This is a genomic window from Synechococcus sp. BMK-MC-1, from assembly GCF_014279955.1.
Lineage (GTDB): Bacteria > Cyanobacteriota > Cyanobacteriia > PCC-6307 > Cyanobiaceae > Synechococcus_C.
Window position 1 is genome coordinate 1,930,074 of the sequence record NZ_CP047939.1, and the last position, 54,997, is coordinate 1,985,070.

The 54,997-nt window shown below is 56.8% G+C and carries 56 protein-coding genes (2 of these 56 only partly in view); 33 read left to right on the forward strand and 23 right to left on the reverse strand.

Annotation, left to right across the window (positions count from 1 at the left end):
• From SynBMKMC1_RS10960 to SynBMKMC1_RS10975, 4 genes are all read left to right on the forward strand, one after another.
• Positions 1-431, forward strand: partial view of a VWA domain-containing protein gene (locus SynBMKMC1_RS10960; protein ID WP_186471755.1) — the 3' end only. 850 nt of this gene lie to the left of the window's left edge; only the last 431 of its 1,281 coding nucleotides appear in the window; its start codon lies beyond the left edge, outside the window; it ends in the stop codon at positions 429-431.
• Positions 421-1,257: a M20/M25/M40 family metallo-hydrolase gene (locus tag SynBMKMC1_RS10965; RefSeq protein WP_186471756.1), complete on the forward strand. Its 837-nt coding sequence runs from the start codon at positions 421-423 to the stop codon at positions 1,255-1,257. The genes SynBMKMC1_RS10960 and SynBMKMC1_RS10965 overlap by 11 nt, the downstream gene beginning before the upstream one ends.
• 3 nt (positions 1,258-1,260) lie before the next feature.
• A complete protein-coding gene (locus SynBMKMC1_RS10970) occupies positions 1,261-1,920 on the forward strand; it encodes a hypothetical protein (protein ID WP_186471757.1) in 660 nt (219 codons plus the stop codon).
• A gap of 66 nt (positions 1,921-1,986) precedes the next feature.
• Positions 1,987-2,487 carry a hypothetical protein gene (locus tag SynBMKMC1_RS10975; RefSeq protein ID WP_186471758.1) on the forward strand — a complete coding sequence of 167 codons (501 nt, stop codon included), beginning with the start codon at positions 1,987-1,989 and terminating at the stop codon, positions 2,485-2,487.
• A gap of 56 nt (positions 2,488-2,543) precedes the next feature.
• Here the strand turns inward: SynBMKMC1_RS10975 and SynBMKMC1_RS10980 are convergent, their stop codons facing one another.
• Positions 2,544-4,718: an AAA family ATPase gene (locus SynBMKMC1_RS10980; protein ID WP_186471759.1), complete on the reverse strand. Its 2,175-nt coding sequence runs from the start codon at positions 4,716-4,718 to the stop codon at positions 2,544-2,546.
• A 98-nt stretch (positions 4,719-4,816) separates the two neighbouring features.
• On the opposite strand from SynBMKMC1_RS10980, the gene SynBMKMC1_RS10985 reads away from it, so the two are divergent.
• The 7 genes from SynBMKMC1_RS10985 (at position 4,817) to pglX (SynBMKMC1_RS11015) (ending at position 18,723) form a co-directional block, all read left to right on the forward strand.
• Complete coding sequence (locus SynBMKMC1_RS10985) at positions 4,817-5,749, forward strand: hypothetical protein (RefSeq protein ID WP_186471760.1); 933 nt, start codon at positions 4,817-4,819, stop codon at positions 5,747-5,749.
• A gap of 72 nt (positions 5,750-5,821) precedes the next feature.
• A complete protein-coding gene (locus tag SynBMKMC1_RS10990) occupies positions 5,822-6,529 on the forward strand; it encodes an outer membrane protein (protein ID WP_186471761.1) in 708 nt (235 codons plus the stop codon).
• 246 nt (positions 6,530-6,775) lie between these two features.
• The gene (locus SynBMKMC1_RS10995; RefSeq protein WP_186471762.1) at positions 6,776-7,420 is read left to right on the forward strand and encodes a BrxA family protein; all 645 of its coding nucleotides are present in this window, start codon (positions 6,776-6,778) and stop codon (positions 7,418-7,420) included.
• A complete protein-coding gene (locus tag SynBMKMC1_RS11000; protein WP_186471763.1) occupies positions 7,417-8,031 on the forward strand; it encodes a DUF1788 domain-containing protein in 615 nt (204 codons plus the stop codon). The genes SynBMKMC1_RS10995 and SynBMKMC1_RS11000 overlap by 4 nt, the downstream gene beginning before the upstream one ends.
• Positions 8,028-11,519 (forward strand): BREX system P-loop protein BrxC, encoded by a 3,492-nt coding sequence (gene brxC, locus SynBMKMC1_RS11005; RefSeq protein WP_186471764.1) that lies wholly within the window; start codon positions 8,028-8,030, stop codon positions 11,517-11,519. The genes SynBMKMC1_RS11000 and brxC overlap by 4 nt, the downstream gene beginning before the upstream one ends.
• A gap of 48 nt (positions 11,520-11,567) precedes the next feature.
• Entirely contained in the window at positions 11,568-15,134 is a 3,567-nt protein-coding gene (pglX, locus tag SynBMKMC1_RS11010) for a BREX-1 system adenine-specific DNA-methyltransferase PglX (RefSeq protein WP_186471765.1), read from the forward strand.
• 4 nt (positions 15,135-15,138) lie between these two features.
• On the forward strand, positions 15,139-18,723 hold the full coding sequence (gene pglX, locus SynBMKMC1_RS11015; protein ID WP_222930363.1) for a BREX-1 system adenine-specific DNA-methyltransferase PglX: 3,585 nt from the start codon (positions 15,139-15,141) through the stop codon (positions 18,721-18,723).
• 103 nt (positions 18,724-18,826) lie between these two features.
• On the opposite strand, the gene SynBMKMC1_RS11020 is transcribed toward pglX (SynBMKMC1_RS11015), so the two are convergent.
• On the reverse strand, positions 18,827-20,092 hold the full coding sequence (locus tag SynBMKMC1_RS11020) for an AAA family ATPase (protein ID WP_186471766.1): 1,266 nt from the start codon (positions 20,090-20,092) through the stop codon (positions 18,827-18,829).
• Between the two features lie 74 nt (positions 20,093-20,166).
• Between SynBMKMC1_RS11020 and pglZ the strand changes: the two genes are divergently transcribed.
• From pglZ to SynBMKMC1_RS11035, 3 genes are read left to right on the forward strand one after another with little or no spacing between them, the layout of a single operon-like run.
• Positions 20,167-22,713, forward strand: coding sequence for a BREX-1 system phosphatase PglZ type A (gene pglZ / locus SynBMKMC1_RS11025; protein WP_186471767.1), 2,547 nt, complete (start codon positions 20,167-20,169; stop codon positions 22,711-22,713).
• A gap of 3 nt (positions 22,714-22,716) precedes the next feature.
• The gene (gene brxL / locus SynBMKMC1_RS11030) at positions 22,717-24,849 is read left to right on the forward strand and encodes a BREX system Lon protease-like protein BrxL (RefSeq protein WP_186471768.1); all 2,133 of its coding nucleotides are present in this window, start codon (positions 22,717-22,719) and stop codon (positions 24,847-24,849) included.
• Complete coding sequence (locus SynBMKMC1_RS11035; protein ID WP_186471769.1) at positions 24,850-25,776, forward strand: restriction endonuclease; 927 nt, start codon at positions 24,850-24,852, stop codon at positions 25,774-25,776.
• Positions 25,777-25,851: 75 nt separating this feature from the next.
• Here SynBMKMC1_RS11035 and SynBMKMC1_RS11040 read toward each other — a convergent pair whose 3' ends face one another.
• A complete protein-coding gene (locus tag SynBMKMC1_RS11040) occupies positions 25,852-26,187 on the reverse strand; it encodes a hypothetical protein (protein WP_186471770.1) in 336 nt (111 codons plus the stop codon).
• 148 nt (positions 26,188-26,335) lie between these two features.
• Here SynBMKMC1_RS11040 and SynBMKMC1_RS11045 point away from each other — a divergent pair, with 148 nt between their 5' ends.
• Positions 26,336-27,139: a hypothetical protein gene (locus SynBMKMC1_RS11045; protein ID WP_186471771.1), complete on the forward strand. Its 804-nt coding sequence runs from the start codon at positions 26,336-26,338 to the stop codon at positions 27,137-27,139.
• Positions 27,140-27,224: 85 nt separating this feature from the next.
• Here SynBMKMC1_RS11045 and SynBMKMC1_RS11050 read toward each other — a convergent pair whose 3' ends face one another.
• The 3 genes from SynBMKMC1_RS11050 to SynBMKMC1_RS11060 all read right to left on the reverse strand — a co-directional run bounded on the left by SynBMKMC1_RS11050 (position 27,225) and on the right by SynBMKMC1_RS11060 (position 32,760).
• Positions 27,225-29,954, reverse strand: a complete 2,730-nt coding sequence (locus SynBMKMC1_RS11050) for a DEAD/DEAH box helicase (RefSeq protein WP_186471772.1) — start codon at positions 29,952-29,954, stop codon at positions 27,225-27,227.
• Between the two features lie 29 nt (positions 29,955-29,983).
• A complete protein-coding gene (locus SynBMKMC1_RS11055) occupies positions 29,984-32,482 on the reverse strand; it encodes a dynamin family protein (RefSeq protein ID WP_186471773.1) in 2,499 nt (832 codons plus the stop codon).
• Positions 32,483-32,571: 89 nt separating this feature from the next.
• Positions 32,572-32,760 carry a hypothetical protein gene (locus SynBMKMC1_RS11060; RefSeq protein ID WP_186471774.1) on the reverse strand — a complete coding sequence of 63 codons (189 nt, stop codon included), beginning with the start codon at positions 32,758-32,760 and terminating at the stop codon, positions 32,572-32,574.
• Between the two features lie 44 nt (positions 32,761-32,804).
• Between SynBMKMC1_RS11060 and SynBMKMC1_RS11065 the strand changes: the two genes are divergently transcribed.
• Complete coding sequence (locus tag SynBMKMC1_RS11065) at positions 32,805-33,170, forward strand: hypothetical protein (protein ID WP_255486184.1); 366 nt, start codon at positions 32,805-32,807, stop codon at positions 33,168-33,170.
• 54 nt (positions 33,171-33,224) lie between these two features.
• Here SynBMKMC1_RS11065 and SynBMKMC1_RS11070 read toward each other — a convergent pair whose 3' ends face one another.
• The gene (locus SynBMKMC1_RS11070) at positions 33,225-33,491 is read right to left on the reverse strand and encodes a Nif11-like leader peptide family natural product precursor (protein WP_186471775.1); all 267 of its coding nucleotides are present in this window, start codon (positions 33,489-33,491) and stop codon (positions 33,225-33,227) included.
• Positions 33,492-33,493: 2 nt separating this feature from the next.
• Here SynBMKMC1_RS11070 and SynBMKMC1_RS11075 point away from each other — a divergent pair, with 2 nt between their 5' ends.
• Together SynBMKMC1_RS11075 and SynBMKMC1_RS11080 are read left to right on the forward strand one after the other, a co-directional pair.
• Positions 33,494-33,853, forward strand: coding sequence for a hypothetical protein (locus tag SynBMKMC1_RS11075; protein WP_186473500.1), 360 nt, complete (start codon positions 33,494-33,496; stop codon positions 33,851-33,853).
• 49 nt (positions 33,854-33,902) lie between these two features.
• The gene (locus SynBMKMC1_RS11080; RefSeq protein ID WP_186471776.1) at positions 33,903-34,298 is read left to right on the forward strand and encodes a hypothetical protein; all 396 of its coding nucleotides are present in this window, start codon (positions 33,903-33,905) and stop codon (positions 34,296-34,298) included.
• Positions 34,299-34,419: 121 nt separating this feature from the next.
• Here SynBMKMC1_RS11080 and SynBMKMC1_RS11090 read toward each other — a convergent pair whose 3' ends face one another.
• From SynBMKMC1_RS11090 to SynBMKMC1_RS11120, 7 genes are all read right to left on the reverse strand, one after another.
• A complete protein-coding gene (locus SynBMKMC1_RS11090) occupies positions 34,420-34,614 on the reverse strand; it encodes a hypothetical protein (protein ID WP_186471777.1) in 195 nt (64 codons plus the stop codon).
• A 141-nt stretch (positions 34,615-34,755) separates the two neighbouring features.
• Positions 34,756-34,935, reverse strand: coding sequence for a hypothetical protein (locus SynBMKMC1_RS11095; RefSeq protein WP_255486185.1), 180 nt, complete (start codon positions 34,933-34,935; stop codon positions 34,756-34,758).
• Between the two features lie 277 nt (positions 34,936-35,212).
• The gene (locus SynBMKMC1_RS11100) at positions 35,213-35,737 is read right to left on the reverse strand and encodes a hypothetical protein (RefSeq protein WP_186471778.1); all 525 of its coding nucleotides are present in this window, start codon (positions 35,735-35,737) and stop codon (positions 35,213-35,215) included.
• The gene (locus SynBMKMC1_RS11105) at positions 35,734-36,615 is read right to left on the reverse strand and encodes a hypothetical protein (RefSeq protein WP_186471779.1); all 882 of its coding nucleotides are present in this window, start codon (positions 36,613-36,615) and stop codon (positions 35,734-35,736) included. The genes SynBMKMC1_RS11100 and SynBMKMC1_RS11105 overlap by 4 nt, the downstream gene beginning before the upstream one ends.
• A gap of 25 nt (positions 36,616-36,640) precedes the next feature.
• Complete coding sequence (locus SynBMKMC1_RS11110) at positions 36,641-37,099, reverse strand: hypothetical protein (protein ID WP_186471780.1); 459 nt, start codon at positions 37,097-37,099, stop codon at positions 36,641-36,643.
• Between the two features lie 62 nt (positions 37,100-37,161).
• A complete protein-coding gene (locus SynBMKMC1_RS11115; protein WP_186471781.1) occupies positions 37,162-38,097 on the reverse strand; it encodes a major capsid protein in 936 nt (311 codons plus the stop codon).
• Positions 38,098-38,248: 151 nt separating this feature from the next.
• Positions 38,249-38,419, reverse strand: coding sequence for a hypothetical protein (locus SynBMKMC1_RS11120; RefSeq protein WP_186471782.1), 171 nt, complete (start codon positions 38,417-38,419; stop codon positions 38,249-38,251).
• Between the two features lie 508 nt (positions 38,420-38,927).
• Here SynBMKMC1_RS11120 and SynBMKMC1_RS11125 point away from each other — a divergent pair.
• The 6 genes from SynBMKMC1_RS11125 (at position 38,928) to SynBMKMC1_RS11150 (ending at position 41,634) form a co-directional block, all read left to right on the forward strand.
• The gene (locus SynBMKMC1_RS11125) at positions 38,928-39,311 is read left to right on the forward strand and encodes a hypothetical protein (protein ID WP_186471783.1); all 384 of its coding nucleotides are present in this window, start codon (positions 38,928-38,930) and stop codon (positions 39,309-39,311) included.
• A 308-nt stretch (positions 39,312-39,619) separates the two neighbouring features.
• Positions 39,620-39,865, forward strand: a complete 246-nt coding sequence (locus tag SynBMKMC1_RS11130; protein WP_370593917.1) for a DUF2811 domain-containing protein — start codon at positions 39,620-39,622, stop codon at positions 39,863-39,865.
• Positions 39,866-39,996: 131 nt separating this feature from the next.
• Entirely contained in the window at positions 39,997-40,233 is a 237-nt protein-coding gene (locus SynBMKMC1_RS11135) for a hypothetical protein (protein WP_186471784.1), read from the forward strand.
• A gap of 38 nt (positions 40,234-40,271) precedes the next feature.
• On the forward strand, positions 40,272-41,027 hold the full coding sequence (locus SynBMKMC1_RS11140) for a C39 family peptidase (RefSeq protein ID WP_186471785.1): 756 nt from the start codon (positions 40,272-40,274) through the stop codon (positions 41,025-41,027).
• 5 nt (positions 41,028-41,032) lie between these two features.
• On the forward strand, positions 41,033-41,293 hold the full coding sequence (locus SynBMKMC1_RS11145) for a hypothetical protein (RefSeq protein ID WP_186471786.1): 261 nt from the start codon (positions 41,033-41,035) through the stop codon (positions 41,291-41,293).
• Positions 41,294-41,412: 119 nt separating this feature from the next.
• On the forward strand, positions 41,413-41,634 hold the full coding sequence (locus SynBMKMC1_RS11150) for a hypothetical protein (RefSeq protein ID WP_186473501.1): 222 nt from the start codon (positions 41,413-41,415) through the stop codon (positions 41,632-41,634).
• A 94-nt stretch (positions 41,635-41,728) separates the two neighbouring features.
• On the opposite strand, the gene SynBMKMC1_RS11155 is transcribed toward SynBMKMC1_RS11150, so the two are convergent.
• From SynBMKMC1_RS11155 to SynBMKMC1_RS11165, 3 genes are all read right to left on the reverse strand, one after another.
• Positions 41,729-42,001 carry a hypothetical protein gene (locus SynBMKMC1_RS11155; RefSeq protein ID WP_186471787.1) on the reverse strand — a complete coding sequence of 91 codons (273 nt, stop codon included), beginning with the start codon at positions 41,999-42,001 and terminating at the stop codon, positions 41,729-41,731.
• Between the two features lie 12 nt (positions 42,002-42,013).
• A complete protein-coding gene (locus SynBMKMC1_RS11160; protein ID WP_186471788.1) occupies positions 42,014-42,937 on the reverse strand; it encodes a hypothetical protein in 924 nt (307 codons plus the stop codon).
• Between the two features lie 71 nt (positions 42,938-43,008).
• Positions 43,009-43,161 (reverse strand): PIN domain-containing protein, encoded by a 153-nt coding sequence (locus SynBMKMC1_RS11165; RefSeq protein ID WP_186471789.1) that lies wholly within the window; start codon positions 43,159-43,161, stop codon positions 43,009-43,011.
• Between the two features lie 25 nt (positions 43,162-43,186).
• On the opposite strand from SynBMKMC1_RS11165, the gene SynBMKMC1_RS11170 reads away from it, so the two are divergent.
• Genes SynBMKMC1_RS11170 through SynBMKMC1_RS11180 form a run of 3 tightly spaced genes read left to right on the forward strand, consistent with a single transcriptional unit; the run spans position 43,187 to position 45,482 of the window.
• Complete coding sequence (locus SynBMKMC1_RS11170; protein WP_186471790.1) at positions 43,187-43,873, forward strand: DNA polymerase; 687 nt, start codon at positions 43,187-43,189, stop codon at positions 43,871-43,873.
• Between the two features lie 19 nt (positions 43,874-43,892).
• Complete coding sequence (locus tag SynBMKMC1_RS11175) at positions 43,893-44,642, forward strand: SHOCT domain-containing protein (RefSeq protein ID WP_186471791.1); 750 nt, start codon at positions 43,893-43,895, stop codon at positions 44,640-44,642.
• 60 nt (positions 44,643-44,702) lie between these two features.
• A complete protein-coding gene (locus SynBMKMC1_RS11180; RefSeq protein ID WP_186471792.1) occupies positions 44,703-45,482 on the forward strand; it encodes a hypothetical protein in 780 nt (259 codons plus the stop codon).
• A gap of 213 nt (positions 45,483-45,695) precedes the next feature.
• Here SynBMKMC1_RS11180 and SynBMKMC1_RS11185 read toward each other — a convergent pair whose 3' ends face one another.
• Complete coding sequence (locus tag SynBMKMC1_RS11185; protein WP_186471793.1) at positions 45,696-46,700, reverse strand: IS5 family transposase; 1,005 nt, start codon at positions 46,698-46,700, stop codon at positions 45,696-45,698.
• Between SynBMKMC1_RS11185 and SynBMKMC1_RS11190 the strand changes: the two genes are divergently transcribed.
• From SynBMKMC1_RS11190 to SynBMKMC1_RS11215, 6 genes are all read left to right on the forward strand, one after another.
• Positions 46,690-47,280, forward strand: coding sequence for a hypothetical protein (locus SynBMKMC1_RS11190; RefSeq protein ID WP_186471794.1), 591 nt, complete (start codon positions 46,690-46,692; stop codon positions 47,278-47,280). The two genes, SynBMKMC1_RS11185 and SynBMKMC1_RS11190, sit on opposite strands and share 11 nt — an antisense overlap.
• 377 nt (positions 47,281-47,657) lie before the next feature.
• The gene (locus SynBMKMC1_RS11195; RefSeq protein ID WP_186471795.1) at positions 47,658-47,918 is read left to right on the forward strand and encodes a hypothetical protein; all 261 of its coding nucleotides are present in this window, start codon (positions 47,658-47,660) and stop codon (positions 47,916-47,918) included.
• 271 nt (positions 47,919-48,189) lie between these two features.
• Positions 48,190-48,579, forward strand: a complete 390-nt coding sequence (locus SynBMKMC1_RS11200; RefSeq protein WP_186471796.1) for a hypothetical protein — start codon at positions 48,190-48,192, stop codon at positions 48,577-48,579.
• A 31-nt stretch (positions 48,580-48,610) separates the two neighbouring features.
• On the forward strand, positions 48,611-48,988 hold the full coding sequence (locus SynBMKMC1_RS11205; RefSeq protein WP_186471797.1) for a hypothetical protein: 378 nt from the start codon (positions 48,611-48,613) through the stop codon (positions 48,986-48,988).
• Positions 48,989-49,017: 29 nt separating this feature from the next.
• Positions 49,018-49,713, forward strand: coding sequence for a hypothetical protein (locus SynBMKMC1_RS11210; protein WP_186471798.1), 696 nt, complete (start codon positions 49,018-49,020; stop codon positions 49,711-49,713).
• Between the two features lie 696 nt (positions 49,714-50,409).
• Positions 50,410-51,123, forward strand: coding sequence for a hypothetical protein (locus SynBMKMC1_RS11215; RefSeq protein ID WP_186471799.1), 714 nt, complete (start codon positions 50,410-50,412; stop codon positions 51,121-51,123).
• 773 nt (positions 51,124-51,896) lie between these two features.
• Here the strand turns inward: SynBMKMC1_RS11215 and SynBMKMC1_RS11220 are convergent.
• The 5 genes from SynBMKMC1_RS11220 to SynBMKMC1_RS11240 all read right to left on the reverse strand — a co-directional run.
• The gene (locus tag SynBMKMC1_RS11220; RefSeq protein ID WP_186471800.1) at positions 51,897-52,355 is read right to left on the reverse strand and encodes a PIN domain-containing protein; all 459 of its coding nucleotides are present in this window, start codon (positions 52,353-52,355) and stop codon (positions 51,897-51,899) included.
• Positions 52,328-52,588, reverse strand: a complete 261-nt coding sequence (locus SynBMKMC1_RS11225) for a prevent-host-death protein (protein ID WP_186471801.1) — start codon at positions 52,586-52,588, stop codon at positions 52,328-52,330. Before SynBMKMC1_RS11225 ends, SynBMKMC1_RS11220 begins: the two co-directional genes overlap by 28 nt.
• Before the next feature lie 109 nt (positions 52,589-52,697).
• Positions 52,698-53,261, reverse strand: coding sequence for a hypothetical protein (locus SynBMKMC1_RS11230; protein ID WP_186471802.1), 564 nt, complete (start codon positions 53,259-53,261; stop codon positions 52,698-52,700).
• A 27-nt stretch (positions 53,262-53,288) separates the two neighbouring features.
• Positions 53,289-53,780: a hypothetical protein gene (locus SynBMKMC1_RS11235; protein WP_186471803.1), complete on the reverse strand. Its 492-nt coding sequence runs from the start codon at positions 53,778-53,780 to the stop codon at positions 53,289-53,291.
• Positions 53,777-54,997 carry the 3' portion of a DUF4055 domain-containing protein gene (locus tag SynBMKMC1_RS11240; RefSeq protein WP_255486186.1) on the reverse strand. 213 nt of this gene lie beyond the right edge of the window, so the window shows 1,221 of its 1,434 coding nt (coding positions 214-1,434); the start codon falls outside the window, past its right edge; the stop codon is at positions 53,777-53,779. The genes SynBMKMC1_RS11235 and SynBMKMC1_RS11240 overlap by 4 nt, the downstream gene beginning before the upstream one ends.

The following is a 54,997-nucleotide window of genomic DNA, read 5'->3' on the forward strand; positions in this document are numbered from 1 at the left end:
CGGGGGCTGTGAGAGAGCTATTGCAGGTGGAAGCCCGGTGGTTCACGACCGATGGTGAGCCGGACCAGCTGCAAGCGTTGCTGCGGTTACCGGTGGTGGATCCCTTGACCTGGGAGCAGCTCGCCAGCGATCCCGAGGTGCAGCGCGAGGTGCTCCTCCAGGAGGCCGGGCGGCAACGCCAACGGGCGATGGAAGGGATTGATCAGGGTGATCTCTTCTCCACACGAGGCTCGGTGGAAGCAGCGCTGTGCAGCCTGGAGATGGCGGAAGCCAGCCCGGAGGTTGAGAAAGAGCGCCAGCTGTTGCATGAACTGCTCGATCTGATCTCGTCCAACAAGGTGTCGCTGGCGCGCAAGGTGATGGGCACCCAGGCCTTCAACCGTGCCCGCAGCCGCAAGCTGCGCAACCAGGAGGGCTCCGATGCGCTCTGAACTCCAGCAACGCCTCCTGGCTGATCTCCATCAGATCGCGATCCCTCGCCATGTCCACTGGAATCCCCTGGGGCTGATGAGCGTGCGGGAGCTCCTGCGGGAAAGGCTCGGTGCACTTGGAGAACTCGAGGAGCATCGGTTCCACACCAACAGCGCCGGTGATGGTGTGAACCTGATCCTGCGCCTGCCGGGACAAGACCCGAATCTTGAACCATTGCTGGTGGGCGCCCATTACGACGGCCCGCTGCACTCTCCCGGAGCGGACGACAACGCCAGTGGCATTGCGGCCCTGCTGGAGCTCGCCAGGCGCTGGGCCAAGACCCCACCACGCCGGCCGGTATGGCTGGTCGCCTTTGATCAGGAGGAATGGGGGATGCTCGGCAGTGAGGCCCTGGCAGCGCAGCTCCGCGCAGAACGGCAACAGCTCAAGCTGATGGTGAGCCTCGAGATGCTTGCCTACACCGCCGACGAGCAGAACTATCCCCATGAGGCGATGCGAGCGGTCTATGGCAACACCGGCGATTTCATTGCCCTTGTGGCCAATACCGGCGCCGGGCTGATGCTGCCGGGGTTGGCGCAGCGGCTGGGGCGTCATGTCACCACCAAGGTGCTGCCGGTTCCCAACGCCGGGCGGGCCATCCCTGATGTGCGACTCAGTGATCACAGCCCCTTCTGGGATCAGGGCTACAACGCCCTCATGGTCACGGACACTTCGTTTATGCGCAATCCGCATTACCACCGCATGAGCGACACGGTGGACAGCCTCGATCTGGTCTTCTTCTCCAAAGTGGTGGAGGGCCTTGATGCAGCCCTGGGAGCGCTCTGATCCATGCCTGTGAATCTGCTCACCGAGGCCTGCATCTGCCAGGTGCGCGAGGCGATGGTCTTCTGGTCGCCTGCAACAGCCCGACTGAAGGCAGGCACCTCCCAGGCCAAGGCCCACCCACGTCTGCATGGCCGGGTGCAGATCGTCGATGTCTTTTCCCTGGAAGTGGCGACGGGTTACAGCCGCGATCCCCACGGGCGCCTGCTGCTGCACGCCGCTCCTTCTGTGGCGCAGGGCCGCAGCTGGAGCCTGGCCAAAGCAGCGCAGCTGATCCGCAATGACGCCCGGCCACACCGCTGGGTGGCGCTGCAACTCGACAACCGGGTCTGGGGGCTGTTCTGGGCCGGAGGTGGCTTGCAACGTTGCCGGGAGTTGTTGGCTGAGCAGGTCCAGGACGCTGAGGCCTGCTCCGCTCTGGTGCCCGTGACAGCGGATCGGGTCCTCGAACTGGTGCTCAGCAACGACCGTTCAACCTCCTCCCACAGTCCAGTTCGAGCTGGCCTGCCTCAGCAATCGATCCTGCAGTGGGTGAGATTCACCTCAGCGGTCTGGCTGGTGATCCTGGCGCTGATCAGTGCTGGCTTCCTGCACCAGCTGGAGCGCCAGGACCGCAAGCTCGACCTGCTGCTGGAACGGCTCGAGGCCACCGACATCAAGCCCTGAAGGCGACTGGCCACAACCACGTTGGCGGGAGCAAAATGGAATTCAGCTCCATTCGCGTTCTTGAGCATGAGCCGCGAGATTGATCCCTACCGGATTCCCAAGGCCCGTTGGGAAGTGGCGCCGGCAGCGGGCCTGGCTGCCGTTGACATCAATGCCAATGGTGGTGCCTGGAGTGGCCGCGAATTCATCGGTGAATCCACCCTCGGCGGTGTCGCGGTTTACGCGATCTATCAAGCTCTGCTCACGGCACTGCGCACAGAAGCGCTGCGCAAGCAAGGCGCGATCGACCGGCAGACCCAGGTGCAGGCGATTGCCTCAAGCGTCTGGGAGTCGGCCAAACATGGTGCGGTCGTCAGCCTGGTGCTCAGCGTCGTCCTGTTGGTCTTTCCCTGGCTCGGCATTCCCCTTGCCCTGCTTGGGTTCGTTGGCCTGGGCAAGGCCTCAGTGGATCTGCTCCATGCCTTCTGGGACGGCCTCGATGCAGAGCAACGTCAGGAGCTGCACCGCGCCGCCTTTGATGCGGGCGTGAACCTGAATCGACTGCTGGCAAATGCTGCTGTGGGTTGAGCGTCGCTCCCACGTCGAGAACGGCTAACAAGGCTGAAACTTGTCAACCAGTGACTTCAGTCTCTGCGAAGCCGACCGGAAGAGAACGGATTCAGAGATCCTGAATTTCGCTGCAGCTTCTGTTCTTCGTTCACAGCAATTGCTTCTCTGCAGCGTTGTACAAGCTCTTTCCTCAGGCTGTCGGGTTGCTCAATGCGGATACCACCCCCAAAGGCAAACAACCAGCTGCGCAAATCGATATCGGAAGCCACAGTCCAATGCGGCAAGTCCAGCTCTACCGGATATGGATGCGTGGAGTCAGCAGAGCCGGGTTCCAGCACGTGTGGCGCTTTGGGGTGATACCACCAGCTGTCCTCAGGGAGCGGTTTTGAAAAACGTGTGTGCTCGATCGGATAGCGATTCAGCCCCTCACGGATGAATGCAAACGACCACTCGTTGCAACAAAACCTGAGGGTGACCAATGCCTCGATACGTTTTTGGCTTGAGTGACTGGCTACAGCCAGCTGCCGATCCAAATCACTTCCAAAGAAAATGCCACCGCTGTGATGCAGCAATCGCTCCAATCTTTGGATAGCAGCGGCATGCTGTTCACGACTACGGCGAAGGTCTCGATCAGCACGAATCACGGAAAGGCGGTCAAGTCTTTCACTGCGAATCAATCCATGTTCACGGCCAATGTTGTCTTCTTCGTAAAGCAGATACCAACCTACGTTGTGAAAAATCAGCTGCAATGGCCAGATGCACAGCTCTCCAGCAGGGCTTTCGTCAAACCGTCCCACACCGGGATAACGCTGCAGCAGCACGCGGCGGTGAGCCACGATCGCTGCCTCGATTAACTCCGCGCGATGGGGAGCAGCGAGCGAATCACGGCGCACCAGCTGGGTATCGACCACCGTATGGCGAGCAAAACTGCGCACCGGCGGGAGGTCGGTGGTGCTGATTCCAGCCCAGGAGAGGCGTTCGTCTAATTCGGCCAGCAGGTCCTGGGCTGATGGATCCGCCAAGCGGGACGCCGCCTGATGCACCACGTTGTGGACCTCTTGCAACCGCGCTGGTGAGAGCACGGCACTCCCCAGGCAGTACCCATGGCGCACATTGTCGTTGCGTTTTCGGAAGCCATACGGAGTGAGAATTTTCTCGAGGTCCTTGCGAAGGGTCGCTGTCTCGCCCGGCAGGTAGGCACCGGGAATCGTTTCAACAGCGCTGACCAGGTGTTGATGGAGGCCGCTACCGCGCTCGGCTGGCCGGTCAAAGGGCACCTGCAACAAATGGCGCAACAGTGTCATCACCCGCACGAAAACCGGGCCATCACCCATCGGCGGCAGCCCGCCATGGATGGGACCGTGATCCAACGAGGCGGGTGCCAACTGAATGGCTTCCGTGCTGGGAATCGCACGGCAAAAACCATTGGCTTCCATCCAAAGCAAGTCATTGCGGATGGCAGTGGCATCGGCAAAACAGGCTCCATGCATGGCACCCAGGAAAGCGGCCGCCCGATCAGCCAAATCCCCCTGGGGAAGTGGCGAAAGGATGGCCTCCAGCTGCTCAGTACTGGTGGGATCGGTTGCCGTCAGATCCGGCCAAATGCTCAACAGACGGATTAGGTACAGCAGCCGTTCGAGATCGAGCAGCTGGGAGTAGCCATGCCGTTGCACTTTTCGCTCGCGGTTAATGGCGGAGCGAATGCGGTGATCAAGGCCGCTCAATTCAGCCTGCAACACAGGCACCAGGTCGTCATGGTGGTTGGGCACCACAGCACAAATCGCAGCGAACCCTTCAGAACGTGAGGGCCCGAAATGCGGGTCAGCCAGTGCAGCAGCCATTTCCTGAACCACTGGCACAGGCACCACACGCTCACGCCGGGCATTCCAGGCCAATGACGTGGGGAGATCGGTGTAAAGCCACCAACCAATCCATTCCACTGGGGTGGGCAAAGACAACGCCTGGGTCATCGCCAGCCGCCAGGCACGGCGGGCATGGGTGGCATCGACGATCACCGGAACACCAGCGGTCACGCACTCCTGGATGCGCTGATGCAGTCGCTGCTGAATGTCGACCCATGGGCCCTGAACTGCAGCATCACCAAACACCTCAGCACGGATGGCATCGGTGGAGAGCACCTGCGCCGGTGGTTCACCCGGAGAGGTGAGCAGGGGCGCCAGGGCCTGGGCAAGAGTGGTCTTGCCGCTAGCAGGCTGTCCGATCAGCAGGTGGCAGCGCAGCGGCGACATCGGGAAGCTCAAATCGCTTTCCACTCTTTCGCACGAACAATGGCCCGTTTCGGGGCTTCGCGGGAAAACCTGATCGCATCCAGGTGTGCTGTTCATTCATGGGCCGGTCTCAGGCCACTTATCGCGTCCCCGACGTGTTGCGCCCGATTCAAATTCTCGACTTTGTGGAATTGGCTGGCAGCACCATGGCTGCTGCAGAGGCGCTGCACCTCTCACAGCCAACCGTGAGCCGCCACAGCAGGCGGCTGATTCATGATCTGGGCTTGGTGGCATCCACAAGCAACCGCGCTCCCGGGGCCCTGCGCCATGGATCCAGTGCCTGTCTGCAGTTGCTACGCCAAGCCGCGCAACATCACCGCTTGATGGCGGGATCCTGGCGACTGGGCAGTTGCCCCTGGGTTGAGGCAGTTTTGCCGGCCTTCAACGCTGTAGTCAGACATCCTTTTCAGTTGCGCCATGACATGAGCTGGCGGATCCTGCTGCAAGCCCATGTTCTCGACCTGGTGCTGATCAGTGGTTTCGATCTCGATCTGATCTGCCCAGAACCCTTGCCATCAGATCAACCGATCACGGTATGGGGCGCTTTTGCCTTGTTGCCAGTGGGGGCGTCGGCATTGGGGTTGCTCTGTCCGCCGACCCAGCCAGACGTCCTGAAGCGTTGGAGCCCCATTGCTGTTCCAACAGACAGCCTCGCGCCAGGACTTGGTGCCATGGTGCGGCAGACACAATGGCGATGTCGTTACGCCCCGAAAAGCTGCCATGCTGCCGGCAGCTGGGCGAAGTGGCTAGAGGACGTGCAGGTTCCCGTTGCCGCCACCGCTGCGTGGGCTGATCAGCTTGAGCATGCCCTAAACGGTTGGTACTGGCGGCCTTGGCCCAAAGCGGTTCAAGACCAGGTCTGGCTTGTCGCACTCGAGACGGTCTGGCGAAGCCATCCCCAACTGGAGGAGCTGCGCAACAAACTCAGCGGCCGACAACAAGAATTTGATGCAGATTCTGAATCAGCATCCAGAAAATCCAGGGGCAATTAAGCGATCGATCCATGCACTGTGGTGCATTGCACTGGCCTTTGATGAGCTGGTTGTGATTGAACAATTCCGGCCATGTCTTCTGTTACCCAGCTTCTGCAGAGATCATCTCTCGCCGGAGCAATGCTCTTTTGTGCTGCCATGCCGATGGCCCATGCGCAAGAAGCAGAAGAGCAACCTGCTCAAGCGGAGCAGGACAAAGGCTTTTATGCCACGGCCGGAGTCGGGGCTGCATGGCCTCAGGATGTCACCGGCAAGAGCACAGTGTTGGATATTGATGTGAAGGGTGAATACAGCCTGGGTGTCGGCTTTGCTGGAGAGATCGGTGCTGGATATGACTTCGGCAATGTAAGGACAGAGCTCACTTATCTCTACAACAATGCATCACTCGATCGCCTGAAGGTTAAAGCTCTAGGCCAGGAAATCACTTCATCCATCAGCAGCGGCGACGTGAATACCAATTCCGTGATGGTATCCACCTATGTCGACATTCCCACCAAAGGCCGAGTCTCACCCTATCTCGGCGGTGGCATTGGTTATACCAATGTTTCCTGGGGAAGCTACGGCGTTAACGCCTTAGGAACCAGTGTCAAACAGAATGCTGGGAATCAGGGTGTTTTTGGTTATCAAGGGAAGCTGGGAATCAGCTATCTGGCCAGCAAAAAAACAGATGTTTTTGTTGAGGCGACTTATCAAGGCACTGCTGGTTTCACAGTTGATGATGTGTCCTACGACCCGCTCAGCAGCTGGGGGGCACGCCTGGGGGCTCGCTATCGCTTCTGATGTGTAACAGGGGGAGCACATGGCTGAAGCTGAGCCTGTGCTCGCCTGGTGTCAAATCATCAAGAACTTGAGGACGAGTGAGCACGTTCACTCGTCCTACGAGAAGGTCATCTCTTCCATTCAAAAGATACAGAACGGGGCACCGCTTCATCCAAGACTGTGAAAAGCCCCTGCATCATCGGAACCAAGTGTGTTTCACTCCATCCACCACTGCCAAACTGGGCACCATTGGTGGGGTGGAGGGCAATGGTGAAGGCGGTGCGTGAGGCAGGAAGGTACTGCCTGAGCTTCACCGCCGCCGGCCTCAAGCCAGAGCTTGCCGCAGTGATGGCTCGTATCCATGCCGAAACCGGCAACTGGAAAGAAACGCGTGCCTTAGTACTGGAGCGCAATGCACTGCAAACCCGCTCGCTCGCCAGCGCCAAACGGCTGGAAACCGAATTGCGCCAGCGGCTGCAACTGCTCAACGATGAGCAACTCAAGCTTTTGGCTGAGGGATCCAGCGATGACCGCCTGGCCATGGCGTGGCTGGCAGTGCTGAAGCGCATTCAGCTCACCGTGGAGCTGACGCGGGATCTCTTGCTGGACAAACTGGAAGGCAGTGATGCCTTGCTCAGACGGTCTGACATGACTGGGTTTTATGAGGCCTCCGAGCAGCTGCATCCAGAACTTCAGGCTCTGTCGGTGAGCTCCCAGAAGAAGGTGCGCTCCACTGTTCTATCGATGCTGCGGGAAGCGGGATTGCTGGAGGGTAAAGCCAACCGCTCCGGCCAACTCGGCACGGTGCAACGCCCAAGCCTCAGCCCGCAAGCCCTGGCTCTGCTTGACAACGATCCGGATCTGCGGGCCGGGTTTTTGCTGAAGCCGAAGCAGCGGAGGGCAAGGCGATGAGCAACAGCATCAAAGGCCTCGATCAACGCCTGCAAGACATCTTGCTGCGGCCGGAATTCCTGGAGATGCGCGGCGTCGCCAAGGAAGTGCCGATCTTCATCCAGACCTACAACCCCGCTGATGACGATGAACTGCGGCGGGTGGTCCAGGGCACAGAGCAGGTGCTGCGCCAACAGGGCATCCGGGTGAAGCACGTGGATCTGTTCGAGCTGGTGTTGGAGTTGCTCGACGCCAAGGGTTATCTGGATGTTGTGTTGGAGGAAGAGCCCGAATGGAGCAAGAGCGATCTGTTTGACACCCTTCAAAACGTGGCTGAACCCACCAGCGCTCTGGTGCCGAAGTTGATGGAGGCTCTTGGCGACGACAGCCAAGTGAGCCTGATCACCGGCTCAGGCCGGGTCTATCCCTTCCTGCGCACTCACACCATCCTTGAGGCCCTGCAACCGGCGATGGTGCGCCACCCAGTGGTGATTTTCTTCCCCGGCGAATACAAACAAGATGCCGATGGCGGCTCCTACTTGCGGCTGTTTGGCACCAGCACGCTCAGCAAGATCGAAAACCCCCACTACCGCGCCACCAACCTCGACTACTTCGGCAGCCAAAACCCATGACCGCAACAACCATCCAAGAGCTGTTCGAGAAGCCCGTTGATCGGCCAATTGATGGCGTGATCAAAGCCGATGACATTCGCAATCTGAAGATTGAACTGGATGAATACGTCATCACCCGCGAGGTAGCGAAGGGGCTGAATGTGTTCAGCGAGGCCTACCTGCACAACCCCACCGCCAATGGCGTCTGGATCTCAGGCTTCTTCGGCTCTGGCAAGTCGCACCTGCTGAAGATGCTCTCGCTGATGCTCGACAGCGAGAAGCAGGTGGAGGACCAACGGCCTGCAGACATCCTGCTGCCCAAGGTTGACGACGAGATCCTGCGCGCCGATCTGAAGAAAGCCACTGCGATTCCATCGCGCAGCCTGCTGTTCAACATCGATCAGAAATACGACGGCATCGGTGGCACCCACGAGGCCCCTGTGCTGGAGGTGTTCATGAAGGTGCTCAATGAGCTGCAGGGCTATTACGGCAACCAGGGCTATGTGGCTCAGCTCGAGCACGACATGGCCACCCGGGGCGAGTTCGAGCCGTTCCAGCAGACCTACGCACAAGTCAATAACCGCCAGTGGAGTGACGACCGCGATGCCGTCGCCACGGTGACCAAGCGCAAGTTCGCCAAGGCCTACGCCGAGCACTTCGGCGGCAGCGAAGACGACGCGATCACAGTGATCAACGACGCCAAAAAGAACTACCGCCTTTCAATTGAAGGCTTTGCCAAGCGAGTGCGGGAGTATCTCGATCAGCAGGAAGACGGTTTCCGGCTCAACTTCTTTGTGGATGAGGCCGGCCAGTTCATCGGCCAGGAACGTAGCCGCTTGCTCAACCTGCAAACAGTGGTTGAGAGCCTGGCCACCGCCACAGACGGCCGGGCCACGGTGTTCATCACCTCCCAGGCCGATCTGGAAGGAGTGCTCGGTCAGGTGAAGATTGAGCAGGCTGACGACCTCAGCAAAATTCAGGGCCGTTTCAAAACCAAGCTGTCACTCGCTAGTGCCGATGTGCAGGAGGTGATCCAACGGAGGCTGCTGGCGAAAAAGCCGAACGAACCCGAGCAACTGATTGAGATCTACGAGCAGGAACAAGAGAACTTCAAAACTCTGTTCCGGTTCAGCGAGGACTCACGCCAGCTGAAGGGCTGGAATGATTGCCAAAGCTTCTGCGGGCTCTACCCCTTCCATCCCTACCAATTGGCTCTCTTCCAGGAAGCGATCCAGAGCCTGGCGTCCCACAGCATTTTTGAAGGCCGAAGCCAATCCGTCGGGGAACGCTCGATGCTCGCGGTGTTCCAAGACGTGGCCAAGACAATCAAGGAACTGCCGGTGGGGAGATTGGCCAGCTTTGACCAGCTGTACGACGGCATCGAAGGAGTCATCCGCGCCGACAAAAAGCAGACGATGGCGACCGCCCAGAACCAGGTCACGGACCTGGAGCTGCGAATCCTCAAAGCTCTATTCCTGATCAAGTGGGTGCCGCAGTTCAAGAGCACGCCGCGCAACATTGCGATCCTGCTGATCAATCAGCCCAACTTCGACATCCGCATCCATGAGCAAGGGATCAAAGACGCGCTGATCAACCTTGAGCGCCAGAGCTATCTGCAACGCAACGGCGAGGTCTACGAGTTCCTCACCGACAAGGAAAAAGATGTGGAGCAGGAGATCAAACGGGAGGAGGTGGGTGACTCCCAGGTGCTCAAGCAGTTAAACGCGATTGTCTTTGACGACGTGCTGGGTGCGACGGGCAAGGTGCGCTTTGAAGACAACAACAACGACTACCCCATTTCGCACAAAATTGATGATGGACTGGTCTCACGCAAAGACGCAGACATTTCTATCAATCTGATTACTCCTGAGCACGAGAACTATGGCAATGAACCTGTGCTGATCGGACGCAACATGGGCGGGGTGGAACTGATGGCGATCCTCCCCGATCAAGACAGCCTGCTCAGTCAACTTCGTAGCTTTCTCAAAACTGATCTTTACATCAAAAAGAACAGCGGCAGCGACGATGAGCTGCTGGAGTCGATCTTGGCTGCCCGTGCCCGGCAGAACACTGAGCGGCGCAGTGCACTTGAAGGCATCGTCAAAGAGCAATTACGCACTGCCCAATTGATTTTGAACGGGCAAACCCTCTCCGTTGGCGAGGGGGAGCCGAAAGCACGATTCAGCAAGGCCTACCAGAAGCTGATTCGTTCGGCCTATCCGAATTTAAAAATGATCCGCGGTGTCTTCAACGAAGGCAGTATCACCAAGGTGATCGGCGATCAGGACGATCTACTCGAAGGCTCAGCGATTCAACTCTCAGAAGCAGAGGACGAAGTGCTCACCGAGGTATTCCGCAACCAAAACAGTGGTGAACGGCTCAGCGCCGAATCGTTGGTGCGCAGGTTTGAACGGCGTCCCTACGGCTGGAGCCAGTGGGCCACGCTCACCTTCATCGCTCGCCTACACCGGCTTAGCAAGTTAGAGCTGCGGGAGAAGCAACTTCTTAGCGATCGGGAAGTGATCGAATCCCTGTGCAACAGCCGCAGGCTGGGTGACGTGACCATCCGCAAGCAGGAGGCCTACGACCCGAGCCAGATCAATGCCCTCAAGCAATTCCACCGTGAGCTGTTCGGCAAAGAGAGCAGCGGCACTGAGGCCCGCAGCACCTGTGAGGCCTTCCGCTGCGCAATGAAGGATGAACTACAAGATCTCAACACCATGGCGGCACAGGCAGAGATCTATCCCTTCCTTGATGCCGTGAAGCCTTGGGCCAAGAAGGCCAAAGCGATGGCCGAAAAGGAGAACAGTTATCTGCTCACCCAGCTCGACGACTTCAAAGAAGACTGGCTGGATGCAGAAGAAGAGACGCTCACACCGCTGAAGCTATTCCTCAACGGCAACCAGAAGAGGGTGTACGACGGGGTGAAAGCCTTTGCGGCCCGCTACAGCGATGAATTCAGCAGCCTGCCAGCTGAGCAGCTGCAACCAATCACCGAGTTGCTGGCAAGTTCAACACCCTATGCCGGTGGCCTGATCCCCAAGGCCAACAACGCGCAAACCGCCCTGGAGCAACAGCTCCAGGAGCGACTGCAACAGGCCCGGGAAGCCGCTGAAGCCTCACTCACTCAACAGGAAAACCAACTCAAGGCGGGTAAAGACTTCCAAGCGCTCACTTCTGAGCAACAAGGCCAGGTGTTGCAAGCCTGCGCTGCCGCCAAGGCTGACCTGCAAAGCGCGACGAAACCAAGTGCAGTGACGTTGCGCTTGAACCGCTATCGGGACACCGACAAACCCAAGCAGTTGGCAACCATTGCACGTTTCAAAGCGCCGCCTACTCTTCCTGGCGGCACAGACAAACCAGCGATCAAATGGGTACCGGCCTCGAGCTTGACTCCCAATTGCAACCTCAGCGAGATCACCAACAGCGCGGATCTGGAGCAATGGCTCAGTGCTTTGAAGCAAGCCGCAGAAGCGGAGCTCAATCAAGGCCACCGCATCAGCCTTTAAGCCTCAAGCCGTTCATTCCATATCCCCACATCTGACTCGATCGCTGCCATGGCCGTTAACACCGCTGCTCTCAAAACCTTCGCTCCGGCCATGCGTCGGCAGCTGATGGAAGCGGTGGGCCGCAAGTTGGATCTCCTGCTCAACAGCCAAACACCCGACACGCTCAGCACCTACGCCAAGCAGATTGCTGAACTGCGAGAAGAGCAAGAGAAAAGCCGGGAACAACTGCTGGAGCAGGTGGCTTACACCTGGTTCAACCGCCTTTGCGCACTGCGTTATTTGGATGCCAAGGGATGGCACCCCTTTGGCTGCAAGGTGTTGATGCCAGCCGATGGCAGTGAAACCCAGCCGGAACTGCTGAAGCTGATGCGTTCCGGCAGCTTGCCTGCCGATCTAAAAACCTTCACCAGCGAGCAACGGCTGAACCAACTGCTGGATGGCCAGATCCCTACGGCCATCCCCGGTGGTGATGCCCAAGGGGAGGTGTACCGGGAGTTGGTGCTGGCAGCCTGCCGCAGTTATCACCAGCTGCTGCCTGATCTGTTTGAAGGTTTGGATGACGCATCTGAACTGCTGCTTCCTGATGATCTGCTGACGGAAGGATCGATCGCTGGCAACTTCCGCATCTCGATCTCCGATTCAGATTGCGACGACGTCGAAATCATCGGCTGGCTTTATCAGTTCTATATCTCCGAAAAGAAAGACGAAGTCATCGGCAAAGTCGTCAAGTCAGAAGATATCCCTGCAGCAACTCAACTCTTCACGCCGAATTGGATCGTGAAGTACATGGTGCAAAACACCATTGGCGCTCAATGGCTGGCCACCTATCCCGATAGCCCGCTGCGGCAGCAGATGGAGTTCTACATCGAGCCTGCGGAGCAGACCGATGAGGTGAAAGCAAAGCTGGCTGAAATCACACCAACGAGCCTGAATCCAGAAGAGCTCACCTTGATGGATCCGGCCTGTGGATCGGGTCACATCCTGGTGGAAGCCTATGAAATCTTTAAAGCAATTTATTTGGAGCAGGGTTATCAACTGCGGGAGATGCCAAAACTGATTCTTGAAAAAAATTTGTTTGGGCTTGATATTGATCCAAGAGCAATACAACTATCAATTTTCAGCCTCTTGATGAAAGGCCGAGAGGATGAGCGAAGGCTGCTTGAACGAGACATCAAGCTCAATGTGATTGCATTACAAGACAGCACAGATTTCAATCCAGAAGGACTTGCCCAGCAGATCAATCTCTCGGACTACGGGCTACAGCTGAATGACCTCACAGAATTAAAGCGATTGTTCGAACTCTCAACGACATTTGGGTCTTTGATCCAGGTTCCGGAGAGGATGAAAACGAAGCTGCCAGCGCTGAGGAAACTCAGCGAGGCAGTAAGCCAAGGCCTCTTTGCGAGGGAGATGGTCAAACACTTAGAGCCGCTTTTGCAGCAGGCAGTGTTACTAGCGACCCAATACAACACGGTGGTGGCAAATCCGCCGTACATGGGCGGGAAGTATCAACCTTCAAATCTGAAGAAATACCTGAATGATCACTACGTCGGCTACGAGAAGGACTTCTTCGCTGCATTCATAGACCGTGATCTTTCGTTAACTAAAAAACATGGACGGCTGGGCTTCATGACACCATTCGTATGGATGTTTATCTCAAGTCACGAGCAACTCCGCAGGCGTCTAATCGAACAGGAAACAATTAGTTCGTTAGTTCAGCTTGAGTACTCAGGATTTGAAGGCGCAACCGTTCCTATTTGTACATTCACGCTTCGGAAGGGGCATGTTGCAGGTGAGAAAAGCTGCTTTATTCGGTTGTCAGATTTCCGAGGTTCGGAGAACCAGGGTCCAAAGACGCTTGAGGCAGTTCTCGATCGTAATTGCGGTTGGTTCTTTGAAGTTGCTCAAGATGAGTTTTCGAGGTTGCCTGGCAGTCCTGCGGCCTATTGGCTCAGCGACGAATTTCGCAGCATTTATGATTGCTCACGCCTACTTGGGACGGCTGCACATTCCCTTCAAGGCATGATTACCGGCAATAACAATACTTTTCTAAGGCGGTGGCATGAACCTAAATTCGAAGGATTAGCCATCGGCTTTGATGACATGGAGGACGTAAATAAGTCCCCAAAATACTGGGTGCCATACAACAAAGGTGGCGACCTTAGGAAGTGGTACGGCAACAACGAATTTGTTTTGAATTGGTCAAATCAAGGTCGGGATCTGGTCCGGTCCAGGACGCAAAATTCCGACTACTACTTAAAGGAATGTGTCACTTGGACATTCATTAGCTCCTCGTTCTTTGCTGCAAGACATTGTCCCAACGGGTTTGTTTGGGACGTGGCAGGCTCAAGCGCATTTCCAAATTCAAAAAGAGAGCACACCGGAATTCTCGCTCTTATGTGTTCTGGTCTTGGCAAGAAGATGCTAGACGCTTCAAATCCAACATTGAACTACCAGGTAGAAAACATTTTGGCGCTGCCATTGCATAAAAACCTCACATCAATTGAAGATCGCCTTTCGGAGACAGTTTATCGACTTGTTGAAGCGAGCAAAAAGGACTGGGATGCCTACGAACGCTCCTGGGACTTCCAGTCTCTGCCCCTCCTGACGGCGGCCTCCAGCGAACCCACTTCCACTCTTGAATCCAGCTACATCGCCTGGATCACCGAGAACCGCGAAGTAATCTCCAAGATGAAGCACATTGAGGAGAAAAATAATCGCCTATTGATCGATGCATATGGATTATCAGACGAGCTTAATCCCGATGTCCCGATTGAACAAATCACTCTTACAGCCAATCCTTTCTATCGCTATGGAGGTGATAGCAGAGAAGAAGAGAAGTTGGATCGCTTCCAACGCGACTCCATGGCAGAACTTCTGTCCTACGCCACCGGCTGCATGATGGGCCGCTACAGCCTGGATCATCCTGGGTTGATTCTTGCCGATTCACGCAGCAATCAAGAAGAGCAGCTCACGGCCTATGAAGCAAAAATCGGCAAGTCAATTAGCGAAATTCAATTCAAACCTGATGCCGATGCCATCATCCCAGTGCTCGATGGTGAATGGTTTGAAGACGACATCGTGGCCCGTACCCGTGAGTTCCTCAAAGTCACCTTCCCTGAGAGCAGCGTCGGAGAAAACCTGCGCTTCATCGAGGAGTCCCTCGGCAAAGACATCCGCAAATACTTCTGTAGCGAGTTCTACAAGGATCACCTACAGACCTACAAGAAACGGCCCATCTACTGGATGGTGCAGAGCCCCAAGAAAGGCTTCGCCTGCCTGATCTACCTGCACCGCTACACCAAGGACACCCTCAACCAGGTGCTCAACAACTACTTCCGCCCCTATCTGCAGAAGTTGGAGGCCCGGCAAGAGCAACTGGAGCGGGATCAAAACAACGATGCCTTGCCCAAGCGTGAACAAACCGCAGCCCGTAAGGAAGCCGAAAAGATCACCAAAGTGCTCAAGGAATGCCAGGCCTGGGAGCAAGACGCTCTCATGCCCCTTGCTCAGCAGCGCATCGAGCTCGATCTCGACGATGGTGTGAAAGTGAACTACCTCAAGCTCCAAGAGGTGCTCGCCAAGATTCCTGGCCTGGCTGCCAAGGGGGATTGAGGAAATGGCTGTGAACACCGCTGCTCTAAAAACCTTCGCTCCGGCCATGCGCCGGCAGCTGATCGAAGCGGTGGGCCGCAAGTTGGATCTTCTGCTCAACAGCCAGACCCCAGACACACTGAGCACTTACACCAAGCAGATTGCTGAACTGCGGAGCGAGCAAGAGAAGAGTCGCGAGCAATTGCTGGAGCGGGTGGCCTACACCTGGTTCAACCGGCTTTGCGCACTGCGCTATTTGGATGCCAAGGGATGGCACCCCTTCGGCTGCAAGGTGTTGATGCCGGCGGGTGAAGGCGAAACCCAGCCGGAACTGCTGAAGCTGATGCGTTCCGGCAGCTTGCCCTCAGATCTCCAGGCCTTCACCAACGAGCCACGGCTCAACCAACTCCTCGATGGCCAGATTCCTACGGCAATTCCAGGAGGTGATTCCCAAGGGGAGGTGTACCGGGAACTGGTGCTTGCGGCCTGCCGCAGCTATCACCAGCTGCTGCCCGATCTGTTTGAAGGGCTGGATGACGCAAGCGAACTACTACTGCCCGACGATCTGCTGACGGAAGGATCGATAGCTGGCAGTTTCCGCAGCTCAATTTCCGATTTTGATTGCGAGGACGTCGAAATCATCGGCTGGCTCTATCAGTTCTATATCTCCGAGAAAAAAGACGCAGTGATCGGCAAGGTCGTCAAATCAGAAGACATCCCAGCCGCCACACAGCTCTTCACGCCGAATTGGATCGTGAAGTACATGGTGCAAAACACCATTGGCGCCCAATGGTTGGCCACCTATCCCGATAGCCCTCTGCGCGAGCAGATGGAGTTCTACATCGAGCCTGCGGAGCAGACCGATGAAGTGAAGGCGAAGCTGGCTGAGATCACACCAACAAGCCTGAATCCAGAGGAGCTGACTTTGATGGACCCAGCCTGCGGATCAGGGCACATCTTGGTGGAAGCCTATGAGATTTTCAAGGCAATTTATTTGGAGCAGGGTTATCAACCGCGGGAAATTCCGAAGCTGATTCTTGAAAAGAATCTGTTTGGGCTTGACATTGATGAGAGGGCAGCGCAGTTAACGACGTTCGCGTTGATGACGAAGGGAAGGGGGGATGACAAACGTCTTTTAGATCGAGACATCAAGCTCAATATAATGGCACTGCAAAACAGCACTAATTTCAATCCAGAAGAGATTGCTCAGCATGTCAATCTTTCGGACTACGGGTTACAACTAAATGTTCTCACAAAACTGAAGAAGCTGTTTGAGCATGCAAAAACATTTGGATCGTTGATTCAGTTGCCGGATGCATTGATGGAGAAGATACCGGCCCTGAAGCAGCTGCAGAAAACGGCCAGGCAGGAGCTGCTTGCGTCTGAGGCGCTCAAGCGTTTGGGGGCGCTAGTGCAGCAAGCCGAGTTGCTTGCGACGCAATATGACTCAGTGGTGGAAAACCCGCCGTACATGGGGGGCGGAGGCATGAACGCGCCACTAAAAACTTTCGCACAGAACAACTTCCCTGATGCTAAGAGCGACCTGTTCGCCTGCTTTATCGAACGCGGCTACACGATGGCCAAGGCTGGTGGTCACAACGCGATGGTCACCATGCAGAGCTGGATGTTCCTTTCATCGTTTCAAACGATGCGAGAGAGAATGCTCCGGGAGAAAACCATCACGACGATGGCGCAGATCGGATACAACAGCTTCCCGTCACTGAACTCAAAGGTTGCGCAGGCGACGGTCTTTTCGCTCGTGAACCACCGTCGCGAGAATTTTGTCAGCACATTCGTAGACCTCAATAGCGCCGCACAGTCTGCTCCCAAGGACGAGGTATTCCTAAAGCGGGATCCAGCAAATCGGTTTTCAGTTTCAACGAGTGAGTTTGTGAAGGTCCCTGGTAGCCCAGTGGCCTATTGGGTCAGTGAGAAGGTCCGAAGTGTCTTTGACCGTGCAACCCAGGTAGGCGAAGTAGCTGAGGTGCGGCAGGGGCTCGCTACGGGCGATAACAATCGCTTCCTTCGGGCGTGGCACGAACTCAGCCATGGACGCATCGGATTCGGTTATACGAGTGTCGCGGAGGCCGAGACCAGCAGCCAGAAGTGGTTTCCATACAACAAGGGCGGAGACTTCCGGAAATGGTACGGAAACCAATACTTCGTAGTGAATTGGGAAAACGACGGCAAAGAGATTCGGGTATTTGGAACAGAGGTAGGCGGTAGGCCGCGATCAAGAGCCCAAAGCACGCAGTTCTATTTTCGCCCATCGTTAAGTTGGTCAAAGATAACCAGTAGCGGCTTCGCGCTTCGTCGCTTTCCCGCCGGGTTCATATTCGATGTCGCAGGGTGCTCGATCTTCGGGGAGAAGCTGACTCCGATCCTTGGTTGCATGAACTCCGCGATCATGACGCAAGCAGTAAATTCGTTATCTCCAACGTTGAATTTTGAAGTCGGCCAAGTTCAGGACTTCCCGCTCATTGAGCCTACGACAGAAAGACTGCTCGAGCTAATAGAAGCGCTAGTTGCGATAGCGCGCTCCGACTGGAACGCCTTCGAGTTGACCTGGGACTTCCAATCCCTCCCGCTCCTGCAGTACGCCTCTGACTCCACGCCGACCCTCGAATCGAGCTACACCGCCTGGATCAGCCAGAACAAGGGCACCATCGCCGAGATGAAGCGCCTCGAAGAGGAGAACAACCGCCTCTTTATTGACGTATACGGCCTGGCGGACGAGCTCACCCCCGACGTACCCATCGAGCAAATCACCCTCACGGTGAACCCCGCCTACCGCTACGGCGGCGATAGCACGGAAGAAGAGAAGTGGAAACGCTTCCAGCGTGACTCAATGGCTGAACTACTTTCCTATGCCACCGGCTGCATGATGGGCCGCTACAGCCTGGATCAACCTGGGCTCATTCTTGCCGATTCACGCAGCAATCAAGACGAGCAACTTGCTGCCTATGAAGCCAAAGTCGGCAAGCCGATTAGCGAGATTCAATTCAAGCCTGATGCCGATGCCATCATCCCGGTGCTTGATGGCGAGTGGTTTGAAGACGATATCGTTGCACGAACCCGAGAGTTTCTGAAAGTCACCTTTCCTGAAAGCAGCGTGGCTGAGAACCTTCGCTTCATTGAAGACTCAATCGGCAAGGATATTCGCAAATACTTCTGCAAAGACTTCTACAAGGATCACCTGCAAACCTATAAAAAGCGGCCGATCTACTGGATGGTGCAAAGTCCCGCTGGCCCTTCAAGGGGTGGCTTCGCCTGCCTGATCTACCTGCACCGCTACACCCCAGTCACCTTGCTGCAGGTGCTCAACAACTACTTCCGCCCCTACCTGCAAAAGCTGGAAGCCCGTCAAGAGCAACTGGAGCGAGACCAAAACAACGATGCTCTACCCAAGCGCGAGCAAACCGCTGCCCGTAAAGAAGCCGAAAAGATCACCAAGGTGCTCAAGGAATGCCAGGCCTGGGAGCAAGACGCTCTCTTGCCCCTGGCGCAACAGCGCATCGAGCTGGATCTCGATGATGGTGTGAAGGTGAACTACCTCAAACTCCAAGAGGTGCTCGCCAAGATTCCGGGCCTCGCAGCAAAGGGGGATTGAGGAAATGGCTGAGCAAACCGTTTCAGGTTTAGGGCAGAGACAGGCTCGCGGGGCAGAGTCAAGGGCAGGGTCAGGGGCAGAGTCGCTGCATAACCTCACCTGGTTACAGCGCCAACCGCGCCGTTCCGGCCATCAGGTACTGAATCGCCTCACGCCCCCGCCGCGGCAGGGCTTCAACAGCGCCAGCCTCAATCAATTGCTGCAGGGTCTGCGACACAGAGGGCTGTTTCACCTGCCACAGCTCCACCAGCTCAGCCTGGGTCTGAATCGTGGCCGGATCCACCTGCGCCCAGGCCAACAAGCGTTCCCAGGCCGTGTCTCCCAGTTGCTCCTGCAGTTCCGTTTGGTTGCGTTGCCGCAGCGTGAGCAGGAGATCCTCCAGCCCCACTGGTGCCACATCGGCCCCTGCACTGGTGAGCCCCAGCAGGGCCGTGATCCCATCCTCCAGGGCTTTCAGCATGCCGCGCAGATCGCCGCGAAACAACTCGTACAACCGCTGCACCACCGCAGCTTGCACAGGAGAGCGCCAGGGTCTGGCCGGATCAAGCTGCAAGGCCTCATAGCGATTGGCCAGCAACTGCTCCACATCCCCCAGCTCAAGGGGCTCCAGCACCAGCGGATTGCTGAACACCGAGCGGATCTGGGTGTGGGTCTGCACCACCGTGCGCACAGCATCGGTGGTGCCCACCACGATCAGGTGCAGGCCGTCGTGCAGCAGGGCTTGATCGCGGATGCCCCGCAGCAGATCCGCCGCCCACGATGCATCGGCCTCACTCAGGTTCTCCAGGTTGTTGAGGTGCAAAACAACGCCGAGCGCTCCTTGGCTAATCGCGTAGCGGAGCAGATCGCGCAACACCCGCGGGCCGTCCAGCAACAGTGCCGCCGGGGGCGTGGCCACGCTCTCGCTCTGGCTGCCACCAACCCCCAGGCCAAGGGCCGAGACCGTGAAGCCGCCACCGCGCAGACGGATGCTGCGCACCAACTGCTGGGCGGCCTCCACTTCAGGGCCCGCTGCCGTTGGGCAGTTCGCCAGCACGGCGTCGTAAACCCCGGAGAGCAACTGACCCAGGAGCTGTTCACTCGCTCCCTCGGTACTGATCGGAATGATTTCGTCGCTGCTCCAGTACCCCTCCGATTGGGCATCGGCCTTCACCGTTTGCACCAGCGTGGTTTTTCCGATACCAGGGCGGCCCGCCACCGCCTGTCGGGAGCTGGCGCTGCTGCCAATTGTGGTGAGCAGCAGCTGTCGCTCCCGCTGCCGGCCCACAAACAGGCGCAGCGGCATGGCCTGCGAATCTGCCCGCAGAGTGGCCTGAAAGAAGGGCGAGGAGCGCAGGTTGTAAAGGCCCCAGAGGTTCGGCAGCGCCATGGCGGCAAGTATTGGCAAAGGGGTCCGGCCAGCCAATACTGGTCATGTATTGGCCGATCTGGCAATACAGAGTCATGACCCGCTCCCTCTCCACCAACCGCATCCACGACAGCCTCGATACGGCTCTGGCGCGCAAACGCGTGGTGTTCTGGTTTGACCCAGAGGCGGAGTGGACCAGCGAATACGAAAGCTATGCGGCTTCAGGGGTGGAGAAGCGTGAGGTCAAGGGCAATGAGTTCTCCCTGAAGGTGGAGATCAGCCGCGCTGAGTTGGATCAGCGCTTTCTGCTTTATGTACCTGCGGCCAAGCCCGCAGAAGCTGACAACTGGCTGCTCGATCTGCTCCTGGCCGGCCACGAGTTCAAGGCCGATCGAGCCTCTCTCGATTTAGAAGACGCCGGCCTCACCCTCGAGTTCAAAGGCCTCGCCCAGCAGCACAAGGAATTTTTCAAGGCCAAGGCTCGCAAAGACAAGCTCAAAAAGCTCCTGCGGCCGAACGACGATGAGCGTGCACTTCGCCTCAAGATGCTGGCGATTTTGGCCAAACAAGACGCCTCGATTGATCTGCTGCTGCTGCATGCCTTCACGCAGATTGATCCCACCGATCCCGATGCAAAGGATCCAATCGTGGCCCTCTACGGCAAGCATCAACTCACCGAGCATTTCTGGGCAGCGGTCGACAGCAAGTTCAATTACCGCAATCCCAACCCCAACCTGCGTGATTTCGCCGTTGCCCTGTTCAGCAGCGCCAGTTGCGTTCCCCCTAAAGGCGAGCTGGAAAGCCACGCCCGCGTGTTCCTCAGCAGCTGGAAAGACAGCCTGAAAAGCCGCGATGCCTTCGAGCAATGGAGCAACCACCTGGCTGATCAACTGAAGGTGGAAGCGTTCTTGATGGATCCCCCCAAAGGCTTTGATCCAGGCGATGACGACAGCTACCAACTGATCGAGCAGTTCTGCATTCGCCGCCTGCTGGAGCGCTTCCACGCCACGGCAACAGATAGCGAACTATTGGAGACGATCCGCCAACGCAGCAGCTCCTGCTGGTTCGAACAGCACGAACACGGCTATCGCGCCATCAAGCAGGCCTTGCAGTTCCGCAGCCTGCTGGCCGATGCCGATCTGCAGGTGCCCAGCATTGATGAAGGGCTCAAGCGCTACTGCAACAGCTGGTGGAAGCTCGATCAGGCCTACCGCCGTTTCAGCTTTCACGTGCGCAGCTACGGCCAGCCAAAGCTGATGCAATCCCTGCGCAGCTGGATGGAGAACCAGTACGTCAACAACGTGTTGCTGCCCCTCACCAACCACTGGAGTGATCGGGTCACTGAGATGAGCAGCTGGAGTTGCGAAGCCCTGCCGCCTCAGCAGCAATTCCACATGCGCTATGTGCATGCCCCCCTTTCTTCAAGAGAGGTCAAACGCCTGTTTGTGGTGATCTCCGATGCCCTGCGCTACGAGGCCGCTCGCGACTTTGCCGGTCGCCTCAACGCCAAAGCAGGCAAGGGTTGGCAAGCCGAGGTTGATGCCGTTCTGGGTGTGCTGCCTTCCTACACCCAGCTGGGCATGGCATCGCTGCTGCCCGGTAACAAGCGCGCCATCAACACCGCCGATAGCAATGCTCCAGTAACGGTGGATGGCAGCAGTGCCAGCGGCACCGACAACCGCGACAAGATCCTCAAGGGCTACGCCGATGGGCGTGGCATTGCGATCCAAGCCGAAGACTTCCTCAACCTCGCCACCAGCACAGACGGCGCTGAGCTCACCAAGCACCACGACTTGATCGTGATTTATCACAACCGCATTGATCGCATTGGCGACAAGCTCGAAAGCGAAGCCGACACCTGCAAAGCCGTGGAAGACGCCTTCGAGGAGCTCGAACAGATCTTGCGCAAGATCAGCAGCCTCAAATGCAACCGAGCCGTGATCACGGCCGACCACGGTTTTCTGTTTCAACAGGAGCCCGTGGATGCCAACGACCGTTCCGCCTTTCCCGACGCCAAAGAACTCTCGATCAAGAAAAAGCGCTTTGCCATTGGCTCGGGCATCGAACCTGCGGCTGGCCAGAAGATTTTCACGGCAGAGCAGCTGAAGCTGGAGGGCGATTGGCAGGCGGTGTTCCCCCTGGGCCTGGATCGTTTCCCCCGCTCCGGCGCCGGCAACCGCTTTGTGCACGGCGGCACCTCTCTGCAAGAAGTGGTGGTGCCGGTGATCACGCTCAAAAAAGAACGCAAAGACGAAAGCCGCGAGGTGAAGGTTGAGCTGTTGCGGGTGCCCGAGAAGATCACCAACGCGCGGCTCAAATTCAGCCTCTTCCAAGACGAACCCTGCGAAGCCAAGCGCTTCCTCCCCATCACCCTGCGCATCAGCGTTGTTCCCAAGACCAACGACAAGGAGCTGCTTTGTGAACCAGCCACGCTGAGGCTGGATTCAACCGCCGTGGAGCCTCGGGAACGGGAGCAACTGATCGACCTCAAGCTCTCCAATGCCGCTGGTAGCTACAACAACCAGCTACTCGAGCTCAGAATTGACCAGGTGTTGGAGGGTGTGCAAACGCCTGTTCGCCTCGAAACTAGGGAGGTGAAGCTGCTCCAGCCCTTCGGCAACGACTTTGACGACTTCGGATAAGCCATGAGTATCAGCACCCCTGCCGCCCACACCCCCCTGGATCAAAAGATCCTTGAGCACTTCCCTGGCTTGGTAGTTCGCAAAGACCTCACCACCGAACTCAAGCAAAACGCGGTGGTGCCCACCTACGTGCTCGAGTACTTGCTCGGCCAGCACTGTGCCACCGACGACCCCGATCAGATCAAAGACGGCCTCGAATCTGTACGTCGAATCCTGGCTAAGCACTACGTGCACCGAAACCAGGCGGAACTGATCAAATCCACGATCAAAGATCGGGGTAGCCACAAGGTGATCGACAAGCTCACCGTCTCGTTCAACGAGAAGGCGGGCTTCCACGAGGTGGAGTTCACCAACCTCGGAATCAAGAAGGTTCCGATCGACGACTCCTACGTCAAACGCTTTCCAAAGTTGCTGGTTGGTGGCATCTGGGCCATCACCGATGTGGAGTACGAACTCCCGGTGGATCCCAAAGCCAGCCCTTGGCAGATAACTGGCCTCAAGCCGATCCAAGTGGCCGGCGTCGACCACGACGATTTCCTCAAAGCACGTGCGCAATTCACCACCGATGAGTGGATGGACGTGTTGATGCAGAGCGTCGGCTTCAATCCCGAGCCGTTTACGCGGCGCGGAAAGCTGCTCACCTTGATCCGCCTGATTCCCTTCTGCGAGCGCAACTACAACCTGCTGGAACTCGGCCCCAAAGGCACGGGTAAGTCGCACGTCTACGCCGAGTTCTCACCCCACGGGATGCTGATCTCAGGCTCTGAGGTCACGGCCCCCAAGCTGTTTGTGAGCAACGCCAACGGCAAGATCGGCCTGGTCGGTTATTGGGACTGCATCTGCTTTGACGAGTTCGCCGGCAAAGACAAGAAGGTCGACAAGACGTTGGTCGACATCATGAAGAACTACATGGCCAACCGCACCTTCTCGCGGGGCATCGAGCAGCTCTCAGCAGAAGCTTCCATGGTGTTCATGGGCAACACCCAGAAGTCAGTGGCCTACATGCTCAAGCACTCCCACTTCTACGAAGCGCTCCCTGACAAGTACATCGATTCGGCCTTCCTTGATCGCATCCATGCCTTCAACCCGGGCTGGGAAGTGCAGCCGGTGCGCCATGAGCTGTTCTGCACCGGCTATGGCTTCGTGGTCGACTACATCGCAGAAGTGCTGAAGCACCTGCGCACAGAAGACTTCACCGGCCTCTACAAACAGCACTTCGAGATCAGCTCGGAAGTGTCCACGCGTGATCAAACGGGCTTTGAGAAGACCTTCTCTGGCCTGATGAAGATCATTCACCCCGATGGCAAGGCCACTCCGGAGGAGATCGCTGAGCTGCTGGAGTTCGCCATGGAGTGCCGACGGCGTGTGCGTGAACAGATCCTCCGCATCGATGCCACCTTCAAAGCCAACGACTTCGACTACAAGCCTCTGGCGGGTGGTGCGGCGATTCGCGTGCAAACCCCAGAAGAGAAGCAATATCCGCAGTTCGCCAACCTCCGGCCTGGGCTTGTGGATTCGGCCGGTGGCTCTGATCCCCCAGTTGACGAGCAAGCGGCGACAACCACTGAACCAACTACAGGCACGCAAGTACCAGCCCAGCCATCAGCTGCCTCCGTTTCGGTAGAGACAGAGCTGAAAGAACATCACCTGGTGGTTCCGGAAAACAGCAAAGGCTGGAGTTATCGGCGCATCTTTGGCGACTACGTGCAGGGTTGCAGCGGCATCATCATCAAAGACCCCTACATCCGTGCCTTCCATCAAATCCGCAACCTGGTGGAGTTTCTGAGGATGGTGAATGAACTCACGCCCCAGGGCGATGAAGTGAGCGTGCACTTGGTGACAGGAGCTGACAGCGATGCACCCGAGAAGTTTGAGAAACAGATGGAGAACCTCAACCAGGTCAAAGACTCCTTCGCCGATACGGCCACACCGTTCAGCTTCGAGTTCGATGCCAGCCCAAACTTCCACGCCCGCAGCCTTACCACCAATCACGGCTGGAAGGTCAGCCTCGACCGAGGACTCGACATTTTTCAGTGGTTTGAAAGCTCAGCCTTCAACGCTGCCACCAGCCTCCAGGAAGCAAGGCTTACGAAGGGATGTGAGGTGAGCTTTATACGGGTCGAGAAGGAAGACTAAATGGCAGATCTTCCGAAGTGGCATCAGTTCATGCTTCCTCTCCTCGAGGTGCTCAAGGAGAGAGGTGAGCTTTCGAGGAATGACGCCATCGAATCTGTGGTCCAGAGGGTTGGATTAACCGAGGAGCAAATGGCTCTTAGCCAAGAGAGCAACGGTAAAAGTGTCGCTCGAGGCCGCATTGGCTGGGCATCGTCCTATCTACGAACAGCAGGAGCATTGATCGGCCCCAAACGCGGTTATTTCGCGTTAGGCCCAAACGCAGATGCATTGTTCGAACTCGGCCGCCCAATCAAACGAGCAGATCTCACTGGGTTTCAACAATGGCAAGAGCATCACGCGGCCAAACAAGCCAAAAACAAATCAACACCCGACAGCACCAGTGACATCAACACAGAAGACAGCACTCCGGAAGATCTGATCGAAGCGGGCGTCAAGCAGATCAAAGAACAGTTGGCCTCTGACCTGTTGGATCAGATGAAAGAGATGGATCCTCACGATTTTGAGGGTCTGGTCTTGGACGTACTTGCTGCCATGGGCTATGGCGGTGGTTCCAGGCAAGCCATGCAAGGGGTGCCGCGTGGGCCTGATGGAGGCATCGACGGCAAGATCAACGAAGACAAGCTTGGCCTGGATCAGATCTATATGCAGGCGAAGCGCTATTCGGAGAACTCCGTCTCCAGCGAGAAAGTTCAGGCCTTCGTTGGAGCCATGACCTCAGGCGGTTGCCGAAAGGGAGTTTTTGTCACCACCAGCAAGTTCACGGCTGATGCCATGCGCTTTGCTGAGAGCATTCGCGATCCACGCCTTGTGCTCGTCGATGGGGACAAGCTCGCCAACTTGATGATTCAGCACGGCGTGGGCATCCAAACCAAAGAGGTGATCAAGATCTCCAAGATCGATCTCGACTTCTTTGGTGGTGAGGATTGAAGGGGTTCGCTTCCCCTACCTGCGACATTCACCACCATCTCATCAATCTGAACTCTGCCTGCACAGGGTCTGACTTCAGCTGAGATCCAGCACGGTCCAGGTGGTTGTGCTCACTGGTCCGCAGGCAAAGCCGCAGGTGGTGATTTCAAAGGCCACCCAGCCTGGATGGTCAACGCTGTTGAGAAAGGCCACCACATCAACGGCCTCATCAGCTGCATCTTGAATCGCCAGATGGGCAGCCCATTGGGCCTGCAGCTCGGTGCATAGCAGCTGTGGCTCATCGGGCACCTCATGGCACCAGAACCCACGCACGGTTGAAGCGTTCGGCTCACCGGTGTCGTTGAACACCGGCTGGCCTGTGGATGGGCAGAAGAAATTCCAGTCCTCCCGCTCCAACTGGATCAGCTGCATCGACTGCTGATGACGTGCTTGCCCCTTCTTTAGCTCCGGTGTGCCGACTTGCCGCAGCGCTGGTTGGCAACAGCGGAAGGGGAAGATGCCGCAGGCCCTTCCATGCTCCGCGCCTTGGCAAGGGTGAGACGAGCCAGCCGGGTTGGTCGTGGGCTCCGCTGCGCTGCGCCATCAGGGCGGGGCTGGCCTTTGCCGGGCGGCGCGCGGGCAGGGCGGGTCCTGCGTCACCTCTCCTGTGGCTGCTCATCCGTCCCATCGCGCTTCTCTCTCCTTTCCATCAGGCAATGCCAAAACCGGGCCGATTGCGGTCTCCAGCACCAGCCGCCACACCTGCCCCTCCAGCTGCTCTCTGGCCGGTGATCAGGGTTGCTACGCAGAAGCGGGCTACCACACCCGGCTGCACTGGGATCGGCTCAGTTCCGGTGCCACCGGCAGCAGCGCTGCGGCCTTGATCAAGCAGGTGCTGGCGCTGCCGGCCGGGGTTCTGTTTCGCCATTGCGTTGCCGGTGATCAATGGCCGGATGCCGCTGATCCGCTGCGCATCGATCAGGCCCTCTTGCTTCAGCTGGCCCGGGCCACACGCCATCTGCGGGCAGCCTGGTCGTTCACCCACTACCCGATGAGCCCCGAAAATCAGGCCGCATTGCGGCAAGCAGCGGCCAAAGGGTTGGTGGTCAATGCCTCCACCGAATCCCGCCGTGCGGCAGCGGCTTTAGTGCGCCAGGGCATCCCGGCGGTCTGTGTGGTGCCGTCCGATGCACCAGCGGTGTTCCACCACGAGGGCGTGCGCTTTGTCGCTTGTCCGGCCTGCCGCTCCGGTGCCGGCCCCAGGATTCAGTGCAGCAGCTGTGGCGGCCGTTTTGGTCTGCCCCTCTGCGCCCAGGCCGATCGGCCCTTTGTGATCACCTTCCCGGCCCATGGCCCCCGCGCAGCGGCAGCCACCGCCCGCTGAAGCTGAGCACACCTGCAACACTCGAAGGGAAGATTACGCCCCCAAAGAGCACCTAAACAACAATCATTAGTCCAGTCGGCAGCAGTTATGGCACTGCAACAACTGCACAAAGTGGCCAGACTGCATATCTAAAGCCCCTTTCAATATCTTCTTGTGTCAATTGCCTCAACTCACCAAATAGCACAGTTTCCACGTCTCGTAGATCTTGCCGAATTTGCAATGATGAAGGATCCTTAATCCTGCTTGCCTTACTGAGACATCGGACAAGTCGAGAAAGTTGCGGCCCTGTGATTAATTCTTGCCCTCCTTTGTTAGGGAGAGCATAAGCAAGCAGATTTGTTGCATTCTCCGACCAACGACCCGAATCAACCTGCAACTTCTGTCTCAAGAAAAACAAATAAATGGTCAACTCATTCAAGGGAACTTTGTTTTGATCAATCGAATGAAGATTGACATAGGCGACGTCAGACCTTTTCTCAGTCACAAAAGTCATTTTCAATTTTTCCCGCACCCAGTCCAAATTCAAGCCCAGAGGAGTGGAGACGTCGCCCTCTGCCGAAACCGCTCTTAAGCCACTTGTATCGCCACACGAGTAAGACATGCCATCAAATAAAATGGTTGGAACTTCTTCCCTAACCGAATGTATTTCATCTTCGGAAAAGCGAAATGAGGGGAAATGAGCCGAAGCACTAGGCTTTGCTCCATGGTATTTAACCAAGTATGTAGCAACATCTTCCCAAGTCGCCTCGCCAGGATTCGATTCACGAATCTGCTCCGCTTGCACACGATAGACATCATCAAAGTTGCTCCAATTACGATAACCTTCATCGACAAGTCTTCCCAACTTATGCCCATCAGCAGATTCAGGTTTTAAGGGATTGGAAGAATTTCCTAAGATCGATTCGAGTTCCTTGGGTGGCACCAAGGACATGACTCGACTAAAGAGAGCTTCAAATTGGTCTGGAGCTAAATGCTGAGCTACCAAAGACAGTTTGTGACGAGCAATACGATACATATCCACCTCTCTACTGCCATCTGCCACAACAGTATTAACTACAATGGTCTTCTGAGAACCAAATCGATGAACTCGACCGACACGTTGCTCAAGCTCCATAGGGTTCCACGGCACGTCAAGGTGAATCAAACATCGAGAACATTGCATATTCAGGCCTTCACTTCCTGCTTTTGATGAAACAAGGAAGCGGGGTCCATCTGGTGATTGAAACGACTCAACCTGACTGGCTCGCTCACCATTATCCTGGTTTCCGATAATCAAAGCAGGTTTACACCCATACCGTTTTTCTAATTCAGCGGCCACGACGGTGACGGTCTCAACGGGTTGAGCAAACAAAACGACTTTCTCTCCATCCAACTGATCGATAAGCTCAAACACAGCTTTCCATTTAGCCATCGAACTCTCATCACGAATGAGTTCAATTCCTTCAAGTATCAGTTTTTCAAGCAGGATGGGATCTGGAATCCAGTCATATTCTTCAACCTCTTCCTCGTCGCCCTGGAGATAACTGCTTGGCAAGCCCTTACCAATCTGCTTGCAGAGGCGCTGATAAAGGAGCTCTAGTGGCTCATTTTTAGGGCCTCCCCGATATGGCCGCAGTGAAGATATTGCTTGCTTAAGGACTTCATTCTCCAAGTCCCAGCCAAGCCTCCTCATGGCTAAGCGAGTCAAAAACCCCAAACCCGCTTGAACACTTGAAGCCGCCCATTGAAGAGCTTGGCCTTTAGCCCAGCCCGCAGCACGAAGCCGAACACCTTTTAAGCCATTACTATTGTATAAATTAGCAACAGATGAATACCAGTTTTTATAATTCTCCCCAAGATCAATTACGAGTGGCTCACGAACATCGCGGGGAGGGAAAAGTGGATTTCCGAACCAATCCTTCACGCGATCCTTGGTCCTAAAAATAACTCGACCTGCAGCATTTTCGAAATTTTTTCCGTCGTCTGATAACAGCCGCAGAATATTCTTAAATCGCACTTCATTACCTTGGTGCGGTGTACCACTCATCAGAATTAATCGCCCATCCTCTGGTTGATTCTTCACCAACTGACTAACCAACTTGAACGACTGATTAGGCTGTCCACCGGTGACACCCCAATCGGATAAGTGATGACACTCATCGACTATTACCACGTCCCAGGGTCCACTTTTAGCTACTTTGCTTAAATTTTTCCCAAAAACAGCCTTATGAATACTGGCTATAACAATTTTATCGTCCTCAAGACGTGCATCAGACTCACTACCTGAGGCCCAAATCCTGGCATCAATATCTAGATTAGCGCGAAATTCCCTTGATACATTACTGACAAGTCTAGCTGGTGCAAGATAAAGAATTCTGGCTCGATTATCTTGCTCAAGTATCTGACGTACAAGAAGTCCGGCTTCAATTGTCTTCCCAAGACCAACTTCATCCCCAATGAGGACTTTTTTAAGTTCTGGCCGCTGCAAAATATGCTGAACAAGACTCACTTGGTGCATTAGTGTCGAAACTTTTCGAACATCAAGGCGTCTCTGCGGATCCTCAGCAATTAAAAAGGCTGCGTATAGACGAGAAAGGCTGCGGGTTGACTGCGCAAGCCAGTTGTCATCTTCCGAATGTTTAAAAGATAATAACTGAGTGGCAGGTGTATGAATATCATTCGTTCTTCGTTTGTCAATACTTGTTTCTACAAGAGTCTGTGCCCCCCTACTCTCCAGCAACCGCCTAGGCAAGCCAACAAGGTCATAAGAAATAAAGCCAAAATCATCAACAGTACGCAATACTGCTTTTGGAAAACCAGAGTATTTAACGAGCATGGATGTTCTGGGGGCAGAATTGTTTTTATTTAGGTTTTGGAGAGATCTTGTGCCAATTCTTTGAATTCTTTAAGAACCAATGTACGTTTTTGTGCATCTGATCTTTTCATACGCATCTCATGCCGTTCAACAATTAAATCAGCAGTATCCTGTATGGGATCTCCGGCCTTTTTCAGTTCTTGCTGGACTTCTATCCGTACTCTTGTTGCATTTTGTTGAAGAATTCGAATGGCAGGTTCCTTTGCAGCAAGCGTTGATTCTCTAGCTAATTCAGAAAAAAGTTCTAATATTCTATTTTTAACCCCGATTCCTCGATCATTTCCAGCTTGGATGAAATCCTTGCATGACTGCTTAATTGGTTCTCTTATAGTTGCTGTAAGCTCACTTTTAACCGTAGATCTTAACTCGTCTACAGCTTCCTTTCCGACGGTCTTAATCTGCTTTGCAAGTTCAGATATCCTGTCTTGCTGCGTTTGAAGAGTCTCAGCCTTGACTGATGCTCCTCCTTCTTTTTTAGCCCACGTACACAATTCAATAACCATCTGTTCAGTATCGTTTGCAAGCTCACCTGTTTTTCTGCGAATGTCTTTCAACAGTTTTTGTCCCCAAACTGCTGCCATAGGCTCCAGGAAATAGCCTGTAATATCATCAGGGAGGTTAATACTGCGTTGTCCATAAAAAGTCCCTCCTCTGCGAACAGCCGCTTGAAGAGTCCTCCAGTGTGCTCCTTTCAAACTCTTCAGATATTTTCCAACTTCTTCCTCAGCAACTTCACGAGCTTCAAACACCAGCGTTTCAATTTTTGCAGGAACTGTCTCATCGAGAAAATTACGAAAGGAAGACGCGCGAGCGCGATATTCCTCCTGCTTTTCAGCGAGGATTGGTTTAAGAGTCGTTTCTAACCTTTCTGCATCCTCGGCAGCACGCGTTCTTTGCTCCCACTTCGACTCTATCAATTTCAATTCACTGATTAATGTCGTCGCCAACCTCCTTCTAACTTCATTAATCGCATCAGCACGTATTAGAGCTTCATTTTGAGCAAACTTTTTAAGAGACGCCTGTAGACCTGGAATTCCTGTTTGATCAATATTCGCCAGGAAAGAACGATCGTCTTCGTCATCAGCCAAAATTTTCCTAAGCTCAGGAGCAGATACTGGATGTATCTCTAGAGAGTTAATAATATTGTTTCTAGCTTGATTTCTGGCCTCGTTGACCGACTCATTGGACGAACTGCCAATTTTTTCCAGTTGCTCGACAATCTGTGATTTCATTCTTGGCTTGAACTCTTCTACTAGTTCAGCGAAAACCTCACGTTTTTTGGGCTTTTTGGTTCCAGGCTCAAGATTCGTTGATCTAATTTGCCACTCAGTTTGAGTGACATCATCAACTCTAGTTACTGCTATCAACATTGCGCATGCATCACTTTCGGGATCATCCGATGCACCTACCAAACGCTCCCAGAAACCACTACTCCGAATTAAATCCATCGTAGATTCTGTTGGGCCAGCCCTGTCAACGGTCAAGACAACGGCTCTTGCTTTATCTCTGACATAGCTTTTCGTGACATCTCTGTAGGAATCTTGAGCAATACCAACCCCAGGTAAGTCAACTAAAATCACACCTGCCTCTAAAAGGTCAGAAGGCCAACCCACTTCAATTTTTTCAATCAAAGGTGATAAGAATCCTGCAGCATGCGCTGACATTTCTTCTTGGAATCCCCTGGGATCATCACCTTCACACCTTTCATAAATACGCTCATCATCTGAGCACTGCATTATTCCCCTAACTCTTTGAATACGCTCTTGATCTTCCTCTTGAATGATCGAATCCCATTTAATCGTGTAGTTACAGGCACTTCTGATTGCGTCTACCAAGTACTCAAGGCTTATGTCAGTAAACTGTTTCCCGCTTACAATATTCTTTGCTTGCTTGATATATCCTTCCAAGGGATCTTCTTCTGCATAGGATCCTTCGTCCGTAGATATTGCCTGTTCAAGAACTTCTGTCCTCTCCTCGCTAGTCAAATTACTTGCCAGCTCCGATACCTCGATATCAGCATTCAATTCTTCTCGTTGGTTTGTATTGCTAGCTAGTTCGGCATTTTCAGATCGCTTTAATGCTTGAAGCCTTGTTTCAAGTGCGAATCCCAGTCGCCATAAATTTTTCTTGGGATGATAAGTGACCCGAAATCTCTTCTCAGCGCTATACTTTACTTCGGTTGCCTGTGCAGTAAGAGGTCCGATGCCACCAGCAGGTAAAACCTGAAATTCACCAGCGGCCAGTGCATTGAGTAGCGTACTTTTTCCTACACCTGAATTACCCAGAAAACATATAGTTACGCCTTCCTCGCTATCCAGTAGGTTTTTTAGTCGATGCCTGTCAGCATCAATGGCTTCTAGTTTTTCAGGTGCATATTTTTCTAGAAACTTTTGCGCAGCACCATCAAGCCATTCGATCAGCGTGTATGGACACAAGCTTTCGAGATCTTGCGGCCAATGAGAAACCTCAGGCGTCCCTGCTCCACTCATAGCCTTACGTTCAATAGATTTGCTTTAGCACAGAATCCCGCAACATGCTGTCAATGGAATCACATCAGACGTAGTCATCGCATTAACGGTCAGCCAATATGCATATTTTGAATAGATTTACCATTGCTCATGAAATCTGTCTCAAAACGTTGAGGCGCAACAGCATGAACAAAGGCGGATTCTACGCAAGCAGATTTTCTTTTTGTATCGAATAAAGAGCAGCAAGCAGGATTTTTTTGCTCAGAAAATGGATAAAGTTTGTTGTGAACACCATTCATTGCTGTTGGCTGGCTCCGGGCCGCTCCAGTCTGAGGCCCTCCTGATGTCGGGCCTCCGCTGGGCTCGGTCCCATCGCTGCGCCGCACTGGCGCCGATCTCCATGGCACCCAACCACGTTGCTGCCGCTTTTGCCTCCCCCCAGGAGGATCCATTCCTGTTGCTGGAATCCACGCTCAAGGCGGTGGAGCGCATCCTGAGGCATGCCTCTCAGCAACCCCTGCAGCGCTGCTGGATTGATCACCCCTATGGAGAAGAGGAGCTCACCCGCCTGGAGGAGGAGGTGATCCCAGCGATCAGCCGCTGCCTGCAGCGCATTGATGAAATTGATCGTGCCCTGGAGCAGCAGCTGGAGGGGCAACAGCTACAGGCCCTGTATCGCCAAGCCAATGGAGGTTCGGATGGCGGCTGAGGGCTCCAGCAACCTCCAGATCCACTGTTTAGCGGTGCTGCTGCATCGAGCCGTTCACAACCGTTCCTTCTGCTCGGCTTGCAGCCATGCCATGGCTTCTGCAGGGCTGATGGTTTCGCACTGTTTATCCAGCCAGCACAAGCGCTGTTCCTCCCGCTCCTCCTCAATCGCCCGCTGCAGGTCCACGCGGGTGATCCGATAGCCGAGCTTGCGGCCCGCCAGGATCAGGGCATCGTTCGTGCGGCAGTGGCGCAGCAGCCAGCGGATCGAGGAATCCTGCTCCGCATCATCGACAAACCGCTCGAGTTCCTGCCTGCTCACTGATGCTGCACCTCCACTGCCCGGGTGATCTGCAGCATGCCGTCAATCGAGGCAAAGACCAGGTTCACTTCGCTACCAATCACGACCCAGCCGTTGCCTGCCGATCGGCCAAGCGACTCTGGAGCCAACGCTCAGGTGTGGACGTCTGGGCAGCTGAAGCTGGAGAACACTGCCATTCTTGGTCCAGCAGTCGACTCCTGATGCGTCAAATCAAAAACAAAAAAGCCATCACGATTCACCTGTCAGATGAGCTCGCAACCATGATCGACCTGAAGCGCAAGGAGTGGGGATTGAGAAGTCGAGGTGATGTGCTTGAGCACCTACTGGGATGGATGGTGGAGACAACAGAGGCGGATGAATAAGGAGAAGATTGCACAGCTAACCCAGCAACTTTTTGCTGTTTCTCAGCAATTGGAAAAGGAGATCCCAGGCAGAAGTTTTCTGCCGAGTGGACAACAACTGGGCAACCTTGGAGAGGTTTTGGTCGCTGAAGCGTTCGGTCTCAACCTCTGCAAGGTGATGACCAAAGGAATTGATGCACATACAGCGGATGGGCGAATGGTCCAGATCAAAACCGTGACCAGCCGAGCAGCTGGTGTGATGCTCTCCAAGCGTCGCCCCAGCCTGAACACTTACCTGATCGCAGTGCGCATCAATCCAGAAGGCACGTTTGACGTGATCTACAACGGTCTGGAAATCCATGCGTGGCTTGTTCGCCAGTCAGGAAAGCCTTTCGTCTCGATGCGTCCGCTGCTGAAAGCTGCTCAAGTCATCCCAGCGGACGAACAACTCCCCCGCTTCCAATGATGGCAGCGCAATCAACCTGGACATTCCAACGTTGTCCAAGGTGGCTGATGGTGTAATCGGCGTCATGCCATGGATCAACACTGACCGGGTGCTGCAGCTGTTGCCTTGCTGAGCGCTGAAGTCAGGCTTCAGCGTCAAGCAGCTCAAGCTCCACTTCACGCCCTTTCAACCTGTTGAGCATGTCGCGGCTGTGATCGATGGGAGATCCGTAGAACTCGAAGTCCATCTGGAACTGCGGCAGAACAGAGCGCAGACCATGGCGTTTCTGCCGTGCCAGATAACGATGAAAGCGGTTGAACGACCTTGATCGACTCATGGAAGCTCCTTCAATCGTCTTTCCGTTGTAAGGCTCCTCCAGGGGTGAGAACTGTGTTGAAACAAACCATCGAGAAAGCTTTAAATGCGCAAAAAAAACGCCCCTCGAGGGGGCGCTTGCTTGCCGATCAGTGACACCAGTTCAGCTGTTGGTAGCCACGCCCTTATCGGTGCAGGCGGCAGAGCTGCGAGCAATGGTCGGAGAAAGGTGGGCTGAAGTGTCGACACCGCGATAGGCGGTGACACGCAAATGGGCCAGTTGAGCCTCAGTGAGGCGTTGCTTGCGCTGGGTTGCGCGCTTGACGAGGTCGAGAGGTGACATCAACGTCTCCACAGTGTCCGGGTCCCCGTTGCATGACCCCGGATCGAACTGCACCTGCAAATGACAGGCCAACGATGTTTGTAATTTATCGAGGACGCTCAACGATCAGCGTGCTCAGCAGCACTGAGGCGGGTCTGTCAGCAGCACATTTGCAAGCGCGATTCGGCTTTCCCTTCCGGCTTAGAGGCAAAAACCAGGCGTGCGCAAGCGCTGGAGGTCGCTGATCCTTCACCATCCCGTCGCTGGCTGCATGCCATCAATCGAGGCAAGACCAGGTTCACCGCGCTACCGATCCATGCTCGGCTTGTTCCAACTCCCGTGCCACAGCCAGCAGGGCGCTTTTGCTCAGGCCGCGATCCAGCAACACGCCATGCCGCTGCTGCATGGCCGTGATGATCGCTGCCTTGGTCATCGCCTGCAGATCCATGCCATCGGCGCTGCCGGCGGTTGGTTCCTCAACGGCTGCCGCCATCGCTTCTGTTGCTGGCATCAGCATTGATGGCTCGGCTTCCGCGTCCTGAAAGACCTCGCTAACGCTCGCCGCGCCAGCATCACCGTCCGCTGCTGCTGCTGCCACAGCTGTCATGCCTTCACCAGCCAGCACCTCTTCTCTCGCCTCTGCTGGGGGCATCGGCGCATCCAGGCCATTCAGCCGTTGCCAGCCCAACGCCAGCCAGCCCGCTCCATGCACCGCCGGGGTGTGGATGATCCGCTCCCCCAGGCGGTAGCTCTGCCAGTCCTCGCTGCTCTGTCCCATCGCGTTTCGTTTGGTGGTGGGCTGTCCTGTTGGGGGCGCTGTCATGGCAGCAGCGAGCGGCCGTTGATCTCCAGCCGCTCCACCCATTTGCTCTGCGCCTCCTGATAGCCGCTGTCGCCACTGCAAAGCAGCAGTGCCGGGGTGCGCTCCGCCGCTGGCAGGCCGCCATCACCGCTGACCGCATCCACCAGGCGGGCCTGCGGGCAGGCAACCAGCAGATCCGTGAGGGAAAACACGTTCTCCATCCAGCTGCTGCCGTTGCTCAGCACCGGGCTGATGCCATCAGGGGCATTGCTGCCGTCGTAACCCACGATCAGCACACCGTGGGTGTCGGCACGCCAACGGACCGTGAGTCGATTGCTGCCGTCATTGCTCGTGACGCCGATCGCCTCGCTGATCGCCGGGCTGAGTTGATCACAGCAACACACCAGCACGCGGATGTCTTCCCCGGTGGGAGCACCAGCAGCGTTCAGGTCCACCAGCAGATTCAGGTAGGGCGTGGCCACCGTCACGGCTTGCGCTGGTTCCACATGGGGCCCAGCCGGACCGGCCTGGTTCTGCCACACGATCAGCAGCTGCTGGAGTTCAGCAAGCGGCAGCAGGTCCAGGCCGCAGGCGCCGTAGATCGCCTTGTTGCCGCTGCCACCGCCCTGGAAGGCACCGGCCTCATTCACTCGAGCCGTCGTGGTCAAGGTGATGCCCGCGCCGCTGCTGTGCGGTTGCACCCGGGCGCTGTTCACCGAGCAATCGATCCCCGCCTGTGGCGGTCTGCGGCGCGGCATCTGCTGCCGCCAGCCCTGCTGCCGCCAGCGGTTGGCATGCACCACCGGCACCAGCTGCTGCAGGTTGTCCTTCTCCAGCGAGCGCCAGCTGCGGCTGCCCGGCAGCAATGGCATCACAACGGCTCGGTTCTCTTGGCTCATGGCTGTCTCCTCAAACAGGCGCGGTTCAGGCGGGGAGGGTGGCGGTCAGGCCACAGGTGAGATCGGCCGGTGTGCCCGGACTGGCGATCGCTTTGGCAGCTGCCATGCACGGCCACTGCACCTGGTCTGCATCGGCGGCATCGATCTGCAGGTCATGGCCGCTGATGAACGCCTCCACCCGCCCGCCTTCTGCCGGCAGTGACACCGTGGCAGCGCTCTGGAAGCTGCCGAGGCTGCCATCAATCCGCTGCGGTGCCAGCTGCAGCTCCACCGTCACCGCCTGGTCGTGGCCGGAATGGCAACAGATCAAGGAGAAGCGCACGGCGGCATCGAGCTTGGTGCTCAGCAGCACTTCGGTGCCGGAAGCCCGCTGCTCGGCCACCGGGCGATCAGCGCCAGCGGCCACAGGACCGATCAACACGGTGACGGCATCAAGCAGGGGATTGCTCCGCGCTCGGATGTGAGGAATGGGAATGGCGGCCATGGTTCAGAGATGGGATGGACTGAGAGGAAGGGAGCGTGACCAACAAGGGCGGCAGCAGCGTTTCAAGGAGCCGCCGCTGCCGTCATCGCCGCCGGTGGCGTGATTCCATGCAGCCGGCCGGCGGATCTGGGGTGCAGCACGGCAAAGCCGACGTACCAATCCACCCGGGTGCGGAACACCGGCGCATCCGGCACCTCCCCCAGATCCCGCACCGAGATCCCATAACGCCCCTGGAATGGTCCCTGCAGGCCGGTCACACCCTGATCACCGAGGGCGAGGCAGTAGATCGAGCTGGTGCCACCCGCCTCGTCGTAGCCCATCACCTCACGGCCCTGGGCATCACGGTCCACCGTCAGGATTTCGCAGTCCTGGTAGCGGTGCACCGTCATTCCCAGCGCATTGGTTTCAGCGCTGTAGGAACAGCACTGCTCGCTGCGGGCGAGGGCATTGAGCTGACGCCGCATCGCTCGGCTCATCAGCAACACCTTTGGACGGCCCATGCCGTCAACCGAATCGATCAGGGCATCAAGCGGATCAAAATTCAGCGGTGCATTGCCGTTGTCGATCGCTATCGCATCCGCCGGCGGCAGCCGTTTGGCCAGGCCATCAAAAGCGCGGGCATCAGCGCTGGCATCGCCGTTCACGATCGTCGCCTCCAGGGTGAGACGCATCGAGCGGATCTTCATTTCGATCTGGCTGGCACGGGCCTCCGGGCCCATCAGATCCACGATCGAGCGGTCCACATCCACATCACCACCAAAGAGATGCACCGCCTCAGCGCGTTGATCGATCACGCCGTAGCTCTGGCTGTAGCCCTCATTGACGGCGCGGAAGCCAACGGCGGGCAGTTCTGCTTCTGCGGCATAGAACAACCCGCTGCCGTTGATGTTCAGAAAGGGCAGGCGGCCGAGCAGTTCACCTTCTGAGAAGGTGCGCAGCACCGCCAGATGTTCCAGGCGGGTTTCGTACTTGGCCGCCTCGATCAGGGTGAGGCCCATGGCAAGAGAAATGGGGCCGGGCCCCAGCGACGTCACCCGCTATTGCCGAGGCGGCAACGAACTCGCCAACGCAACAGGGAAAGCTCAGCTCTGACCGCAGCCCCATCCGTGAACGGGAAGGCAGCCAGCACGATGTCGTAGCGGCTGAGCATCAGCCGGCAACGATCGCTTCTCCGTCCGAGAAGCTGTAGAGATCAGGCTCTGCGGCCAGATCGTCAAAGGCTCCACCCGCCATCGCCATCTCAGCCAGGGCACCGTTGCTCAGGTCGCTGTTGTCCTGCTCCAGCGGCTTGAGCAACCACCAAGCCAAAGGTTGGCTCATGAACCAAAAAAAGCCCGCCGCCACACGTGACCTTTCTCGGACCACGGCCAGTAGGGCGCAGTGAGTTCGCGAGAGCAGGAGCGCAAAGCCTTGAGGCTGATCCCATGCCCATCACCTGCCGCCAGATCGATGATCTCCTGCGGTGATGTGCAGCGACGGATCGCCTGCTGCAGATCAGAACGGCCGTTACAAGCGGCCACCCAAGAGCGGAGTTCGCACAAGTCCGCATCAGAGGGAGAAGAAGGGGGGGGGGGGGGGGGGGGGGGAGGCTATTAATTGGACTCACGCGTCTACAGCGCGACCAAGAACATTTCGTCCATCATCGGCGGAAAAGTGTTGTTAACAGGCGCATCCGCTACTGGCTAGGGAACATGAACACCGCTTCATTCGTAGCGGCCGATTCTTTCGGCAACACTCACCCGGCCAGTCTGCTGAGACCGATCACCTCGCTGGCTGGACCAACCGCGGCAGTTTGACTGCGTGGAAAATGGCCTCCTGAGGAGGAACCATGGCGCGACTGGAGGCCTGGATGGACGGGGTGGTCGATGGCCCTGATCGGCGCCAGGAGCTCAGCGAGCTCGCCAGCCAGCTTGGTGGCCAGCTGGAATGGCTGGACCCGCGCAATGGCGAAGTCAAGCTTGCCTGCGGGGACGAGGCTCTGCTGGTCACCGCATGGATTGAGCTGTTGCCCGGCAACAGGCTGCGCCTTCTGCTCAGCAGTCGGGAAGGGATGAGCACCGGCGCCCAGGTGACGGCGGCAGCCCTGGAGGTGATCCTCCAGGGCCTGTTGGACATTGCGAAAGGAAGCACCGTGCGCTTCCGCTCAGACCGTGATGGACCACTGCTCAAACCGCAGGGAATTGCCATTCCCGCTGCTCCTCCCATGGACTGATCAGCAGCCGTGAACAGAGCACTTCTTCACCAAGCAACGCCGTCTTTCCACAGATTTTCCACAACTCCGTCAGGACTCAATCCAGAACTGCCAATCGGTTCCGCTGATCCCGGGGAAAACAAGCCTTCCCATTGACAGGCGGATCTCACGCCTTTCAACTTTGTGCCCCACGACACATGCCAAAGAACCAAGCCCAGTGCTGGCCTTGATTCTTGATGGGGTGCATCGCTTAAGCGGAGCGAGTCCGCTTTTTTGACATCACTGCAGGCGCTATGGCCTGATGGCTGGGTTGACAGCCATGGGACGAGTTGAACGAGACACCCGATGCGATGCCAGTCCACGTGAGTGTGGAAAACCAGCTACCGGAAGACCTGCATCGCGCCATGGGAGTTTTTATCGCCGACCATCCGCAGTGGGACCAGTACCGACTTGTTCAGGCCGCCATTGCGGGCTTCCTCTTTCAGCAAGGCTGCAAGGAGCGTGCTGTTGCTCAGCACTACCTCGCAGGCCTGTTTCACCAACAGACCTGCACCCAGGACGCTCTGCATTCCTAGGGCTCCTGCAGCCCTGTTGAGACCCATAGCAAGTGCAAAGCAGCAGCTCCCTGAGCTGCCACAACCACGCCAGCGCAGTGCCGGCCCCTGGGGCTTGATGAGGCCATTCACTGCCCACCGCCATCACTCAGATGTCATCCTGTTTCCTGCTGCGTGACGGCCGCAAACAGGCCTGCACCGTTGTTCCTTCTGACCTGCAGGTGTTTGTCTACAGCGACCAGGCTGGAGAAGAGGTGCGGGCCTTGTTGGATCCCGCCAGTCAGCAGCGTCTGCTGCGCGTCCAACCCCCGGCACCGGTGCACAGCCTGCGGCGGTCCCGCAGGAACCGCATCTCACCGCCACAACAGCGCAACCCTGCCGCTGCCTGAAACCAGCAGCGGCAACAGCAGGAAACCGCTCTGCTGCCATGACCGCCACCGCTGCCTCTGCACCCCAGGCATCGCCTGCGGCCCAAGCACCGTTCAGCGCCGAACGCTGGCGCCAGTTCTGGGACCACTGGAAAGCTCAGCCCCAGCAGCTGGAGGGCATCGAGCAGCTGCGCCAGGCTGTCATCAGCGCTGATCCAGCGATCCTCACCGAGGCCGCGTCCTGGCGGCAGACCTTCTCATCACTGCCACCAGCGCCCCCAGCTCCGGGCCACGCCAATCCGCTGCCGGTGATCTGGGAGAACCAGAACGACAACGCATCCGGCAGTGGCTACCGCGAGTGCTTCTCCAGCAGTTGCGCCATGCTCGCCCGCTACTGGGGCAAGGTCAGCAGCGACGACGCCTACAACCTCATCCGTGCCCGCTACGGCGACACCACCTCCGCCGAGGCCCAGCTGGCGGCCCTGCGCTCGCTCGGGCTGACGGCACACTTCGCCACCAACGGTGATCGCTCAGCGCTGGAGGCCGAGATCCAGGCCGGCCGGCCTGTCGCCGTCGGCTGGTTGCATCACGGCCCCGCCACGGCCCCAACAGGCAGCGGCCACTGGAGTGTGGTGATCGGCTTCTCCGACACGCACGCCATCCACCACGATCCCAATGGCGAGGCCGATCTGGTCCAGGGCGGCTATACCGCCAACACCAATGGCGCCGCTCAGCACTACAGCTGGACGAACTGGCTACCGCGCTGGGAAGCGGATGGTCCCGGCAGCGGTTGGTGGCTCAGCTGCTGCGCCTGAGATCGATGGGCTTTCAGCGAGAGCGTTTTCTGCTGCGCGCCATCGCCGGACTGTTTGCGGTGCAGTTTCTGATCTTTCTGATCGGCCTGGCGGCCTGCATCGAGCAGAACCAGCGGAGCAGCACCGGACCGGTGTGCAGCAACTACGGCGAGCATCTGCAGCGCACCTTTGAAACCGCACTGGCCACCACCCTGGCGTTGCTGGGCGGCAGCAGGCTCAGCTCCGATCGCCAAGTGCACTGCAGGGCCGGAGCACGCGAGGTCTGACCCCATCGAGGCACTGGCCTGCTCACTCGGCAAGGATCGAGCCGTGCACCCCTGCGGGGTGTCCTTGCCTGCGCTGCGCTGCCGTGCCTCACCGGTGGGGTCCCTCGCACTTCCGCTCCATGGCCTCCGCAGTTCCAGCACTCTCCTGCCCGATCCGTTTCCTCTGCATCCATCGCTATACCCCCGGCCTCCGCAAAGGTGGTTCCAACCCTTGTGAGCAGCAGTGGCTCGGTAAGCGCGGCAAACCGGTGAAAAAAATGCGTCTGATTCCCGCTGCGCGGGCCCATCAGATCGCCCGCAAGCTGCAGGGCACCCCCGGCGTCACCGTCTCGGTGCTCTGAGCCATCGGGCCACGGCTCCGCCCTGGCATCTGCCCAGCGGCCGGCATCCGCCGGCGGCTGGGTGATCTCGCGTCACTCCTCCAATGCCCTCCGCTCACAACCAGGAGCGATAACGGCTGCGCTGCTGCCGAGCCTGCTGCCGCTCAGACGCTGAACCGAACTGAGGGCTGGAGCCATCGCGCCGCCGGCGCACCCACACGCCGCGGCGGATCAGGGCTGCATCCTCGGGTTTTGCCTGCTGCAGCGACACCAGTACGCCGTAGCCCTGTTTCTGTCGCGATTTGGCCCGTGCTCGGGCCTGCTGCCGGTCGCGGGCCTCCACCACCGTGGCGGTGCTGCGGCGTTGCCAGAAGGCCAGATAAAACATGCAGCCCTCCCCTCAGCTGCTGGGCCGACTGCGGGGTGGTCCATGGCGCTCCGGCATCACAAAGCCAGCGCGATACAGCTCCGCAGCACTCATCGCCTGGGGATTGAGCACTTCGCCGAATCCACCGGCAGCGGCCCCGCCCCCAGTGGTCAGTGCTGCATTGGACGTCAGGGACGTGTTGCCGATGGCTCCCCGTTGCTGAAACAGGAAGCCGTACACCGGGTGAATGCGCAGCGCATCCATGAAATCCGCCGTGCTCATCGGCCGGCCGTCATCCCCCAGCAACGGCTGGCCCTGGCTGTCGAGTGGTTCGAGCTGGTCCTGGCCCTCCTTGCTGCTGCTAAGACGGAACGCATCCCACAACTGCCCTTTGAACACCTGAAAGAAGGTGCCGCGTCCATCACCACCGGTGCGGCCCTCCGCTTCTGAAAAGGCCCGTTCCAGCAACCGTTCCTTGCGCAGTTCCTGCACCCGTTCATTGGCCGCATCCCGTTCGGCGGCCACCGTCGCCACCCGTTTGGTGGTGGCCTCCTCCATCTGCCGCTCGCGCAGTTCCAGCTGCTGCTCGAGGTGCTGCTTCTGCCGTTCCGCCTCCTGCAGGCGGGCGTATTCCTCCGGGTTGATCTCAGAAAAACGGGTCAGCTGCTGGCGCAGGCCGCGCAGTTCCTTCTCCAGCTGGTTGCTGCGGCGGCGTTCGGCCTTGAGCGCTTCTGTCAGGCCATCGCTGCCCTGAGTGCTGCCGGTGTCCATCTCCGCTGGGGAACTGCGATCGGCAGCAACCGTGGTCGTGGCAGTTCCGTCGTTGTTGAGGGGCTGCTCTGGATCCGTGGCGGCCTGGGTGTCGAGGCGGTCGCTGCTGCCGGTGGTGCTGTTGCCCGTGGCGCTGGCGGCAGGGTTGCTGCTGCTGGCAGAAGTGGTTGTGGTGGTGGAAGCCATGACCCGTCTCGGCTGTCAGTGGATGCGGCAGCCCATCGCGGTGCTGCCATCCCCTGTTGCCGAGGCGATGCTCAGCTGCTCAGGTAACGCTCCACATTTGCACTGGTCCAGGTCGCAACGCCGGTGCCAAAGAAGTCCTGGTCTTCCGTCCAGATGGCGCACTCCAGCTGCAATCCCAGAGCCAAGGCCGGCCAGTCATCAGCGTCACGGATCCTGGCCCCCAATCATTTCTGGTGGAGGGGAAATCCGATGCACACCCCTGGCCGGATCCAAGCTCCTGGTGGTGGGCCAGGTCCGCTACCAGAAAGGCTTCCCCGATTCCCATCCCGTTCTGGTGGTCGTGGACTAAGACAAGCTCATGATCCTCGGAACGGAAGGAGAGGGGAACATCAATACGGGGGAGGCCCGAAACGGCTCCGGGAGCAGCTATCCCAGGCCTTTGGCCGGGAGGTCCCGATGGAAAAGACCCGGGAGGTGTGCTCCGGCTGGGATCGGGCCTATCCGGCCATCGCAAAGGTCCGGGATGGATTCCGCCAGAGCGAACCCTGGGAGGTGGCCAGCCCCTTGGGCCGCCGGATGGCAGGCCACCGACTGACAAAGGGGGAGCCTGGGGTGGCGTTCTCTGGAGCAGCTCCCGCCCGGCTGAGGTCCACCGCTGCTCTGGCCTTCCCGATCCAGGCCGCTGGAGCGGAGCTGCTGAAGGAGACCCTGGCCCTGCTGATGCCCCGCCTCTGGTCAGAGCTGCCTGGGGTCCGCCTCTGCCATGTGGTCCACGATGAGATCCTCCTGGAAGCTCCCGAGGCCATAGCCCAGGCCGCGGCGGACCTGCTGCTGGAGGTGATGCAGGACCCCGGGCTCCAGACCCGCTACCTCCGGGATGTCCTCCCTCTGGTCGCTGAGGTCCACCTGGGGACCAGCTGGGCCGAGACCCACTGAGCTCCCCAGACTGGTCTGGGTGGATTTCTATAACTGCCCTGAAATTACAATTATGAGGCTTGGTTCTATTCGTGAGGCCTCCGTGAGGAAAATACCTTTCCTGATTCTTTCCACCTGCACTTTTCTGCTGCTTGTTAACCCTCCGGTAACCGCAAAAGACATCAGCATAAAAGAGCTGAATCACGCGAATATTGGCGTCCCTTTTAACAAGATATTTCCCGCAAAAGAGCCCCCCAATGAGTACGTCTATTACGACACCGATTACCGGAAGCAGGGCTGTGCCATTACGTGTGATCAGACAGATGGCTTGCTGGTAAAATGGACATCATTCTTTCTTCAGATTCAGCCGTACGAACGATATTGTCCTTTTATCTGGTACAGAAACAGATACCCTTCTCCTCCCGAATCAATCACAGTAACCATAGGCGATACGAGTCACAAGGTCAACATTTCTGATCGCGAAAATAACGTCTACTATCTTCCTCTGGCGGTTCGAAGCTCTATTCCATTGGCGAGTGGTTTGCAGATAAGTATCCCCGGAGTTGGCCTTTCAGAATACAAGCCGAATCCCTCCGCCTTAGAAGACATTAAAAAAGTTGTCAATCCCGTGGAGGAGCTCCCTGATCAACAAAACCCTAGTGAAAAAAGCCTTGAGGAACGCCTTTCCGAGGCGAGCACCTTGTTTGAGTCCGGGTTGATTTCCGAAAAAGAGTACGAGTCAATGCGAAAGGCTATCCTCGGCATCCCGGGCCAAAAGCCCGGCAATTAATTTAGATATCTGCTTTTTCGGCGGATGATTTCCTCTTTTCGGAGGCCGGTGGCGGAGCGGATGCTCTCCATCCAGGTCCGGGATGTCCGGCCCCTGGTGGAGGTGAACCAGCAGACCGTCCGCCTCCCCCAGATGGGAGATCCCCTCTCCCTCCTTTGGCGGTGGCGGAGCGGGGGATGCCTGGGCCCTGAAGCGGCCGCGGCCATGAACGCCAGACAGAGACAGCCCAGGGAGGAGAGGCCAGCAGCAGAGCCTCAGCTGGACCGTGGAGCCACCGGAGGCTGGCATCTGGATCTGGTCTGCCCGGTCTGCTCCAAACCCTGCCGGAAGCTGTTTGCCCCCAGCTGGAGCGAAAGGATCCTCCCGGATGCTCGGCTCTGGGCCTGCCGCCGCTGTCACCGGGTGACCTACGAGAGCAGCAACAGGCCGGGGAGCAGCAATGGCCACAGACCCCCCAGCTACCGATACCGGAAGCACGAGGAGGCCGCCCTGAAGATCCGAAGGGATTTCATGGGGGTGGCCCCGGAGGAGCTTCACATCCTGAACCTGTTTCTGGCCTGGAAGGCCCCCGACTCCACCCTCCACTGGGAGAGATGGGAGGCCCTCCGTCAGCTGTGCCTGGCCCACGAGACCCTCAGCATGGCCGCCTGGTCTGAAGCGATCCACCGCCTGACTCTCCAGGTGGGGGTGGATGACCCGGCTCCAGATCACCGGCTGGAGGTCACCAGAGCCCAGGAGCTGCTGAAGGAGAACGCCTGGGCCACCAGACAGAGCAGCTGGCACCGGGGAGGGAAGCCGCGGTTGGGGTCAACACAACAAAACGAAGTGTCTCAGACGTAAAATCGATTATTAGAAGCCTGAATACTTATGCCCTTTTGCACTAGGGAATCTCTGGGCAATACCGGCTTGAGCGATTTGGAGACGGCAAAGCCGGACTGATCTGGTTTTTGTGTTCCATTGAGACCGGAATCAGGCCCAGAGCTGGTGATTAAGGGCTTTTGCCATCCCTTGTTGGTCCGCTATTCGAGCCAACAAGGCACACCATGTCTGTGTTCATGCTTCAGCCAGTAGATGACCACGAGCGAGATACAGATTGGTCAGTGCTGTCAGCACATGGATCTTGCAGCGGTTCTTGGCCAGGCCACGCAGCCGGGTCTTTTGGAAGCCGAACTGCTGCTTGATCACCCGAAACGGATGCTCCACCTTGGAGCGCACGTGAGCTTTGGCAGTCTCGATCAGATCTTGCAGCTTCCCTTCTGGTGTATCGGGTAGCGCTCGCCGCTTACCAGGCCGCATCGCCACTCTGAATTCAGCTTTCGTGCCTTCCATCTCCGGCCTTTTGGCGATGCCCTGGTAGCCAGCATCGCCGTAGACGACCTGCTCATCACCATGCAACAGATCGTCAGCTGGCGTGAGGTCGTGCACGTTGGCAGACGTGACGACGACCGAGTGGATCAGGCCTGAATCCTTGTCCACGCCTGCGTGGACCTTCATTCCGTAGGCGCAGCCTTCCGCGAAGCGGTGATACCACTGGTTGCCCTTTTTGGTCTGGTGCATCTCTGGATCGCGCTTCCCCTCTTTGTTCTTGGTTGAACTGGGAGCAGCAATCAAGGTGGCATCCACGATCGTGCCTTGGCGCATTGTCATGCCGCGTGCACTGAGGTGGGCTTTGACGGTCTCAAAGATTTGCTCGCCCAGATCGTGCTTCTCCAGCAGATGCCGGAAGGTCAGGATCGTGGTCTCATCAGGAATCCGATCGCTGATCAGCTCGATGCCGGCAAACCGGCGCATGGTGGGCACCTCGATCAGAGCCTCTTCCATGGCCGGATCGCTCAGTGAGTACCACTGCTGCAGCAGGTGGATGCGCAGCATCGTCGCCAGCGGATAGGGAGGGCGGCCACCTTTCTTGCTCGCCTTGGGGTAGTGCGGCTCAATCAAGGCGATTAACGCTGCCCAGGGAACGACCGCCTCCATCTCAGCGAGGAACTTCTCGCGCTTGGTCTGCTTCTTGGCGGTGGTGAGCTCATAATCCGAGAAGCCGAGCTGCTTGCCGCCCATCACCTCAGTCCTGGCCTTCGATCACGGCTCCATTGTCGCTCGGAAGGCTTGGGTTATCCAGAGTCTCCCTAGAACAGCAAGCCTGGTCTCGGGTATTGCACTATGCGTTTTGCCTCTAGCTCACCAGCAGCCCATTCTCGCCGAGACGTTCGACGCACTCTGTTACGAGGACGAGAAATGCAAAGTCGTCATTTTCGAAACCTCAATCTCAATAGGTCAAAAATCTATTCAGTCAGATAGAATCCTGAAGTGGGCCGAGATAGAAGCAAAATCAAAGAGGAAGCTAGAGCTTTGCTTGCTAAGCCTGACAGCTTGTGCTCTGACCATATTTCACGATTATCGCTACTACGTAGAGTACGCGGATGCCAATGGCCAGACAGCAAGGGAGGATTTTCGATTTATAAATGACAAACCTGCAAAGCAAGTCGCTCGCGCTATGACAGAGCTAACAAATCTTGCGAGTGGTCAAAGCAATGAAGCCACTCAGCAGTGGGCCTCGGCAAGAAGAGAAGAAGTTGAATACCAAAAAAAGATTGAGAGCCTGAATTGCTCAGTCGAAGCGATTGATAAGCCTGAGTAGTTCACCCTGGCTTCCGAAGTGTCAGTTAACAAAGCGGTAATTTACCTATCCATAATCCGCGGGACAGGCCTTACCTCAGTGAAACTTCAATTCACGCCTTAGAGAGGACTATCCGAATCCAGTGTGTTCCGAGGAAGCTCAGAAGACTCTCGGAGCACCCCCCCACCCTCAGGAGTTCTTCATCGATCGCCGCGTGGATCTCATCAATAGTTCGGAACCCTGCCCGATAAAGCCGCTCGGCACTCGGCAACCTTCACAGGGCAGCTACCATTGATGAAGGCCGCCTGAACGGCAGCCCAGCAGTGACACCTTTCCTGAAAGTCACCGACCTCCAACTTTAAATCAAATTCATCCAAACCTTTATCTGAAAACTAACTATGACTATGCCTACTTGGGAATACAAACAAATACGCTTTGACTTTAAAGGCAGGGGTATCACACAAGAAATGAACCTCGTTGATATAGATGGTGAGCGTATCCGTGGCTGGGGGAGTGGCGGTGAGGTTCCAACACTTCCCGAGATGCTTACGGCACTAGGCAAAGATGGCTGGGAAATGGTTAGCCATATGGTTAATCAAGATGGGCAGGCTAATGGTGTGACTTTTCACTACCTTTACTTCAAGCGTCCAGTCGTATGAGTGAGTTTGAAAAGTTAATGAAGAGTGGTGGTAGCAAACGCTCCACTATTCAGCAACGACACCAAGAGCGAAAGGACGCACGCAACGGATTGTTGTGGCTGTTAGGCGTCTCATTCTTCTTCTCCATCGTTCCTCCTCACTTCGGGCTCATCATCTTTATCCCTACTCTTATCGGTGTATTTATTTACCAAGGGCGAGAGTGGATGGGCTAATATTCTTCTATTCAAATCAACCTCTACTAAACTTTTATCTTCCATCTCATACTAGTCCAGTGAAATCACTACTCACTGCATTAATTGTCTCGACAATGACAGTGCCTGCAATTGCTGGTGCTGCTCATGACACCTGTATAAAAGCTGCTGACTATGAAGGATGCATGCGGGTTCAACAGAATGGTGGTGTTGCATCATCATCTAATGATTCACTATCCAATCTTCGTGCTGCGATGAAACAAGTAGCTGCACGTCTGACAGCTGGCACAAGCCTTCGAGATTCATCCGAAGTATTCAGACCAGTTACTGATGCACTTGCTCTTGTACCAATTGCTGATCAAGGCAGTAAAGCGTATATAGAAGGACGAGAAGCAGCCACACTTCAGTATGTGGCAAGCTGCATGGCAAGGCAGAATTACTGCTACTTCATACAGCCGCTACGGTCCTGATACTTATCAGTGTGAATACCTCAAACAAACGATGGATTCATTCGATCGTGTTGCTAGAACATCCACTGGATGGAATTACAAGAAAGGAGCATTCGGCTCCAAGTTCTGCACTGTGCGAGCTGGTCAACTTCCTGAGCAATACATGCGATCAGTCGTCATCCGACGATTGGAACAAGCATCAATTGATCCAAAGATCATCGCTGCTCAAGAAGCAGAAGCTGAACGTCAACGTGAGCTTGCTGAATTAACAGCATGGGAACGACACCTCGAAGAGAACCCAGGACTTAAAGCTTGGGCTGAAGCAAACCCTTCTCTTGCTGAACAAAAGCGTAAAGAATGGGCAACAAAGAATCCTTCTGCTGTGAAATCAATGCCCTTCCCAACTAATCCAATTTCCATTAACTACTGATTAAATACAAATCTAACTCTTAGGACAAAATGACAGACAATCTCAAGTCACGCCTTACATCAAAGAAAGTGTTGTTGCCAACAGCAATAGTTGCTGCTTTAGTTGCAGGAACTTTTGTCTTGGGAACTAATCATAACAATGCACAAATCGAAGCCTGTAATACAGGAAACGATGACGAAGCATGTGAGTATGTCCTATCACTTAATCCTAAAGATAGTTACAAAAGCAAACTGGATCCAAAAGTATTAGCCGCACGAGGCGAACGTATCGCAGCTGCTGCTGAAAAAGAACGCGAAGCTGAAGCCAAGGCTGAAGCTGATCGAGTAGCTGCACGTGAAGCTGCAGATAAAGCACTCGCTGAACAAAAGCGACAACGTGAAAAAGCTGCCGCTGAAGCAAGAGCAGCTGAAGCTAAATTCAAGGCTGAAGGCTGGTTTGAACTAGCCACTGGCATCTATGGACGATGGTGCACAGACACTTGTAGCAAAGCTAGTGTTATCGGAAACCAGATTTATTGGCTACTTGAAGTTTGGGCTAAAGATCGTGCAGCCGGAAACATTTATGCCCGCGTAAATATCCTACAAAATGGCACTGTAGTCGGATGGACTAATGACACTGCTTACCTATCAAAAGGGCAACGTGGAGTGATGACATTCGCAAAGTATCTACCTGGATACGGATCTAACTACGGTGCACAAATCACAGAGTTTAATGCTCGTGGATAACAGACCCATGAAACACGGTGAAGATAACTATAAAAAAATATATGCCCTATTTCGTAATAGAAGAAATCAATAACAGCTCAAACAATCGACGGGTGACCGTCCACTCCACACAAGAGGCAGCTCAATTATGGGCTGACTCTCTAGCTTGATTGAGTAAGACCACAGTCTTATCAGAAGCAGAAGCCATCAAGCGTGCTGCTGAAAACTAAATAAATCAATAGCCACCTATCGGTGGCTTTTATTCACGGTGTTCTTTATTGAGTAACCCTCAATGACAGCACTAACAGTCTCCCAACGTATCCTCCACGGCGGACAACTTCTGTTGACACAAGGAATCAACGACTGGATATCAACTGGTCTTGAACCTTGGGCATCCGAACCTAACCCTCATTGCCTTGGCATTCAGTGGAGACAGCATCACATCTCAGTGATTGTTACCTCTCACCTATCAGGTGATCAGGGTGATACGTGCAAAGAAGATCAGTCACTTAATGACCAGGTCTTCAGTAACCCTGGCTGTGGTGACCGCATCCTCACGATGTGGCATCGCAACCACTGCTCCAAGATCTTCTGCATCACTGATGACTTCGGTGGAGAGAATGCCTGCACAACAGTTCTCTTTGCTTCTGAATACTGAACAACACTCCCCCTTATCAGGGGGTTTTTTCATTGGTGTCCTTTGTCTTGGAACTTCCAATGACTGACACTCAATACTCCACTGTCAACGTGGATGAGAAAGGCTTCGACCAACTCGCTCAAGGTCTTACTGGCTTTAGCGATCAGGCAGAAGACTTGCTGCGTAAGCAGATGATGACCACGATTTTTATCAGTGGGACATCAGCCACAAGCCAAGGGCGTTGCTCTTACATGCTTGGTGAGGACGGGAGCCGTATCTGGTTGCCGTCTTCCCTGCGTTGCTGGATCACTGACCTGGCTGTAGTTACACAGACATACGAGAGCTACGACCCTGTCGATAAGTTGCTCGTGTCTGTGACAGCAAGCGATGGCTGTAATTACATCTATCGCTGTGGTCTTAACAGCTGGACAGCAAGCAGCTTCCTGACTTGCCTCAAGGCAATGACAAGAGAGCAACACGCTGAACAGGTGCAGATCACACTGACACCTAAGGGGCGAGCAACTTTCGTGGCTATCAGCTGCGTCGGTGCTGACCTCTCTACGTTTGAGCGCATCGCTATTCCTAAAGCTGACCTCGGTCGCAAGCTTGGGTATGACGAGAGCTTGGATGTAATCACCTACGTCAACAGGCAGGCACAGGAAAACCCTGAGTCTGAAACTGTTGCCGACCAGGTGGATCCAGAAGCTCTGCCCTTTGAGGTTCAGCTTGCCCAGACAGATCGCAGAGCTCCCCGAAGAAGAAGAAGTCTGGAACCCCGGCTACGCCGGGGTTGAGATCCCGAGGGATTTACAATCCCAGAGAAGCGTGCCGAGAAAGACCGCTCTCCTGCTGAACCTGGGCTATCGGATGGCAGTGGAGTGGTGTGGAATCTGTCACCGAAGAAGAAGATCTAAAAGAACAACGGCCTAACGCTCTTGCCAGTCACCGCAAAACTCCTCCGCGGATGTAAGCGGCCAAATACCTTTAACAATCTTTAGAGTATCAAGGACAGGCTCGGGGTTACGAGAATCCCAGTCAGCAGCTAGCGGCTGACGGTACGACTCCAGTAAGCAGTTGACTTTCTCTTCCTGCTTGACCAACTCGGCCTGCCAATGCGAAACGGAAGATTCTCGACAAGTAGCCAAGCTCTCTTTAATGTTCTCAAGACGAGTTTGAGCCACTCTGAGCTGATCGTCACGCGACTTAGTCAGGCTCTCTGCGAGCGCTAAGTAGCTCTTTTCATGCTCCTTCCTAGCCTTGTTACACTCTTCGAGTGCAGCCTCGGTGAAACAATTGACAACTAAATGAGCTTTCGGTGACGCCCTGCGGCATTCTCCTAAGTCTCCTAGATACGCATCCAACCCGGGATATTTATTATCCGTCCGTACCTCCGTGTGACGGAGAAGCCAAAACCGACATGTCTGGCAGTTACCAAGAGTCTTCTCTTTAAAAAGCACGATGCATCCTTAGAGGGTCTGTGCTGGACAAGAAGCAGGGGTGCGTCCGAGCGAGGAGAGGTCTAGAGACATCCACGAACGTCTGCCCTAGGCTAAGGGGACGGAAAGCGTCATTTCCACCTAGCTTCTAAGCATGGCCCGAAGACTGCCACAGAAGTCCACCCCGTGAAGGCGGAGCTGATTGAGGAGACCGGTCTAGACCTGATGGCGCACTCCAGCTGCAATCCCAGAGCCAAGGCCGGCCAGTCATCAGCGTCACGGATCCTGGCCAGCGCCTCCTCACGAGCCGACTCCAGCACGGTGTCCTCAATTATTTGAACCACGCGCATCAAACTGAGCAGTGCCTCGGTGCAGACAGATTCATCGAGGTTCTTGTCCCTGGTGAGATCGGCGATGTAGTGGGCTGCCTCAGCGACATTGGCCTCGGCAACAAAAAAGTCCACCTGATCGGCGTAATCAGCAATCAGTGTCCTCACCCGAACGCCAAGGCAGCCACGAATCAGGATGTTGGCGTCAAGGACCAGGCGTTTGCGCTCCACCGTCAGGGCTGATGCTGTCGCTGCCGCCAAGCTTTGAAGTCGGCGCTGAGTTCCTCTTCTGTGAGCCCATGACGCTCAAGTTCAGCCTGGATGAGACGGCCGGCCTCCAGAAGGCGTTGTCGCTCGTCCTGAGAACCCTCCTGGGGAAAAGGCACGTAAAGGCCAGTGGTGCGGCCGTGGCGCGTCACCTCGATGGGTGTCACTGATTCGAGGTGAGAGGCCAGCTTGGCCCTGAGTTCACGGATGCCAACACGGACGGCCACGAGAGCAACCCCGTAGATGTGTACACATCCTATCTCTGGTCCAGGCTTCGGGGGGCAAGCGAACGGCAGCCCATCGCGGCGCTGCCATCCCCTGTTGCCGAGGCGATGCTCAAGGCAGCCGATTCGGTTTGAGCGTGCCAAAGATCCGCTCACCGATCAGCGGCTGCACCAGCGCACCGATGCCGCCAGATCCGTAGTTGGCGCCGAATTCCAGGCCATGGAAGGCGGTGAATTGCGGGTAGGGGTCCACATCCGCATCGCCAGCAGCATTGAGCAGCGCCAGATCCCCCAGCCAGATCAGCCCCTCGCAGGGCGCCACCACGGTGTAGCCATCTGCGGCCACCCGGCGGCCGTGCTGTTGCCACACCAGATCGCTGCTCAGCCAGATCGCACCCGGGCTGGGCGGCAGGCGGGCGCTGCGGCAGATGAAGCCGTTGCAGGTGAAGTCACCGGTGTCCACTCCAGGGCCGTTCTCTTTGCTTGAGATGTCATTGGCCCGCTCAAGGAAACACTCGAGCACATGACTGGCCACCACCGCGGAGGTGGTGTCACCGGGGGTGGCGTTCTGATGCTGCAGCAGCCGGGCATTGGCAAACCGCTGCAGGGGCGTGGGGCCCCAGAGTGCAGCATTGCGTCTGTGCTGCCCGCTCGAGAAACGGCGCGGGCTCACCATCGCCTGCGGTGGCAAAATCCTCATCATTCAGCCCCGCAACATGGTGGTGGTGCCGTTCGAGCCTGCAGCGGCTGCAGTGAAGGACACCCAGCTGCTCAGGCCCGGCAGCAGCAACAGCAGCTGCTCGCCGTAGCGCCGCCGTTGACTGAGCAGGGCAGCAGCCTCGGAGCGAGGGTTGGCATAAACGGTCTCCTGCTCCTGCCGCAGCAGACTGGTGTCGTAGCTGATCACATCCGCCTTCTGCAGTGGCGCATCGCCGGCGGCGGCCACCGAACCAGCAATCGGCCCCGAGCTGCTCTGCTTCTCGATCGCCTGCTCCTGCTCAGGGCCGCCTGCCAGCAGTTGCTGATCGATCAGGGCCACCGCATCGAGCAACGCCCGTGCGCTGAGCACCCCGGCCGGATGCCGGCGCTCCAGATCCGCCATCGCCCGGCCGATCGCGTCGAGGCAGGGCACGGTGGCGGGCAGGGCCAGGGCCTGACGAATCGCTTCTGGGTCGTTCGGTTGCCAGCTGGTCATGCAGAAGCCGGTGCGATGCCGGCCAGATCCCCCAGCCATTGCCGCAGGGCCACTTCGCTGATGATCCCGCGTTCCTGCAGCTGCAGCATCTCGCTCACCGTCGGTTGCGGTTTGGGTGACGGTGCCAGCGGGCTGATCTCCACCAGCAGCGCCGGCCCCTCCTGCACAGGAAGGGGTTCACCGGTGATTGCGCACCAGTGCTGCAGCAGCGAGGAGAACATCGAGGCCTTCTGAATCGCCTGGCTCTGCAGCAATGCATAGGCCTGAGATGCCGCCATCGAGATCTCCGTTGCCGTGCGTGGCGCCCCCTGCGTCGCCGCTGGGATCAGAGCATCGCGGCGCATCGCCTGATCCAGCAGCTCCAGCCAGGTGCGGTGCTCCGCCAGGGAGCGGGCCTGGATCTCCACGAACTGGAAGCTGGCGCCCTCCGGCAGATCCAGCACCGTGTTGGGCCCGAGCACCACCGGCTCCTGCTGCGAGGCTGCGGTGCTGCTGCCCAGCGGCCCGGCCACCCCGGTGCGCACACCCACCGGCAGAGCTGTTCGGTAAAGCAGCTCCTGGTAATCGCTCTGGCAGCGGAAGTGGTTGAGGTACTGGTGCGCCAGCCCCAGATGGGGCAATTCCCCTTCCCCAAAGGCAGCGCCATGGCTGGCGTACCAGATCGCCGGTAGTTGCTGAATGCCGCTGTAGTGGCGTTGATCAAGCCGCTGCCGGCGCCAGCCGCTTGGGGCTTGCGGATCTGCCACCAGGGCCTCGGTGGTGAGCTCCATACCCGCTCCGCCGGGTCCATCCGCCGTCAGTGAGGCCGTTCGGTAGATCCAGGGGTGGAGCGTCGGCTCCTGCCTGGAAGCGTCCTCCCCACTGGCGGGCAGGCCATCGACCCGCCGCTCACGCCAGCTGATCGCCACCGGCAGGGAGCGCACATCGGGCTTGCGCCAATCGAGCACATCCCGGCGCTCGAGCAGCAGCAGCCGCGGCAACGAGAGCCGATCGCCGTTGCGCAACGCCTGCTGCCGGTCCCCTTCACTGGGCCATTGATGCTGCGGCGGGATCACCCCCACCAGGGCGGCGCCATCGCGCAGCACCAGCAGATCAGCGGCCTCCAGGAACACCCCTAGATCGGTGCCGCGACCATCCACATCGCTGATCACCGCCTGCAGGGAGGCCGGCAGCTCCCGCCAGTGACTGGAGGCCAGCATCCCCGCAAAGGTACGCAG

Excerpts from the sequence above, each read along its gene's own strand:
- SynBMKMC1_RS10965 (WP_186471756.1), top strand. The coding sequence starts at position 421 with ATGCGCTCTGAACTCCAGCAACGCCTCCTGGCTGATCTCCATCAGATC.
- SynBMKMC1_RS10970 (WP_186471757.1), top strand. The coding sequence starts at position 1,261 with ATGCCTGTGAATCTGCTCACCGAGGCCTGCATCTGCCAGGTGCGCGAG.
- SynBMKMC1_RS10975 (WP_186471758.1), top strand. The coding sequence starts at position 1,987 with ATGAGCCGCGAGATTGATCCCTACCGGATTCCCAAGGCCCGTTGGGAA.
- SynBMKMC1_RS10980 (WP_186471759.1), bottom strand. The coding sequence starts at position 4,718 with ATGTCGCCGCTGCGCTGCCACCTGCTGATCGGACAGCCTGCTAGCGGC.
- SynBMKMC1_RS10985 (WP_186471760.1), top strand. The coding sequence starts at position 4,817 with ATGGGCCGGTCTCAGGCCACTTATCGCGTCCCCGACGTGTTGCGCCCG.
- SynBMKMC1_RS10990 (WP_186471761.1), top strand. The coding sequence starts at position 5,822 with ATGTCTTCTGTTACCCAGCTTCTGCAGAGATCATCTCTCGCCGGAGCA.
- SynBMKMC1_RS10995 (WP_186471762.1), top strand. The coding sequence starts at position 6,776 with ATGGTGAAGGCGGTGCGTGAGGCAGGAAGGTACTGCCTGAGCTTCACC.
- SynBMKMC1_RS11000 (WP_186471763.1), top strand. The coding sequence starts at position 7,417 with ATGAGCAACAGCATCAAAGGCCTCGATCAACGCCTGCAAGACATCTTG.
- brxC (WP_186471764.1), top strand. The coding sequence starts at position 8,028 with ATGACCGCAACAACCATCCAAGAGCTGTTCGAGAAGCCCGTTGATCGG.
- pglX (WP_186471765.1), top strand. The coding sequence starts at position 11,568 with ATGGCCGTTAACACCGCTGCTCTCAAAACCTTCGCTCCGGCCATGCGT.
- pglX (WP_222930363.1), top strand. The coding sequence starts at position 15,139 with ATGGCTGTGAACACCGCTGCTCTAAAAACCTTCGCTCCGGCCATGCGC.
- SynBMKMC1_RS11020 (WP_186471766.1), bottom strand. The coding sequence starts at position 20,092 with ATGGCGCTGCCGAACCTCTGGGGCCTTTACAACCTGCGCTCCTCGCCC.
- pglZ (WP_186471767.1), top strand. The coding sequence starts at position 20,167 with ATGACCCGCTCCCTCTCCACCAACCGCATCCACGACAGCCTCGATACG.
- brxL (WP_186471768.1), top strand. The coding sequence starts at position 22,717 with ATGAGTATCAGCACCCCTGCCGCCCACACCCCCCTGGATCAAAAGATC.
- SynBMKMC1_RS11035 (WP_186471769.1), top strand. The coding sequence starts at position 24,850 with ATGGCAGATCTTCCGAAGTGGCATCAGTTCATGCTTCCTCTCCTCGAG.
- SynBMKMC1_RS11040 (WP_186471770.1), bottom strand. The coding sequence starts at position 26,187 with ATGCAGCTGATCCAGTTGGAGCGGGAGGACTGGAATTTCTTCTGCCCA.
- SynBMKMC1_RS11050 (WP_186471772.1), bottom strand. The coding sequence starts at position 29,954 with ATGCTCGTTAAATACTCTGGTTTTCCAAAAGCAGTATTGCGTACTGTT.
- SynBMKMC1_RS11055 (WP_186471773.1), bottom strand. The coding sequence starts at position 32,482 with ATGAGTGGAGCAGGGACGCCTGAGGTTTCTCATTGGCCGCAAGATCTC.
- SynBMKMC1_RS11060 (WP_186471774.1), bottom strand. The coding sequence starts at position 32,760 with ATGAATGGTGTTCACAACAAACTTTATCCATTTTCTGAGCAAAAAAAT.
- SynBMKMC1_RS11065 (WP_255486184.1), top strand. The coding sequence starts at position 32,805 with ATGTCGGGCCTCCGCTGGGCTCGGTCCCATCGCTGCGCCGCACTGGCG.
- SynBMKMC1_RS11075 (WP_186473500.1), top strand. The coding sequence starts at position 33,494 with ATGCTGCACCTCCACTGCCCGGGTGATCTGCAGCATGCCGTCAATCGA.
- SynBMKMC1_RS11090 (WP_186471777.1), bottom strand. The coding sequence starts at position 34,614 with ATGAGTCGATCAAGGTCGTTCAACCGCTTTCATCGTTATCTGGCACGG.
- SynBMKMC1_RS11095 (WP_255486185.1), bottom strand. The coding sequence starts at position 34,935 with ATGTCACCTCTCGACCTCGTCAAGCGCGCAACCCAGCGCAAGCAACGC.
- SynBMKMC1_RS11100 (WP_186471778.1), bottom strand. The coding sequence starts at position 35,737 with ATGACAGCGCCCCCAACAGGACAGCCCACCACCAAACGAAACGCGATG.
- SynBMKMC1_RS11105 (WP_186471779.1), bottom strand. The coding sequence starts at position 36,615 with ATGAGCCAAGAGAACCGAGCCGTTGTGATGCCATTGCTGCCGGGCAGC.
- SynBMKMC1_RS11110 (WP_186471780.1), bottom strand. The coding sequence starts at position 37,099 with ATGGCCGCCATTCCCATTCCTCACATCCGAGCGCGGAGCAATCCCCTG.
- SynBMKMC1_RS11115 (WP_186471781.1), bottom strand. The coding sequence starts at position 38,097 with ATGGGCCTCACCCTGATCGAGGCGGCCAAGTACGAAACCCGCCTGGAA.
- SynBMKMC1_RS11120 (WP_186471782.1), bottom strand. The coding sequence starts at position 38,419 with ATGAGCCAACCTTTGGCTTGGTGGTTGCTCAAGCCGCTGGAGCAGGAC.
- SynBMKMC1_RS11125 (WP_186471783.1), top strand. The coding sequence starts at position 38,928 with ATGGCGCGACTGGAGGCCTGGATGGACGGGGTGGTCGATGGCCCTGAT.
- SynBMKMC1_RS11135 (WP_186471784.1), top strand. The coding sequence starts at position 39,997 with ATGTCATCCTGTTTCCTGCTGCGTGACGGCCGCAAACAGGCCTGCACC.
- SynBMKMC1_RS11140 (WP_186471785.1), top strand. The coding sequence starts at position 40,272 with ATGACCGCCACCGCTGCCTCTGCACCCCAGGCATCGCCTGCGGCCCAA.
- SynBMKMC1_RS11145 (WP_186471786.1), top strand. The coding sequence starts at position 41,033 with ATGGGCTTTCAGCGAGAGCGTTTTCTGCTGCGCGCCATCGCCGGACTG.
- SynBMKMC1_RS11150 (WP_186473501.1), top strand. The coding sequence starts at position 41,413 with ATGGCCTCCGCAGTTCCAGCACTCTCCTGCCCGATCCGTTTCCTCTGC.
- SynBMKMC1_RS11155 (WP_186471787.1), bottom strand. The coding sequence starts at position 42,001 with ATGTTTTATCTGGCCTTCTGGCAACGCCGCAGCACCGCCACGGTGGTG.
- SynBMKMC1_RS11160 (WP_186471788.1), bottom strand. The coding sequence starts at position 42,937 with ATGGCTTCCACCACCACAACCACTTCTGCCAGCAGCAGCAACCCTGCC.
- SynBMKMC1_RS11170 (WP_186471790.1), top strand. The coding sequence starts at position 43,187 with ATGCACACCCCTGGCCGGATCCAAGCTCCTGGTGGTGGGCCAGGTCCG.
- SynBMKMC1_RS11180 (WP_186471792.1), top strand. The coding sequence starts at position 44,703 with ATGCTCTCCATCCAGGTCCGGGATGTCCGGCCCCTGGTGGAGGTGAAC.
- SynBMKMC1_RS11185 (WP_186471793.1), bottom strand. The coding sequence starts at position 46,700 with ATGGGCGGCAAGCAGCTCGGCTTCTCGGATTATGAGCTCACCACCGCC.
- SynBMKMC1_RS11195 (WP_186471795.1), top strand. The coding sequence starts at position 47,658 with ATGACTATGCCTACTTGGGAATACAAACAAATACGCTTTGACTTTAAA.
- SynBMKMC1_RS11205 (WP_186471797.1), top strand. The coding sequence starts at position 48,611 with ATGGATTCATTCGATCGTGTTGCTAGAACATCCACTGGATGGAATTAC.
- SynBMKMC1_RS11210 (WP_186471798.1), top strand. The coding sequence starts at position 49,018 with ATGACAGACAATCTCAAGTCACGCCTTACATCAAAGAAAGTGTTGTTG.
- SynBMKMC1_RS11215 (WP_186471799.1), top strand. The coding sequence starts at position 50,410 with ATGACTGACACTCAATACTCCACTGTCAACGTGGATGAGAAAGGCTTC.
- SynBMKMC1_RS11230 (WP_186471802.1), bottom strand. The coding sequence starts at position 53,261 with ATGGTGAGCCCGCGCCGTTTCTCGAGCGGGCAGCACAGACGCAATGCT.
- SynBMKMC1_RS11235 (WP_186471803.1), bottom strand. The coding sequence starts at position 53,780 with ATGACCAGCTGGCAACCGAACGACCCAGAAGCGATTCGTCAGGCCCTG.